This is a genomic window from Marinomonas sp. ATLA20 (genome assembly GCF_057180105.1).
In genome coordinates this window covers 171,404-228,440 of the sequence record NZ_JBXUKU010000007.1, presented here as the reverse complement: position 1 = coordinate 228,440, position 57,037 = coordinate 171,404, and the positions used below count along the sequence as shown (strand labels likewise).

Here is a 57,037-nt window from a genome sequence, read left to right as displayed (position 1 = left end):
GAAGGTCTGGTTCCTGTACTTGTTTGCTTGAACAAGCAACAATGAATAAAGAAAAACTTACTATTCCAGAGAATCGGAGCAACGAGTGATGAAATCCCATGTATAATCAAAACCTTGATATGGTAGTAGATAAGCCTTAATCGGCATTTTGTAGCGTTATATTGCGAAAGATGATGAAGTGCAAGGCGCTACACGTTTTTTCACATTCAAGCCCAATGATAAAATTATTGAGCTGAAAACAACAGATTAAAGTACATTGTATGGCAGAGCGCATAGTAAAAGAAGCCCAAGTTCCGTTCGATTTGGGTGGTAACCGTTTCGATCAGATCGCAACAGAATTGTTTAGCGACTATTCCCGTTCACGAATTCAAGGCTGGATTAAAGAAGGAGCCTTGAAAGTTGATGGAAAAATCACTAAGCCAAAAGAGAAATTATTTGGTGGTGAAGTGGTGACATTAGACGTCGTGATCGAGGCTCAAGAAGAGCATGAAGCACAAGAAATGGACCTTGATGTTGTTTATGAAGATAACGACATTATGATTATTAATAAGCCGGCGGGCTTGGTTGTTCACCCTGCTGTGGGTAACCGAGATGGCACCCTGATGAACGCAATTCTTCATCATGCACCAGAGACGGCTCATATTCCGCGCGCGGGTATTGTGCATCGCCTGGATAAAGAAACAACAGGTCTAATGGTGGTTGCCAAGACGTTGGCCGCACAAACCGATCTTGTGACTCAGCTGCAAGAGCGCAGCATGGGGCGTGAGTATGAAGCAATCTCTATTGGTGTAATGACTGGCGGTGGTGTAGTGGATGAGCCAATTGGCCGCCACCCACATAACCGCCAAAAGCAAGCGGTAGAGCCTGTAAACGGTAAAGATGCAGTCACACATTATCGTTTGGTTGAGCGTTTCAAAAACCATACACATATCCGTTTAAAACTAGAAACTGGACGAACGCACCAAATTCGCGTTCATATGGCGTTTATTCAATATCCATTGGTAGGCGATCCTCAATATGGTGGACGCTTGAAAATGCCAAAAGCGTGTTCTCCAGAGTTACAAGAGGAATTGCGTCACTTCCGTCGTCAGGCGTTGCATGCCAAGAAGTTAGAGCTTTCTCATCCTATTTCGGGTGAATGGATGGAATGGGAAATTGATTTGCCAGCTGATATGAAGAAATTATTGGATGCACTTAAAAAGGATACGGTAGAGTCTGGTAGTAATGACTCTGAGTATTTTTAATTAAATTGTATGTTTAGAGGCAGCTTTGGCTGCCTTTTTTTATTTTTGGAGATAGTTATGTCTTCTAACGCCTCTTCTTATATTTGTCCTAGTTGGCCTGCGCCATCATCCGTTCGTGCTTATGTTTCTACTCGTATTGGAGGTGTAAGCGGCGCCCCGTTTGATGGGCTTAATTTAGGTCTCCATGTTCAGGATGATCCCCTACATGTGATGCAAAATCGTCAACTCTTTGCATCACATGTAGGGATGCCAGACTCTATTGTTTGGCTAAATCAGGTGCATGGAATTGATGTGGCACCTTTACCTTGCAGTGTATTGCCTGAAAGTGCTGATGCCGCGGTATCTTATACTGTAAATCAAGTTTGTGCTGTGCTGACGGCCGATTGTTTGCCTGTCTTTTTTTGCAATCAAGCTGGGACGCAGGTCGCGGTGGCTCATGCTGGTTGGCGTGGGCTTTGTGCCGGCGTTTTAGAGTCTACCTTAGCGAAATTCGATGAAAAAGAGCCTATCATGGCTTGGCTAGGGCCGGCAATTGGTCCTGATGCATTTGAAGTCGGAGAAGAGGTGCGAGAAGCATTTATGTCGATTATTCCCGATGCGGAAGCGGCTTTCAAACCAGCCCAGCAAAAAGGTAAATGGCTAGGTGATTTGTATTTATTGGCCAAGCAGCGTTTAGTGGCTGCAGGCGTGACACAGATTTATGGAGGTGATTATTGTACATTTACTGATGATGAGCGTTTTTATTCCTATCGGCGCGATGGTAAAACAGGGCGAATGGCCTCTGTTATTTGGATAGATGGTTAGAAATATTGTGTTTTATTGATAGGTGTCAAAAAAATGACACCCGAGCTCTTGAAAAGTAATTTTTAGGGGCTATTAAGCTTTTAATATAAATATTCCATCTTATGTTACAGAGGATGTTAGATCATGCGTATAGATCGTTTAACCAGTAAATTGCAGCTAGCGCTTTCCGATGCCCAGTCCGTTGCACTTGGGCAGGATCATTCTTATATCGAGCCGCTTCACTTGATGAAGGCCTTGCTAGATCAGCAGGGTGGTAGTACTCGTCCAATCCTTCAGCAAGCTGGTATTCCTGTCGCTAAATTTCGCGAAAGTTTAAATGAGTTATTAACTCGTCTTCCCAAAGTGAATGACCATGATGGCAATGTGCAGATGTCTCCAGAATTGGGGCGGTTGCTTAATTTAGCGGATAAAGAAGCGCAGAAGCGAAAAGATCAGTATATCTCATCCGAACTTGTGTTGATGGCTATGTTTGATGGCAAAGATGATCTTGCCAAAAGCCTCAAAGCGAGTGGTGTGACAAAAGCGGATATCGCTGTTGTGATTGATAGTATTCGTGGCGGTGATTCGGTGAATGACCCTGATGCAGAAGAAAGTCGTCAAGCGTTGGATAAGTACACGGTTGATCTAACAGCGAGAGCGGCAGAAGGCAAACTGGACCCAGTTATTGGTCGAGATGATGAAATTCGTCGTACGATTCAAGTCCTGCAGCGTCGTCGTAAGAATAACCCCGTTTTGATTGGTGAGCCTGGCGTGGGTAAAACTGCCATTGTAGAAGGCTTGGCCCAGCGAATTATTAACGGAGAAGTACCTGAAGGCTTAAAAAATAAACGCGTTTTGTCCCTTGATATGGCGGCCCTGATCGCGGGTGCCAAATACCGTGGTGAATTTGAAGAGCGCCTAAAAGCCTTGCTTAATGAGTTAGCAAAGCAAGAAGGGCAAGTGATTTTGTTTATTGATGAAATTCACACCATGGTTGGCGCGGGCAAGTCGGAAGGCTCAATGGACGCAGGCAATATGCTTAAGCCCGCGCTTGCTCGTGGTGAGTTGCATTGTGTTGGTGCCACCACATTGAATGAATATCGACAGTTTATTGAAAAAGACGCGGCATTAGAAAGACGTTTTCAGAAAGTGTTGGTGGAGGAGCCAAGTGTACTTGATTCCATCGCTATTTTGAGGGGGCTAAAAGAGCGTTACGAAGTTCACCATGGCGTAGACATTACCGACTCCGCCATCATTGCTGCAGCCAAGCTCTCTCAGCGTTACATAACCGATAGGCAGTTGCCAGATAAGGCGATTGACCTGATTGATGAGGCGGGCAGTCGTATTCGTATGGAAATGGACTCTAAACCGGAAGATATGGACCGTTTAGAGCGCCGTTTAATTCAGTTAAAGATTGAAAAAGAAGCCTTAAAGAAAGAAAAGGATAAAGCATCTAAGCTGCGACTAGCTGAACTGGATGTTGAAATTGATGGCTTACAGAAGCAGTTTTCTGACTTGGAAGAAATCTGGAATGCTGAAAAAGCCGCCGTTCAAGGTGCGCAAAAGCTCAAAGAAGAGTTGGAGTCAGTTCGCCATGAAATGGAAGAAGCCCGTCGAAGTGGTAATTTAGCGAAAATGTCAGAGCTACAGTATGGCGTGATTCCAATGTTAGAGGCCGAGATTGAAAAAGCCAGTAAAACAGAAGAAACAACAGAAACTCGATTGTTAAAAAGGCGAGTGACAGAGGAAGAAATTGCGACCGTGGTGTCGCGATGGACAGGCATTCCCGTTGATAAAATGCTCGAAGGCGAACGCGATAAGTTGTTACGTATGGAAGAGGCATTGCATGAATCTGTCATGGGGCAAGATGAAGCCGTTTTGGCTGTCTCTAATGCGGTTCGCCGTTCTCGTTCAGGCTTGGCTGATCCTAATCGACCTAATGGCTCTTTCCTGTTCTTGGGACCTACGGGCGTGGGTAAGACAGAGTTATGTAAATCGCTTGCGAAGTTTCTTTTTGATACAGAGCAAGCTATGGTTCGGATTGATATGTCTGAGTTTATGGAAAAGCATTCTGTTGCTAGATTAATTGGTGCGCCTCCAGGTTATGTGGGTTATGAAGAAGGAGGGTATTTGACGGAAGCGGTAAGACGTCGTCCTTATTCTGTATTGCTGCTAGATGAAGTTGAAAAAGCGCATCCTGATGTTTTCAATATTCTCTTGCAGGTCTTGGATGATGGTCGTTTGACCGATGGGCAAGGTCGAACTGTAGATTTTAGAAATACGGTTATTGTCATGACCTCGAACTTGGGTTCTGATCTGATTCAAGAATATCAATCTGCGGATCAATATGAAGAGATTAAATCTAAAGTCATGGAAGTGGTGGGAACGCATTTCCGTCCGGAATTCATTAACCGTATTGATGAGACCGTTGTGTTTCACCCTCTAATGAGGTCTCAGATCAAAGGTATTGCGACCATTCAGCTGGCGCATTTGAATGATAGATTGAAAGAGATGGGAATGACCTTGGCATTGACGGAAGCCGCTGCAGACCAGTTGGCAGAGGTTGGCTACGATCCTGTTTATGGTGCAAGACCATTGAAGCGTGCAATACAGAAATGGATCGAAAACCCATTAGCAAATGAACTGCTATCTGGAAATTTTGTCACAGGTGATCATATTGTTGCAGATGTGTCGGATGGCGTTATCCGCTTCAAAAAAGCTGGTTAACATTGCGTTTTTCTATTACTGCTAATATAAAAAATCCCGCTTGATGAACTGAATCAGCGGGATTTTTTTATTGGGTATTTAAAAGCTTAGAAGTCTACAAAGACGCCAATAAACGCACCTTTAGGTTCAAACTTACCTGCTGAGTCAAAGTCTTCTGTCACAGTGCGGTAGCCGGCTTCAAGGCCTGCAAATACTAGAGGCTGGTATTTGATTTTAAATGTAGTGTCGTTGATGTCTGCATCGCTGCCACCCCCAGTTTTAACTTCACCGCCAACAGACAGTGCAGTTCCAGGGAAGCTTACGTAAGCAGATACGTAAGCTAATGGATAAGTGCCATCGATATCAGAGTTACCAGCATCAGCAATTTTACGGAAAGTGACACCAGCATCTAGATCTAGCCATAGTAGGCCATCTAGAAATTCATAATAAAGTGTGTAGTCGTTATGTGACAAGTCGATAGTCGAAGTTCCAACTTTTTCTTCTAGACTCTGATTTTGTAGACGAAAATTTGGAATTAAAGGGATTGGGTGCTCTACCGCAATGCCGAAATAGGAATTAAGATCCTCGGCATCGTTAGTCATAAAAGACCCAGCTTCAGCGGTTAGGCCAAGCACATCCGCATGAGCAGCGCTTGCTAACAGGGCAGTTGAGAGTAAAATAGCTGATTTCTTCATGATTATTGTCCATATATCGATAGGATAAATTTAGACTAATTATAGGATGAAGAGAACTAAAATCCAATGAAATAAGGAGGAGATATGACGAATTGTGAAGAATATTTACATAGATGGCTGGGGTAGAAGGATTCGAACCTACGCATGACGGGATCAAAACCCGTTGCCTTACCGCTTGGCTATACCCCAATAAAGGATTTCTTTTAAGTTGGTGGCTATGACTAGATTCGAACTAGTGACCCCATCATTATGAGTGATGTGCTCTAACCAACTGAGCTACATAGCCTTAACTGTTTTACTAAATATATCGATGGCTGGGGTAGAAGGATTCGAACCTACGCATGACGGGATCAAAACCCGTTGCCTTACCGCTTGGCTATACCCCAATTATCGAATTGGTGGCTATGACTAGATTCGAACTAGTGACCCCATCATTATGAGTGATGTGCTCTAACCAACTGAGCTACATAGCCTTTTGTCTGTTGGCTGGGGTAGAAGGATTCGAACCTACGCATGACGGGATCAAAACCCGTTGCCTTACCGCTTGGCTATACCCCAACAGACTAACACAAAAACAGTTTATACAAATCGATCTACTGCCTCTGTGGCGCGATATTATTCATATAACCTGTTAATGGGTCAAGTGTTTTTCGAAAAATGTTTTATAATCTCTTAAACATTGAAACGGAAATGCATAACATCACCGTCTTTTACTATGTACTCTTTACCTTCAAGACGCCATTTTCCGGCTTCTTTTGCACCACTTTCCCCTTTATATTGGATGAAATCGTTGTAACTGATAACTTCCGCTCGGATAAAGCCTTTCTCAAAGTCTGTGTGGATCACACCAGCGGCCTGTGGACCTGTTGCGCCTTGTTTTACTGTCCATGCACGTACTTCTTTAACGCCCGCTGTAAAGTACGTCTGAAGGCCTAGTAATTCATAGCCAGCGCGGATGACTCGATCCAAGCCAGGCTCTTCCATGCCCATTTCATCAAGGAACTCTTGCATCTCTTCTGCATCTAGCTCAGAAATTTCTGCTTCAAGCTGATTGCAGATAGGAACCACCATAGCGCCTTCGGCTTCAGCTATTTCACGCACTTGGTCCAGGTATGGGTTATTTTCAAAACCGTCTTCCGCAACGTTGGCTATGTACATAGTAGGTTTGGTTGTTAAAAGGTGCAGTGAGCGAACTTCTTTCTTTTGCTCATCGGACATTTCCATAGCGCGAACGGGTAAGCCATCTTCTAAATGCGCTTTAATGCTTTCTAGGAAAGCTTTATGAGCGATTGCTTCTTTATTGCCGCTTTTGGCGTTTTTCGCAGTACGGAATAGCTGTTTATCGATGGATTCGATATCGGCAAAAATTAATTCAAGGTTAATGACCTCGATGTCTAGCTTTGGGTTAACATGGTTGGAGACGTGAATGACGTTCTCGTCTTCAAAGCAGCGAACCACGTGAGCAATAGCATCCGTTTCGCGTATGTTTGCTAAAAACTTGTTTCCAAGGCCTTCACCTTTCGAAGCGCCTTCGACCAAGCCTGCAATATCGACAAACTCCATTGTTGTTGCTAAAACTCGCTCGGGTTTAACTATTTCAGCCAAGGCGTCCAAGCGCGGATCAGGCATGGCAACAACACCCGCATTTGGCTCGATCGTACAGAATGGGAAGTTTTCTGCGCCAATGCCGGCTTTGGTTAATGCATTAAATAGAGTTGACTTACCAACGTTAGGTAGCCCAACGATGCCGCAATTAAAACCCATAGTGAGATTCCTAATAATTAAGTGATTATGCTTTGAAGCTGTGTAGTTGATTCATAACGGCATTAAGATTGCCGCGAACGATGTCATCTACGTAGCGCAATGATTCGTCGATTGTTTGTTCTATTTTCGTGTAATCGTCTGGAGCGGCTTTTTTAAGGACGTAATTGGCGACTTGGCTGGCATGGCCTGGATGGCCAATACCGATTCTGAGTCGACCAAATTCTCTATTGTTCGCCAGCTTTGAAATAATGTCTTTTAATCCGTTGTGACCACCATGCCCACCGCCTTGTTTTAATTTGACGGTACCTGGGGGGATATCTAACTCATCGTGAATAACAAGGATTTCTTCAGGAGGGATTTTATAAAACTGGCAGACGGCCTGAACCGCTTTACCGCTTAAATTCATATAGGTGGTGGGAATAAGAAGATAGCACTCTTCACCAGCTATATAAACTTTGCCAAATTGGCCAAAAAATTTCTTCTCAGAACGAAGAGAGCATTGGCTCTGACGAGCCAATGCCTCAATCCACTGAGCGCCTGCATTGTGGCGAGTGTTCTCGTATTCGCTGCCTGGATTACCCAAGCCTACTAATAATCTGAAACCTGCCACAATACTGCCTTCAATGAGATCTTAACGTTTAGACTTACCGATACGAGCGATAGGTTGGTCGTGATCTTCGCCTTTAAGCAATGACACAAGCTCTACGCCTTCAGGAAGGATAACATCAGACAAGTGGAAGATTTGATCAAGTTGGCCTTTGATCACGTCTACTGTCAATACGGATGGAAGGTTCGCTGGTAAACAACGAACTTCAGCCAATTTAGATTCAACAGTCAAACGACCGCCTTGGCTCTTAACACCTTCACTTTGTGCAGCGTTGATGAAGCTTAAAGGAACACGAGTAGTGATTACTTTATCAGCTTGAGCGCGCTGAAGGTCCATGTGCATTACAGCGCCAGTTGATGGGTGACGTTGTAGAGCTTTAACAAGAACTTGCTCAGTTTTGCCTTCTACTGTTACTTCAACTAGGCCTGTCAAGAAGCCTGGAGTGCCAACAGCTTTAAGTAGCTCGTTGTCTTTGAAAGAGATAGATACTGGAGCAGTCTCACCGCCATAAATAACAGCAGGCACTAGGCCTTCGTTACGAAGGCGGCGGCTCGCACCTTTACCTTCTTGAGTACGTGCTACGGCATTAATAGATAATGACATGGTATTTTCCTAATAATTAATAAAGTTTGTGCCCAGAAATGCGACCCGTTCCGAGCGTTAGTGTTTGGCTTAGGCCCCAAACATGGCACTGATAGACTCTTCGTTGCATACGCGACGAACAGCCTCCGCCATAATGTCAGACATCGACAATTGGCGTATTTGAGGGCAGTTAAGCGCCTCTTGTGTCAATGGGATGGTATCAGTCACGACCAACTCATCAAGCACGGAATTCTTAATGTTTTCAATAGCTTTGCCAGACAGTACAGGGTGAGTACAGTAAGCAAGTACTTTTGCAGCGCCATGTTCTTTTAGGGCTTTTGCCGCTGCGCACAGAGTACCGCCTGTATCACACATGTCGTCGACTAAAACACATGTTTTGCCTTCAACGTCACCAATCAAATGCATGATTTGAGCTTCGTTAGCGCGAGGTCGGCGCTTATCAATAATAGCTAAATCAGCATCATCAAGCAGTTTTGCAAACGCTCTAGCGCGAACAACACCGCCAACATCAGGAGAAACAACCGTGATATTTTCATGGCCTTGGCGTTGCAAATCATCTAGCAACAAAGGGGTTGCATAGACGTTATCAACAGGGATATCAAAGAATCCTTGAATTTGGTCTGCATGAAGATCAACCGTTAGTACGCGGTTGATGCCTACTGCTGAAATCATATCTGCGACTACTTTTGCTGTAATTGGTACACGTGCAGAACGTACGCGACGATCCTGACGAGCGTATCCAAAGTAAGGGATAACAGCTGTTACGCGAGTGGCCGAAGCACGACGTAATGCGTCGGCCATGACGATAAGTTCCATTAAATTATCATTACTAGGTGCACAGGTAGATTGGATAATGAAAACGTCTTTACCGCGAACATTTTCATTGATCTCGACCGTAATTTCTCCGTCGCTAAATTTACCTACGGTTGCGTTTCCGATAGGTAGCCCTAGGCGACGAACCACCCTGCGAGCTAGTTCAGGGTTTGCATTACCGGTAAAAACCATTAACTTGGACACTGTGTATACCTTTTGTATTTTGTAGCGATGACTATTGACTGGCCAAGGAAAGACAGGCCGAGGACTATGTGTTTATATAGGCACATTAGTTCCTATTTTGCTCAATCCACTGGTTTAGCGCGTCATGTGTTGGAGAAGTGTTACAACCACGGCAAACCCAGCTTTGCCATTTTGTCGGTGTAGACGATCTTACTCGTTCTGCGTCGCGCAAATTATCGAATGCTAAAAATAAACAAGCGCCTGTTCCTGTTAGCTTCGCGTCGCCATGATTTTTCAACCATAAATACGCTTCATTGACCTCAGGATTGTGCTTTTTTACCACGTCTAAGCAATCATTATGCCCACCCAGCTTCAAGGCGTGCGATATTCTGATGGGAGGGGTGTCTCTTGTCAAATATTTATCGGTAAATATTTGACCAGTTGAGACATGGCAATTGGGCTTGAGGAGTAAAAAATATGGAGTGTCTAACTCGACTTTTTGCAGCTTCTCTCCAACGCCTTCTGCAAAGGCTGAAAATCCCATGATAAAAACAGGAATGTCAGCGCCTAACTGTACGCCTAATTCGGCTAGCTCTTCCAAAGAAAGATGGCATCCCCACAGTACGTTTAGGGCCAGTAAAGTCGTTGCTGCGTTTGAGCTGCCACCGCCAATGCCACCACCCATAGGTAATTGTTTTGTCAGAATAATATCAATGCCGAAAGTGAAGTCTTTTCTGAACGGTGTAAGCAGTTTTGCTGCTTTATAAATGAGATTGTCTTCGATAGGCAGTCGTTCAATTATGGGTGAAATAGTGATTTTATTATTATGTGTCAGTGTAAAATCCAGCGTATCGCACAAATCAATGAACTGAAACAGAGTTTGCAGTTCATGGTAGCCGTCTTCTCGTCGACCTGTGATATGTAAAAATAAATTTAATTTTGCAGGAGAAGGTAATTGCATCTTGGTTACTGGATAGTCCATTGGTTGATGATTAGGTTGACTCTAAACGGCGGGTTGGATACCTGCATTTTTTGCGGTAAAGGTAAGCCGTCTATTTTTTCGTAATTGCTGTAGGTAATAATCCAACCATCTTGTTCTATTTTCTCTGGTAACTGCGTTTCTGGGTCTCTAGTCACGTTAGCCGTAGAAGTTGGAGCAACCAGCCCTCTGATCCAATAGGTAACTTGAGCAACAGGGAACTCCCAGCCTAATTCTTGCTGTAGAAGTGTCGCTGGGTCATTACCTGTGATGACTTTATCCTCATAGGATAAAGTCACCTTCCCATCTGTTGTTTGGCTTAGGTTAGTTGCACCTTGACCAAATGGACCAACGATATTTAAGGCAAACGTTTTTGGATCTTTTTGCCAACTAAAATTGCCGGAAACCGCATCATTTTTGGTTCGTATGCCTACTCTGCCGGAGGTTTCCCATTTTGAAATGGCGTCTACACTTTCTGGTGGCGGTATTTGTGGCCCTGTCGGCCTAGAACTACAGGCACTAATGAGTGCGGTAAAAGCAAGAATGTAGAGCGTGCGATAAGTCATGGTGATGAGTCCTGTTTTTGTTCTTCCAGTAACGACGGTGACAGTCGTTTTATGGTATCGATTAAAAGTGGTGTATCGGGTGATGTCTCTAATGCGCTTTCCCAGATCGATATTGCTTCTTCATAATGATGTTGTTTCCATAAGGATTCGCCATAATGCGCTGCTATTTCTGCGTCAGGTAAAATAGACCAGGCTTTTTTTAAGTAGTAAGAAGACTGTTCAAGCTCTCCCTTCAGGAAAAAGCCCCATCCTAGGCTATCTATTATGGCTGGATCATTGTCTGTTTTTTCGTAAGCTGATTCAATGTACTCCATGGCTTCATCAAGTCGTTTGGTCCGGGTGAGTAAGGTATAGCCGAGTGCATTCAAGTACTGAGGATTGTGCGGGTCTTTTTGTAGTAAGGTGGTAAGCTCGTTTTCAGTCGTTTTCCAGTTACCTAGGGTGTCAGCAAGTAAGGCTTTGTGATAGCGCAGCGCATCCGATTCTGGAAGTGCGACCAAGGCATCGCTGACTAGCTGAAATGATAGGTCAGTTCGGCCTTTTTCCTCGTGAAGGCGACTGATCGCAGCAACTTGCTCTGGCATGTTTTCTCGCTGCGTTCGATTGAGCACCATACTATTAATGTCATTTTCTTGGTTCTCGTCATATAGCCACAGCGCGATTTGGTTGGTGGCGTTGGTCTGTAGAGCACCTTCTACTTTTTCCATCAATGCAATGGCTTGTGCTTTTTTGTCTAGTTGAGCTGTGGCGATAGCCGTTAAATATTGTATTTGATCTGATAAACCTAGTTGCTCTTTGGGAAGACTGTTGGCCGTTGCTAATGCTAATTTTGGTTGGTTGTGTTCCAGTAAAGCTCGCATTAAATTAATACCAACTTGTAGTTTTTCCGGTGAGTTTAAATCTGCTTTTTGATAAATCTCGCTAGCACGCTTTGATTGTCCATTTTCAACCAAAAAATCAATTAAAGGTGTGATGACTCTAGTGTTATTTGGGAAAAGCTTTGATGCTGTTTGAAGCGTTTTGATTGCATCCTCTGTTAGGCCTAGGTTTTTTTGGCTAAAAGCGAGAATAAGATGAAGTGTTTCATTTTTATCTGTATTGGGTTTGGCTAACAGTTTTTCTGATGTATTAACCGCGAGTTGGTATTTTCCCGTAAGCAGTTGTAAATGTGCGTGGCTCAATTGTACGTACTGATTCGCTTTATATTCTGGTGAAAGGGCTGAAATTGCCTCTTCTATGGTGTTGATCTGGTCATTATTACGAACATTGTCTTCAAGATAAAGAGGCAGGAATCGCAGAGAAACCTTATGTCGAATGGCGTTCGTGAGTAGTGTCGTGACCTCTTCCGTACGGTTGTCTTTGATGAGAACTTGTAACTTTAACGCATAGGCCGCTTCGGCCGTCGGTTCAGCAGAGAGCCATAAGTTTGCACTTCTTTCTATGTACAAGTGATTCTGAGAAACCACCGCAATGTGCATTAGTCTTTCGATTAACTGGATATCACCGGATTGACTGGCTAGCTTATAAAATGGTTCGAACGCTTTATTAGGGCCTTCTCTTTGCAATGTGAATTCAGCATTAAGCAATTCTTCAATTTTATTTTCATTAGTAAAGTCCCCTGTTTGAAACGATTCTTTGATCGGAGGCAAGGTGTTTTGTTGGCGTGTATCTTGGCTACACGCGCTTACTAGAGGCAGGCTTAGTAGCGCTAACAACAACAGCAACCCTTTCTGAACGGGCGTTGGAGAATCTTTTTTGTGTATAGGGCCTAAAACAGCAGGCATTTTTTTTCTCGATGCTAAATTCATACAACCCTTATGGTATCGTTAGCGGCTCGTTATGTCAGTCATAACTATAAACTAATCCTATTACTTTTATTGGTCATATGGGGTGCGAAAAAAAGCGAATTTCTCGTATAATGTGTCTTCTTTATGTAAAGAGTCATGTTGGAGCAATGCTTGCTTCTGTCATTACCTTAAGATCTCGATCTTTGAGAAGAGTCCTGAATGCCGCTAATTACTGTAGGTGTAAATCACAAAACTGCGCCGGTCTCGATACGTGAGCGCGTGGCCTTTGCGCCTGAAAAGATGATCGATGCCTTGTCTTCTCTGATTTCTGAGAAAAAAGCCAATGAAGCAGTAATAGTATCGACCTGTAATCGCACCGAGCTTTATTGTTCTATAGAAGATCTTACTAAGGCGGGCGATGTCATTGCTTGGTTGGGTGAATACCACGGTATTGCGTTGCCTGAGTTGCAGCAATATTGTTATACGCATTTTGCGGATGATAGCGTGCGTCATGTCATGCGAGTAGCATCAGGCTTAGATTCTTTGATTCTTGGAGAGCCTCAAATTCTTGGGCAGGTAAAGTCGGCTTATGCCGTTTCGCAAGAAGGTTCATGTATTGGACCAGAGTTGGAGTCTTTGTTTCAGCGTACATTTTCTGTTGCTAAGCGCGTACGTACCGATACGGCAATAGGTGAAAACCCAGTTTCTATTGCGTTTGCAGCAGTGAGTCTTGCGCAGCGAATTTTTGCCGATATTAGAAACAGCACCGCGCTGTTAATTGGCGCCGGACAAACCATTGAGTTGGTGGCAAGACACCTAAAAGAAAATGGTATTAAAAATATTATTGTAGCCAACCGAACGTTGGCAAGAGCTCAAGTTTTAGCAGATGAACTGGATGCGGAAGCTATTATGCTTGGTGATATTGGCGAGTATTTATCGCAAGCTGATATTGTCATTTCTTCTACGGCTAGCCAATTACCCATTATTGGTAAGGGCATGGTAGAGCGCGCCACATCACAGCGTCGCCATAAGCCAATGCTGTTAATTGATATTGCAGTGCCTCGAGATATCGAGCCAGAAGTTGAAGAAGTAGACGACGCTTATCTTTATACTGTCGATGATCTTCATTCAGTGATTGAAGAAAATGTCAGAGCAAGGCAAGATGCGGCGAAAGCGGCTGAGCAAATGATAGAAGAGGGGGTAGATTCTTATCGGCGAGTGGTTGAGTCGAGAAAAGTATCTGACCTGATTGTGACCTTTAGACAGTCCTCTGAAACCATTAAAAATACAGAATTAGAAAAAGCGCTTAAAGGTCTTGAAATGGGCCAGCCACCAGAGCAGGTTATTAATAAACTGGCTCATGGCTTAATGAATAAGCTCATTCATGCTCCAACACGTTATTTGCGTGATGCGGGCGCCGACGCTGATCAAGACGCATTAATCATTGCCTCAAATGTATTGGGCATTTACGAAGAAAAAGATAATTAAAAAATGAAAGAATCCATTAAGTTAAAATTAGAAAGTTTATCTGATCGTTATGATGAGTTAGCGGCATTATTAGGTGTGGCGGAAGTTATCATGGATCAGGATTTATTCCGTTCTTATTCCAAAGAATATGCAGAGCTTGAGCCTGTTGTTAAGTGTTTTAGTGAGTTTCAGCAAATTGATGAAAACATTGCTGAAGCGGAGTTAATGATGACAGATGCTGACCCAGATATAAAAGAAATGGGGGTCGAGGAGTACAAAGCAGGCCAAGCGCAAAAAGAAGAGCTTCAGTTGGTATTGCAGAAATTGCTGCTGCCTAAAGACCCGAATGATTCCCGTAACGTGTTTTTGGAAGTGCGTGCCGGAACCGGTGGTGATGAAGCGTCCATATTCTCTGGCGATTTATTCCGTATGTATTCACGTTATGCTGAGACGCAACGTTGGAAAGTCGAAATCGTCAGTGCCAGCGATGGCGAGCATGGTGGTTATAAAGAAGTGATCGCGCGTATCGTTGGTGATGGTGCTTATTCTAAATTGAAATTTGAATCTGGCGCACATCGAGTTCAGCGAGTACCTGCGACAGAGTCACAAGGTCGTATTCACACTTCGGCTTGCACTGTAGCGGTAATGCCTGAAATGGATGAGATTGATGATATTATCATCAATAAATCTGATTTGCGTATTGATACTTTCCGTGCGTCTGGCGCTGGTGGTCAGCACGTTAACAAAACAGACTCAGCGATTCGTCTGACGCATATTCCAACGGGTGTTGTTGTCGAATGTCAGGAAGAGCGTTCTCAGCATAAGAACCGTGCTAAAGCCATGTCACTACTTGCGTCTCGTTTGCAGGCAGCAGAGCAAGAAAAAGCGGCCAGTGATCAATCCGAAGCGCGTAAGTCTTTGGTTGGTAGTGGTGACCGCTCTGAGCGTATTCGTACATACAATTACCCACAAGGGCGCGTTACAGACCACCGTATTAACCTAACACTGTATAAGTTAGATGAAATCGTAACGGGTGATTTGGATGTGTTGATTAATCCACTGGTGAATGAGTTCCAGGCGGAGCAACTTGCAGCACTAAGTGGCGATAATTAATCTGAGGAAATCATCGCTCATGCGAATTGATGAACTACTAAAAGGCGCTATTCAGCGCCTTTATTCTATTTCAGAGACGGCTCAGCTAGATGCGCAGCTATTGCTTGCCCACGTCTTGGCTGTGTCAACTTCCTATTTTTTCACTTGGCCCGAGAAAGAAGTGAGCGTAGCAGACATTAGTCGGTTTAATGGCTTATTAGAGCGTCGAGAGTCGGGAGAGCCTGTTGCTTATTTATTGGGGCAGCAGTCATTCTGGAGTTTGAACCTAGAAGTGGCGCCTTGTACTTTAATTCCCCGAGCCGACACCGAGAGGCTGGTGGAGGTGGCGCTTTCTGTGCTTGATATAGGTGACGTTAATCGTATTTTAGATCTTGGTACGGGGACTGGAGCGATTGCGTTATCTCTGGCGTCAGAACGGCCTAGATCGACAGTCGTCGGTGTGGACTTAGTTGAAGAGGCCGTCGCTCTTGCTAAGCGCAATGCTATACGAAATAAATTGAGTAATGCGACTTTTATACAAAGTAGTTGGTTCGAAGCGCTGGAAGGCAATTTGTTTGATCTAATCGTATCTAACCCACCTTATATTGATCCTGACGACGAGCATTTGTCTCAGGGGGATGTGCGGTTTGAGCCTAAAAGTGCTTTGGTGGCGGATAATCATGGTATGGCGGACATTGAGTACATTATTCAAGTTGCCCCTCGTTTTATGAAACAAGGAGCTTATTTGATGTTTGAACATGGTTATGACCAAGCCATCGCTGTGCAAAAGTGTTTTGTTGAAGCGGGTTTTATTGCGGTCGAGAGTTTTCAGGATTTAGGCGGCAATGACCGGGTGACAATAGGGCGCCTCAAGTAAATGAAGTAAGCGCTAGCGCTTACTTCTGTGTCGCTCTTTATTTTTGCGGCTGGGCGCTTTCTGGCCGAATAAACACTGGACTGTCTTTGGTTGATTGTTGAGGGTCGTAGCGGTAACCCGCAAGGTCAAATGCTTTAAGTTCATCTAGTGTTTCACAGCGGTTTTCAATCAAGTATCGAGCCATCAAACCACGTGCTTTTTTCGCATAAAAGCTGATGACTTTAAATTTACCATTTTTTTCATCGAGAAAATTCGGTGTGATTAATGTTGCAGTAAGCTTTTTCTTGTTAACCGCTTTGAAATATTCATTGGACGCCAAGTTGACCAGCAGTTCGCCTTCATCAAGGGTCTCGTTAATCTTGTTAACGATAATATCTCCCCAAAATTGATAAAGGTTAGTGCCTCTATCGTTTTTTAAGCTGGTGCCCATTTCTAGTCGATAGGCTTGCATTAGATCCAACGGTTTTAATAATCCATATAGACCGCTTAAAATGCGCAGAGACTCTTGGGCATATTTAAGATCGCTTTCATTTAATGAGTAAGCGTCTAACCCTGTATACACATCACCCATAAAAGTATAAATGGCGGGACGGCTGTTACTTTGCGTGTGCTCTTTTTGCCACTCTTGATAGCGAGATACATTGAGTGTGGCCAGCTTATCGCTGAGTTTCATGAGAGACGCGATGTCTGCGGGTGTGTATGGCTTGATAGTATTGATGAGCTGTTGAGACTCATCTAGCAACTCTGGTTGGCTAACGGTATCAATGTTAGGTGTGGAGGTTAAGTCCAGTGTTTTTGCGGGTGATATTAAGAACTTCATAAGGATTCCATCTGCTTGATCATTGCGTTTGTTAAAGATTATCCATAGAGTGTCGATAGATATCCAGACAATGCTTTAATAGAGACAATTTATGAAGAATAATCTGATACCATTCCCTTCTTCTTGTCAGGGTCGTGGCAAAAAAGAAGTTTCTCCGGCATCCAACGATGAGCTAGCAGCGCTTAGGGCGGCTTTTGATAAGGCTCGTGCTGATTGGGTGGTTGAACTTGCTGAGTTACCTGAAAATAATAAAATCTGTTGTGGTTCCAAAAAATAATTAGATAATGTCTGATGTTTAAAGTGGGCCACCTGTCTAAGGTGTTTAACCCATGTTGCAGTTCTTTGTTCGAAACTCTCTTCCTTTTATGTTTGTGTTTGCCGTGCTTGGCTTCCTGTTTCCTTCTATCTCGTTAGCCTTTTTTCCTTTTCTACCTATAGTACTCTTTACTCTAATGTCATTAACTTTGTTGGGGATGAAGCAAAATGAGTTAATGAAGCGATTAGGTAGTAAAGAAATATGGTTTTATGCTGCTTTGCATTCGGCTGTGTTTATGGGAGTCGTCAGCTTTATTGGCTGGATTTTGTCGTTCGACTCAGACCTTCTGCTCGCGGTTGTTGCTGTGGCTGCAACAGGGTCGTTATTTGCAACACCTGCGATCGTTAGAGCATTAGGGTTTGATAGTTTGCAAGCAATGGCGATGACGATTGCAACGACATTAGTTTTGCCTATTTCAATTTTTATCACCTTGATATTCTTTCAAACAGAAAGAGTAGAGCTTGATTGGTCTAGTTATTTTGTCCGCTTAGTCGTTTTTATCTTTGGGCCCATGTTGTTTTCATTTTTGATTCATCGTTTTTTTCCTGAAGAAGTATTAGGTCGTTTTTTGTTGAAAATATCGCCTTATACCATTTTATTAGTGTTTGCTTTTCCTTTTGGGTTGGTTGGTAGTTTTCGAGTGTTGTTTGATCAAGACCCTCTAATGGCTTTGGTGTACTTTGTCATCGCAACAGGCTTGTGTGGCCTCTTCTTTACTCTGTCGTATGTGTTTTATCTTAAACAAGGCAAGGAGTTAGCATTGACTGCAGCGATTACGTCAGGTAATCGGAATGTTCTTTTAACATATAGTATTGCTGGTGTTTTATTAGGGCCTGCGTTCTTACCTTTGGCTGGCGCATTACAAATACCAACATATTTATTACCAATATTTACTCGCTGGTTAAGTAAAACTTAACTAGATTAATATTTAAGCGCTTAAGTTTTCTATAAAAATTAATTATGATTAGTGAGTAATTAATTACAGCTAAGATGGAAAACCCCTCTACATAAAGCTTCAAGGATAGGTTCTATATGCGTCAAAACATGCCAATTACTAAGCAAGAAAAAACCTTTGCTCAGAATGAAAAATTAATAACGACCACGGATTTAAAAGGCCAAATTCTTCATTGTAATGATGCGTTTGTAAAAATCAGTGGCTTTGATAAAAGCGAGTTAATTGGCAGCCCTCATAATATTGTGCGTCATCCAGATATGCCGAAAGAAGCGTTTCAAATTATGTGGGATACCTTAAAACAAGGTAAAGCATGGATGGGATTGGTGAAAAATCGCTGTAAGAATGGCGATTTTTACTGGGTGGACGCTTATGTGACCCCCGTGACTGAAAGCGGAAAAGTTGTTGGGTATGAATCTGTTCGTACCGTTCCTAGCCGAGAGGATGTGGCGCGAGCGGAGAAAGTTTATCAACGCATCAACAGTGGTAAAAATGTCATGCCACGATCCTTTATGTCATGGAAGCTTATATTGCCACTGGTTGGTATTGTGCTAACCCTTGCAGCAGGTAGTGTTAATGTACTCTATGGAGCTGGTGTATTAGCGGCAACAAGTTTATTGGCAAATGGTTTATTCTTACTGAATCAGGCTAAGTTACAAACGACGCTAAAAAAACGGTTATCAAGTGCTTTTCTTCATCCTTTGGCAGGAATAACGTATTCCGATACTTCTTTAGATATTGCAACGCTTGATGTTGGAGTCAAAAGTTTATTATCAAGAATGGATGCCGTATTGACCCGTTTTGAAGATGAGTCTCTGAAAGTCTCTGAACAATCTAAAATTGGCCTTGCTCTTACCATTGAAACGACAAAAGGTATGGTGAGTCAGCAACATGAAACTCAAGATGTTGCTGCGGCCATGCAGCAAATGACCACGACGATCAATGATGTTGCTCAACATGTTCAGATGACAGCGGATAGCGCTAAATCGTCTTCGCAGACAGCAGGGAGCGGACAAAAAATTGTTGAAGAGACACGTCAGTCTATTCGCCAATTGAGTGAAACCGTGAATGATATTGGCGCGACAGTGCAAGAGTTGGCGGATCGCTCTGAACAAATAGCACAAGTTGCGCAGATGATTGATCAGATAGCCGAACAAACGAACCTTTTAGCATTGAATGCTGCGATCGAAGCGGCGCGAGCAGGTGAGCATGGTCGAGGCTTTGCAGTGGTAGCCGATGAAGTTCGTCAGCTGGCCCAAAGAACTCAAGATTCAACTAAGGATATTCATCATATTATAGAAACACTTCGCAGCGGAGCTAAAAATTCTGTCTCTATTGCTAATCAAGGTCGACATGATGCTACTCAGGGTTTAGAAAAAATCATTGAGATGGAGAGTGCTTTTGGGAGTATTGTTGAGGGTGTTTCAAAAATATCTGATATGGCCATGCAAATGTCAGCGGCGGTTGAAGAGCAGGCTCATGTCTCTGAAGATATTAATCGCCAAGTGGTGCGTATTTCTGATTTATCCGTTGAGAGTTCTGAAAAATCTAACCAATCAAGTGATAGTATTCGAGCGTTGCAAGATGTTGCGAACAACATGCATGAATTGGTTGTGCGTTTCAAATAGCTCTCAATTTGTCTTAGTTAAAATAAAAAAATGCTGTTATGAAAATAACAGCATTTTTTTATGCCTACCTTATTTTTTTGAAAATAACCTTACTAAGGCAGCGGCAATGGTTTTAATTGATTGCTAGCATGGCTTAGGTTGATCATCATTAGTTCTTGGCTTGCTTTGGTATCGCCCATGGCTTTAAGTAGGCGGCTTAGTTCTGCCAATGCCTCATTGTGAGAGTCAAGTGAGAGAGATTGCTCATAATAGTCCCGTGCTTTCCCCCATAGCATCATTGACTGACTCAAGCGGCCGCAGACCAAGTATAAGTTTGCGCTTGCTGGTTCTTTCTTTAGCCAGTTTTCACAGTTGGAAAGCAGTTTCTTAGTGTTATCTATTTGTACGTTGCCATACTCATAAACTAACGCCTCAGACCACTTGTTATTCAAGCTATTACGAATAAAGCTTTCTGCTTTTGTACTATCACCAAAATGGATAAGAGTATGAGCATAGAGCTGTCTCATTCTGTCATCCTGAGACAGGGTGTCCAACTTATTCCATAAGCTCTCAACTTCAGCGACTAATTCTTTGCTGTTCTGTCCGAGTTTATTGCGAAATTTGATTTTATCAAGCAGTGCCAAGAACGCGTTACGCTCAAGTTCTAGCATATTATCGTCGTCGAAAATGCCGTCTTTTTTTAGTGTTGGTGTGAGAGTGAGTAAGGCATCCCAATCTTTTAACTGTTTATAAACCGTCACTAACATTTTTAGGACCTGTTTGTGCTTCGGTTTTAGCTTTTGAAGGCGTAAAAGAGAGGCTAAGGCGCCTTCGTAGTGTTCTTGTTTTATTTGAATTTGGCTTTGTGCGAAGCCGATAGCGAATTCCGCTTCAGGTGCGGATTTATGGGCGGCACGCAATAAAGCTTTTGAACGTTCAGCTTCGTCTTGTTCGCTCGCTGCGTAGGCGGCACCAATGTAGTTTATTAATGGATAAGGGACTTTTTCAGCGCTATTGGTTAGCAGTTTTTCAGCCTTATTCCAATTACCGCCAACGAGCTCTAACATTCCGCGGATAGTATTTCTAGACGCTCTTTTTTGCGCTAAATTGCCCGTAACTTTTGCCAAAGAGTTACTGGGTCTTAGAGCGATAAACAGAATGCGTTTTACCCAGCTAAGTACAAACAACGCGATAACCATGGCTACCACTAAAACCCATAAGCTGGTTTCAATGGTAACGCCATAGTAGGCGACTAAAACGTAGCCGCTGTCTTGGCGCATAAGCAACCCCAAGACACCACCGACTGCCATCATAATGACAAGTAAGAATAGGAGTTTTCTCATGCCTTATCTCCTAGGTCGGTTTGAGGCGCAGTCTTGCTTTCAATTTTGTTCTCGCTCTCTATTTGAGATGGCTCAGTATTGTTGGATGCATCTGTGTTATTTGAGCTACGGTTATTCCATTCTTTCATTAATGATTTCATAGACATTAATGACTCTCTAGGGAGTGGTAAATCTGGTGACGGGTTTAGCTGTTGCAAGGTGGTTAGACTGGCTAAGAATGTCGTGACACTGTTTGATTGGGTTTCAAAATGTTCTGTTGTGGCGTTTGCAACACGAGATAATGCTTGCTGATAAATCAAGGGCTCACCTTTGATCAAGGCAACCTGAGCAATTTCCAGTTGCAGTTGTATACCAGTAATGAGTTCTTGGTATGCCGCTGGTGGTAATAATGCTTTGATGGGTTTGTGATTGTAATTAATCACAACCAGTGAGCGTATTGAATTCCAAAAACTGTCTAGAACGGAGGTAATTTTGCCCGTTGTAGAGTCGTCTATCTGATTTTTTTTCTCAGTCGTACTGGCTTGCCACTCTTTTGACGGTTCTCGTTGAGGTAAGGTTTGAACATTATCATACAAAGCGTTCAGTTTGAGGTAAGCGCCTTCTAGATCAAATTGGCTAATGGATTTTAACGCTTGGATGTCTTTTGCCAAGGCTTTGCGTGTAGCAAATACGATAGGGTCCTCAAGTTCATTAAGAATGTCGTCAGCGTTAATGAGTAATGTCGCTGCGCCATTGTTATCCGCTTCAAGCAACAAACGTTGATTGGCGAGACGAATCAAATATTCAGCTTCCGCTAATTTCCAGTCTTCTTTTGTCGTGTTATTGAGACGGTTAAGTTTGGATTCAAGCGACAATAGTTTTTCATTTTGTTGGGCTTGTTGAGTTGCGAGCTCGGCCTTTTCCAATAGAAGATTTTTTTCAGACGTTTTTACCTGATCAACCAACTGTGTTAGCTGAGATTTGTTGAGAGTGTTGGCGTTGAGTCTACTATCTAAAGTGTTTTGTTGCGCTGTTAATTGTTGAATGTCTCTATTTAGCGTACTTTGTGTGCTTTGGAAATACAGCCAGCCACTTGTCGCGATGGCGATGGCGGAAAGCCCGAGGGATAACGCCGCAAAAGTATTGACGGATGAATTAGGTGTCAGGCTCGTTTTTTGTGTTGGCTCTTTTTGGTGGGGCGTCTTTGATGCGGTAGGTTGAGTCTCCGTTGCATCTGATGATTTTTCAATCGCCTCGTTTGATTCTTGCGCTTGTTTATTGTTATCAGTCATTCTGTTTTCCTGTGTGAAATTCCGTCGCTTTGATCAAGCTGTTATCGTCAGCGCCATTTGCGCACGAGGCATTTATCCAGCCCATTTCTTTTGCTTGTTGATTGACCCTAATACTCGGTGTCAGTATCGGCAGAGCTTTCCACTCTGGTTTATGCTGTGACACGTATTCTGATAGGTTGAGTAAGCTTTCGCCACTGGTAACCCATATTAAATTGATATCGGGCAGCATGAAGAAAGTTTGAGCTGAATACTGAGGTTTTTTTCTTTCATAGAGTGAAAGGTAGCTAACTTTTGCTCCTCGCTCTTCTAATTTATTGCCTAACTCTGGGCGACCACCTTCACCACGAACAATCAGTATCTTCTGATCTTTCATTCTGGCAGGTTTCAACCAATCAAGTAAGGCTTCTGTGGTGTGTCCTGGATTTGATAGCGCTGGAACGCCCTCATCAAGTAATGTCTGTGTTGTTCCTTGGCCTATGCCTATCCAGTGAACATTGGCGGGCAGCATAGGCCAGCACTCATCCAACCAATCACAAGCGAGACGAGCAGCATTCTTACTGACAAATATGACGTAATCAAATGTGTCGATATCAAATACCTGCGCTCGAATGACCGCTTTTTTAAGAGCGTCTTCTATCGGTGAAATTTCCAGCATTGGAAGAGGAACCGCTACCCAGCCACGAACGCTTAGGCGTTCACGGCTGAGTGTATTTTCTGGCTCTGGTCGGGTGATTAGGATACGACAATCTTGCACCAATATTTCGCCTTCTATTATTTATATAAGGCGTCAAGAATGACGTCTGCGCCACGGGCTAATAAATCATCGGCTAATTGCACACCAAGAGATTTTGCATCGTCTTTGTGCCCACGAATTTCGCCTTCAATCATGGTTTTACCATCAGGGCTGCCCACTAAGCCTCTTAGCCAAATAGAGTCGCCTGTTAATATCGCAAAACAGGCTATAGGAGCTTGGCAACCACCGTTAAGGCGTTCATTCACTGCGCGTTCTGCTGCGACGCGAACGGCGGTTTCTTCATGTTGCAGTGGCGCTAATAAATTAATGGTTTGTACGTCATCGGAGCGGCACTCTATTCCCATTGCGCCTTGTCCGCCTGCTGGCAAGCTAGTTTCGGCAGGGATTCTTTGTTTAATTCGATCAAACATTTCTAAGCGAACTAATCCTGCCGTGGCGAGAATAATAGCGTCGTATTCGCCGTCGTCCATTTTTCTTAGGCGAGTATTGACGTTGCCGCGTAGGTCTTTGATTATTAAGTCTGGGCGATTCATGCGTAGCTGACAAGAGCGGCGCAGACTCGATGTACCAACAACGGCGCCTTTGGGAAGTTGATCTAGTGATTCGACTTTATTGGAAACAAAGGCATCGCTAGGGTCTTCGCGTTCACAAATGACGGCAAGTCCAAGCCCTTCAGGAAATGCCATAGGTACATCTTTCATAGAGTGAACAGCAATGTCTGCTCGGCCATCCATAAGCGCACTTTCTAATTCTTTAACAAAAAGGCCTTTGCCACCTATTTTAGATAATGGTGAATCGAGAATTTGATCGCCTTTTGTTGTCATGCCTAGCAACTCTACAGTCATGTCTGGGTAGAGGCTTTCTAGTTGCGCTTTGACATTGTTGGCTTGCCAAAGGGCTAACTGGCTTTCTCTGGTTGCGATCACAATCTTGTCTTTCACTTCATCTCCTATTGGGTTGTAGATGGACTAATATCTTCTTATTTCATAGATTAATGATACTCGTTAAGAGGGACTCCGTCATCTTTCAATGCTTTATAAGTCGAGGCGCTTAATGTACTCTTGGCAGCTGTTTGAATTTGTGTGGGAACCAACCGAATGACTGATACTAATAAAACCACGAACCAGCAATGGGGTGGTCGTTTTTCTGAGCCTGTTGATGCGTTTGTCGCGCGTTTTACTGCGTCTGTTGAGTTTGATCAACGTATGGCAAAACAGGATATTCAAGGGTCAATTGCTCACGGCAAAATGCTCGCTAGCGTTGGTGTTTTGACGGAAGAAGAACGAGATCAGATTATTCAGGGTCTGACCGAAATTGAAGATGAAATTGCACGCGGCGAGTTTGAGTGGTCTGTTGAATTAGAAGATGTCCACATGAACATCGAAGCTCGCTTGACGCAGAAGATCGGTATTACTGGCAAAAAACTGCATACTGGCCGTTCTCGTAACGACCAAGTAGCCACAGATATTCGCCTATATATGCGTGATGAAGTGGATTTCTTGATGGAAGAAGTGACTCGACTTCAGCAGGGGATTTTGAGTTTGGCGGAAAAAGAAGCCAATACAATTATGCCTGGCTTTACTCACTTGCAAACGGCTCAGCCAGTTACTTTTGGCCATCATTTGATGGCTTGGTATGAAATGATGCAACGTGATTACGAGCGTCTGGTGGATTGCCGTAAGCGTATTAATATTTTACCGCTTGGTGCGGCGGCGCTAGCGGGTACAACTTATCCGATTGATCGTCATATGACTGCTGAGTTACTAGGGTTTGAGCGTCCGACTTATAACTCATTGGATTCTGTTAGTGACCGAGATTTTGCTATCGAGTTCACGGCAACAGCGTCTATCATCATGATGCATATGTCTCGTTGGGCAGAAGAAATGGTGATGTGGGTGTCGGCTCAGTTTAACTTTATTTACCTACCTGATCGCTTCTGTACAGGCTCATCTATTATGCCGCAGAAGAAAAATCCTGATGTGCCAGAATTGGTTCGAGGTAAAACCGGTCGTGTTTACGGGCATTTGATGGGCTTATTAACCTTGATGAAGTCTCAGTGTCTGGCGTACAACAAAGATAACCAAGAAGACAAAGAGCCTTTGTTTGATACGGTTGACACGCTAAAAGGTTCATTGCGTGCCTTTGCCGATATGATTCCTGCAATAGAGTCTCGTAAAGAGCATATGTACGAAGCGGCTCGCCGTGGTTTCTCTACTGCAACCGATTTGGCGGATTACTTGGTTCGTCACGGTGTGGCTTTCCGAGACGCTCATGAAATCGTTGGTAAAGCGGTTGGCTATGGCGTGAAAGAAGGTAAAGATTTATCCGAAATGACACTGGAAGAGCTACAGTCTTTCGGTAGCATGATTGAAGCGGATGTTTTTGATGTCTTGACGTTAGAAGGTTCTGTGGCTGCGCGTAATCACATTGGTGGAACGGCTCCTGCTCAAGTCTTGTTAGCAGTAGAGCGTGCTAAAGCGGATCTTGCTGCACGATAAACTGTGTAATATAGACAGAACTAGATGATTTGAAACGGCTACTTTTGAGTAGCCGTTTTTGTTTGACAGAGTGCTGATTTCTTATTTTGTTGGTTGTGTCAAATTGAATGGCGAATCTGGACCTAATACTTCATTTGTGATGATGCTAGGTGAAATATTTAGTTCAAAGTGAAAAAGTTTGGATTTGACACCGCAGCCGTCAAACACAATGGCCCAACCTTCATTGCTGCCTTCTTTGGGTAGTTTCCAGCAAACCCCTTTGATATTGACATAGCGTGTTCCATCCGCGTCTTTTGTTATTGGGTAGTCCACTTCTTTTGTTAGGCCTTTCAGATAGTCTTTTTGTGCTTTTTTAGACTCGGTAATTTTGTCTCTGAGTTCCGGAGAAAAAATATTTGTTAATGCTTCATCCTTTACGTCTGGAGATAAAGACACTTTTGATAAATCAAGTAACTCAGGTTTGTCTGAGCTTAATTGATTGGAATTAGGGCTTGGATTTAATGTGTCATTTTGTAGAAACGTTTCTGATAGTGTTTGCTCATTGTCTTGGTTGTTGATGATTTCTTGAGGATCAAACTCATTGTTTCTTTCACTGAGTTCTTTGCCAGTAAGGCTTTCGGCTCCTAAAGAATCAGATGGCTGCTCAGCTGTTTGTTCAGAGTTATTGGTTTGCTCAGTGTTATCTGCTTGCTCAGTGTTATCTGCTTGCTCAGTGTTATCTGCTTGTTCAGGGTTATCTGTTTGCTCTCCAGTTGTATCGAGAGTTGCGTCATTTTGCTTAGTATCAGCCGCTGTATTTTCTTCGTTCTGCGTAAACGCCTTTGTTTCTGTTACTTCATCATTTGATGCAGCTGGCAATAAAAGTAACTCAAAAGTCGATGGGCGTGTGTCTATATCAAACCAATGTTGGTTATCTGAGATTCCGATTATAACTATGTGTATTGCGATGGCACAGAAAAGTGCTGCCATCCATGGGGCAATCCTGTTTTTCATAAACCTTCTAATACGTGATGTCTTGCTTCGGTTGGTAATGTGTAACCCAATTTAAGTCTATGTGTACATAGCTTGAGATAAATATAGCAAATTCAAGCTACAGCGCCTTCTTATTCAAGGTAAAGAATATCTATGTAATTGGCTCACTGGGGTTGGGAAACGAACTGGCTGCAAGGTATACTGTCTCAATCAAAAATAGAAGAGATAAGACGATGTTTAAATTGCTTTCAGTATGTGTTTTGGCTGTTTTACTTACGGCTTGCGGAAATAAAGGTGCCCTTTATTTGCCGAGTGACACAACTGACTCGCAACAAGAGTCGTCTTTATAGCTGAGGATTCCCCTTTGGATTTTTTTAATTACTCAAATCAGACTCTGCATGCAGAGGATGTTGCTCTATCCGATGTTGCTAATCAATATGGTACGCCGTGTTATGTTTATTCTCGTGCGACTCTTGAGCGGCACTACAAAGCCTATGCGGAAGCGTTTGCATCACACCCCACGTTAATCTGTTACGCCGTTAAAGCGTGTTCAAATATTGCAATTTTAAATGTATTGGCTCGCTTGGGGTCAGGTTTTGATATCGTTTCTATTGGTGAGCTTGAGCGCGTTTTAAAGGCGGGTGGCGAGCCATCTAAAATCATGTTCTCAGGTTTAGGCAAGCAAGCGGTAGAGATGCGCCGAGCACTTGAAGTGGGTATTCACTGTTTCAATGTGGAATCTGAAGCGGAATTGTACCGATTAGATCAAGTGGCTGGCGAAATGGGTAAATTAGCGCCCGTTTCTTTGCGTGTTAACCCTGATGTTGATGCCAAAACACACCCTTATATTTCAACAGGGTTGAAAGAAAATAAGTTTGGTATCGATATTCAAGACGCGGTTCGCATCTATAAAATTGCTCATGAATTACCTAACCTAAATGTCATGGGAGTGGATTGTCATATCGGCTCACAACTGACCGAGCTTAAGCCTTTCTTGGATACATTTGACCGCTTGATTGGTTTGGTTGATGAGTTAGCAGAAGAGGGTATTACGATTAAGCACCTTGATTTAGGTGGAGGCTTAGGCGTGCGCTATCGCGATGAAGTACCGCCATCGCCAGCCGATTACGCTAAATTATTGCTCGAAAAAGTAAAAGGTAAGAATTTTGAACTTGCTTTTGAACCTGGTCGCTCTATCGCTGCGAATGCGGGTGTCTTGTTGACCCAAGTTGAGTTTTTGAAATGCACGCCGCACAAAAACTTCGCCGTCATTGATGGGGCGATGAATGACCTTATTCGTCCATCTTTATACGGTGCTTGGATGAATATTGTCCCTGTGTCTTTATTGCCGACCTCTGAAGGTAAACGGAGCTACGATCTTGTTGGTCCTATTTGTGAGACAGGTGACTTCTTAGGCAAAGATCGTGAGCTTGATATTCAGGCTGGAGATTTTTTAGCCGTTCGCTCAGCTGGGGCTTATGGGTTCACTATGGCATCAAATTACAATAGCCGTAATCGTGCAGCTGAAGTGATGGTTGACGGTGATAAAACGTATTTGATTCGTGCTCGTGAAACGATTGAGCATCAGTTAGCTGGTGAGCAAATTTTGCCAGTCTGAGGAGTTCGTCGTGTTGTTGAAATTTACCAAAATGCATGGGCTAGGAAATGATTTTGTCGTCGTTGATGCGGTGTCTCGTAAAGTGTTTTTTAATAAACAGCAAATCGAGCGATTAAGTAATCGAAACTGGGGGATTGGTTTTGATCAGCTTTTAGTGGTCGAGCCGCCAACGAATCCTGATATGGATTTTCGTTACCGCATTTATAATTCAGATGGTAGCGAAGTTGAGCACTGTGGAAATGGTGCTCGTTGCTTTGCTAAGTTTGTTTTAGATCGAGAATTAACGAATAAGCGTATTATTAATGTTGAAACAAAGCGCGGTGCCATTCAACTGCGTGTATTAGATGGTGGTTTGGTCACCGTCGATATGGGCGCGCCAAGCTTTGATCCAGTAGACCTACCTTTTACTGCAGAACCTCAGGATGGTCTTTACAGCATCATGGCTGGTGAGACTGAGTATTTAATGACACCAGTGTCTGTGGGAAATCCTCATGCCGTGATCAAAGTCGATCAGTTGATGGACGAAGAGGTTGCTAAAGCAGGAGCCTTGCTTGAATGTCATGAACGTTTCCCTCGAAATGTGAATGTTGGTTTTATGCAGGTTATTAGTTCTGATGAAATCAAGTTGCGTGTTTATGAGCGTGGCGTTGGGGAAACTCAGGCCTGTGGAACTGGAGCTTGTGCGGCCGTCGTTGCCGGTATTAAGCAGGGATGGTTGTCTCCTAAGGTGACAGCTCATTTACGTGGAGGTGATCTACATATTGAATGGCAAGGTGAAGGTCAGCCTATTCTTATGACGGGCCCTGCTGAAAAGGTGTTCGAAGGTCAAATTTACCTATAGAGGAATTATGAGCGAAGAAGAAGTTATTCAATATTTGTCAAAAACACCGGATTTTTTTGTTCGGAATACTGATTTGTTGGAGAGTCTGACGCTTCCTCATCCAGTTAATGGGAAGGTGGTTTCACTGCTTGAGTACCAAGTGCACTCGTTGCGGAAAACAACTGCGGATTATCGTGCAGAGTTTGATCGTTTGATAGAAGTAGCGCGTGATAATGAGTCAACTATGCAGAAAAGTCGTCGTCTAGTCTTAGCAGGTCTTACTTGCAGTTCTCTGGATGATCTTTCCGTTATTATCGATGATATGGTGAGAGATGATTTTGATGTTTCTTACCATGCTTTAGTTCTATATGGTGAATTTCCCGATAGTGCAGTTCGATCGCATGTCTTGGTGGAAGATGATGTGTTTTTGTCTCATGCTGCTGGTTTTACCGATTGTTTTTGTGGCATGTTACCTGCCAATGAAATGAGTTTTCTTTTTCCAGAGGATGCTTCTTCAATTCATTCTGTTGCTGTATTACCACTGCTTTCTAGAGAGGGTGGAGAGGTTAGAAAATGCGGTATTCTTGTATTAGGATCTGAAAATAAATCGGCTTTTGATAAAGAAAAAGGGGCCTTGTTTCTTCAATACATTGCTGATTTATTGAGTGCTATCTTGTTGAGGTTATTACCGTGAGTGTGCTGATTACTTTTGATCTTGATAATACTCTTTGGGATGTTGCTCCCGTAATTACGCGAGCAGAACACGCTATGGAGTCTTGGTTTGAGGAACGCTTCCCTAGCTTTTCTATTCAATACTCATTTCTTGTCCGAGAAGAGTTAAAAAACAGCGTCTTAGCGAAAAATCCAGAAATGGCTTTTAATTTGACTGCGGTTCGTTTGGCTGTGTACAAACTTGCGTTAAAGCAATTTGGATTGCCTTCAGAAGAGGCGGAATCTGTTGCGAGTGCTGCATTGGCACATTTTTGTGAGTGGAGACAAAAAGTGGATCTTTATCCGCATGTTGTCGATGTTTTGGAGACGCTGAGTCAAGACTATACTTTGGCTGTTATTACCAATGGTAATGCTGATGTATTTCATCCTTATGTCGGTCTAGGTCAATATTTTGATTTTGCCGTTCGAGCGGATCAGGTTGGTATCGCAAAACCAGCTATTGATGTATTTTCAATGGCTGCAAAGAACGCAGGAGTAGACGTTTCAGAACTTATCCATATTGGGGATCACCCTGTAGATGATGTGTTTGGTGCTTCTAATGCTGGCGCTAAAAGTGTTTGGTTTAATCGCCATGGCGCGCAGCGTTGGGGGGATGATTGGGGGGCTCGCTCTCATGCTGAAATACATTCATTGCTTGAATTGCCAACCGTTATTCGATCTTTAATGCTATAGCATTTTTCTATTGCTTTAATTAGATAGAACTCGTTTTTACCCTAATCATTTAGTGGTACACTAGCCGCATTCATTAGTTAAATATAGAATTTTGAGGAATTATTATGAGTGACAATACAATTCAAATCACTGATGCTCAATTTGCAGAAGAAGTGCTTAATTCAGAAATCCCTGTGATTGTTGATTTTTGGGCTCCATGGTGTGGACCTTGTAAAATGATTGCGCCTGTTTTGGAAGACGTTGCAGCTGAATATGCTGGTAAAGTGAAAGTCGTTAAACTTAACGTGGACGAAAACACAGAAACAGCGCCTAAGTACAATGTTCGCGGTATTCCTACTTTGCTTATCGTTAAAGGTGGCGAAGTGGTAGCAACTAAAGTGGGTGCAGTGTCTAAATCTCAATTGGTAGAATTTGTAAACAGCGCTATCTAATTTCTAATAGGGCCTTTGTCCTAGCTAGATAATTGTTACGTTTTCAAAAGCAGCTTGATGGCTAATGCTGTTCACTTAAGGGTTGATTTTAATTGAATAGCCTCAGAAAATCCGATTAAGTTTTCTTAATCGGATTTTTTTGTGTCTATTCAACAGTTACTTCTTAGTATCGATGAGCTCCACTCCTTCTCAGATCATTCAACTTTCACTCAGAATATTCCCATTGAGAGGATTGAGTCCGTATTAACCCTTTCCTCAAGCGCAAGCATCAGGCGACGACGCTTACCCGAAGACCAAGTGCTTTGGTTGGTACTAGGGATGGCTCTTTTTCGGGATGAAGCGATTGAAGAAGTGGCTAGGCGCTTAAATATCTGTTCAGAAGGATTAGCATCGGAGCAACTTCTTGCTAAGAGCGGCGTATCTCAAGCGAGACAGCGAATTGGCTCAGATCCTATGTAATGGTTTTTCCAGCGTACAGGTGAGCATTGGGCAAATGATCGATTTGCTCAAGATGATTGGAAAGGGCTGCAAGTATTTGCTATTGATGGTGTCGTTTTTCGGTAAGCGTGTGGTGAATCACACATGGGCAGCGTTAATTTGCATTTTATCTTAGCCAACGCTTGTATCTGACACATGATTGTAATAAATTAGAATCAGACAGAGGGTAAATGGATTTACCTGCGCCTCTAGGATGGAGGCTCTGTCTCTTTCAGGAAGGCTCAATGCTGCAAGGACGCAGCGGAAAAAGTTTTGTATTCCCCTTCTTAAAAACCTTTGATGTTCCAAGGCAATAAATTGTCTAGGTCGTCTCCTTCTTTACGCTTTGGCAGCTCTTCAAACAACCTTACTAAGTAATCGTGTGGGATCAGTCCGTTGGCTTTGGCGGTTTCTATGATGCTATAAAGCATGGCACTCGATTTTGCTCCATTACCTGTACTCGAAACAGCCAATTTTTGCGCCCAATAACGAAGGGCTTGATGGCGCGTTACGCTCTATTGTTATCGATGTTGACGCGATAGTCGGTCAAGTAAACGGTAAGTTTGTCCCATTGATTGAGATTGTAGTGGATGGCTTTGCCCAATAAGGGTTTAGGTGGCACTTGTTGAATCGATTTTTCGAACCAAGCTTTGTAGTTCGCTAGTACTTCGGGAGCTTGCTCCTGACGGATGTTAAAGGTGTCGGCCATTTCGATAGCGTACAGCTTTTTGATGTGATTGACCGCCATAGTCGCTTTTCCTGACTTGCCTTTCGGCATGCTTTTTTCCGCTTCAATAAACTTTCGGCGCGCGTGGGCCCAGCAACCAGCAAGCGTTGCCTTCGTCGATTCGTAGGCTTGGTAGCAATCAACATTCAGATACTCGTCGAAGCCTTGTAAAAAATCGACGGCACATTGCCCACTTCGTGTCGGTTGGTAATCGTATAAGACAATATTCGGGATCAGGTTGTGTTTGTCTGGGGCATCTTTACTTGTGAAATAGACCTACATGTAGCATTTTGAGCGGGCTTCTTTGATCACGTTAAGGGGTGGGAGGCATCGGCTTGGATTACGGGCTGTTTCAGTAGTTCTTGATGTAGTCGTTCATAAAGCGGCTGTAAGGCATCGGCACATTTTTTCATCCAATCCTTGGCAACATGAGCAAACTTTGTCTGACTCAGCGATATCCAATACAACCGTTTCGCGCGGTAGATTCTTTGGCAGGGGCTGACGCTTAGGTTTCTGACGCGTATAGGAGACTGTCTGCGTTTCAGTCTCTGTATCGATGACATCAGATTCGGCCGCCATTTCATCAAGCAACTCACCTTGACTTGGCGAGACGTCTGAGCTTTTGCCAAACTGCTTTTGCTGCGCTAAACGCCACTGTTCCAGAAGTAAGCTGATACTTGGATTGCCATTCGGCAAGCTGTGAATCTTTTTCATTCAGAAGACTGTCTTTTTTACCCAGTAGTTGCGCTTGCTCAAGCAGCAGTGATTTAAGCGCTTCAACGTCATTGGGCAAGTCTTCTGGAAGTGTTTTCATAGGATAGGATTATACCAACTAAACCATCTATTCGTCATGATATCGATACGTTAAATGCGGATGAGCTTCTTGGGAATGAAAAGGCAAGCCGTCCAACAACCAATTCAGTTGTCGATGGGATATGTGCAGTGACAACTGCTCATCATCAATGACCGGCCATTGGAATTGTCCTTTTCCCAGTCGCTTATAATGTAACCAAAAGCCATTATTAGACCACTGTAATATTTTGATCTTGTCACGCGCTCGCCCACAGAAAACAAACAATTTTTCGCTACAGGGTTCTTTTTCAAGATCGTAGGCGACAATATTACAAAGTCCATCAATGGCTTTACGCATGTCGGTAGGTCCACAAATAAGTATGACGTTGAGTTGAGATGTCGCAGTAAACATAAGTCTGTTGCTCCGGTTTAAAAGACAACAGACTTTAAGGCGTTTGGGAAAGATTAAAATGTGTGGTTTGCCGGACGCTTACGTTTTTCGCACCTCGATACGCCAGAATTACGAGAGTACTTCGGTAGTGCCAGCAATACAAGGGTCAAGCAAAGCGCCTATTCATTATTGCGCTGCATTGCTCTGATTAATACGCATTCAGACGTTATTTTAGATGCTCAGGTAGGCGTTTACTGCAAAGCTGAAACACCATTAGCGGAAGGCATGTTAGATAAGATTCCAGATCGCAGTATTATACTCTTAGAGCGAAATTTTTGGAGAGAAAGAAAGCGAGGTCTAGTCGGCCTCGCATGGTGAAGCAGTCAAAGACGAGATATCCGGTATCTCGTAATGCGGTTCCGCTTAAGTGAACAGCATTAACCAAAAGGTCGTTTTTTTTTGCTTTAAACTTGAAGTTAAAGGTTAGACGTGTAACTATTTTTTTATCGTGTTTTACAGTGTTTTTATTTTAGACAGAAACTATTTAGAGGGGCGGATTGTGGAGCAATTGGTAGAGAAGGGGATTTGCTTTCGTTTGGGTAGTGAGCGTTATGTACACCCCATTTCAACTGTTAAAGAAGTACTGAGCTATCAGTCTCCTGCTCCTATACCTGGTGCTGATGAAGGCGTTGAGGGGATGATTGATGTACGCGGTAATATGGTGACAGTACTGTATGGCAGTCATTTACTGAATTTAGACCCAGCTGAGTGTGAAGAAGAAGGTCATATTATTGTACTGGATTTACCCACGGGCTATTTTGGAATTCGAGTAGAGGCTGTGGAGCGTATTATGGATATTCCTGAAAACAATGATACCCATGGCCTTGAATATCGAGATCATGACTGTATTCATGGGACTATCCAGCAGGATAGCGATCTTTACATCTTAGTCGAGTTCAATGAGTTCTGCGCTGCCCTTGATTAGCCTAACGTTAGAACCAGCAAGCCTATGATTAACCATTGGCTTGCTGGTTCTAGTGAGAGCTACGCAATACGTCGATATTAAAGCTGTTTCGAGAAGATTTTTGAGTTGCGTTGGTAGTTGTACAAAGCCTGTTTTTGCGTTGGTAAACTTGCCAATGTTGTTTCGCTAAATCCTCGCTCAATAAACCAATGAGCTGTTCGTGTGGTTAATAAGAAAAGCATGGTTAGATTTTGACGTTTAGCGACTTGTTCTATGCCTTTTAGTAAGCGTTCACCACGATTAGAGCCTCTATAATCTGGCGATACTGCTAAACAGGCTAACTCCCCCGAATATTCTTGTTCAAATGGGTAAAGCGCTGCGCAGGCGACAATGGCGCCATCTCGTTCAATGACAATAAAGCGATCTATTTCGTTCTCTAATAGTTCGCGAGATCGTCTTACCAAGACACCTTTCTCTTCCAGTGGAGCTAGCAATGCCATCATACCGCCAACATCATCAATGTGAGCTGGGCGCAGTTGTTCATAGCTATCTTCATCAATCATGGTGCCTGAACCTTCACGGGTGAAGAGTTCTTGTAGTAAGCCGCCATTTTCATTGTATGAAATCAAATGTGCTCTCGGTACGCCTTTGCGAACAGCTTGCACGCAGGCATCTAACGCTGCGTGGGTAATGCTGGAGAGAGACTTTTCTTTCAGAATGGCTTCTGCGTCTTTGGTTAATAGCTCAGAATAAAGCTCACCATCGCTTTTAAAGACGCCTTCTTCTTCAGCGTAAACAATAAGCTTGTCAGCTTTTAGCTGGATGGCTGCTTGGATCGCTACGTCTTCACTTTTTAAGTTAAAGACTTCACCGGTTGGTGAAAAGCCAAGATGGGGCAAAAGCACCATGTTGTCATCTTCAAGCAGGCGAAAAATGGCTTCTGTGTCAATGCGGCGTACTTCACCTGTATGACCGTAATCAATGCCATCAACGACGCCTAGTGGTCTGGCGATAACGTAGTTACCACTACATACTTTAAGTCTTGCGCCATCCATTGGCGTATTTGATAGCCCCATAGACAGTTGGGCTTCCAGTTGAACACGCACTGCTGCAGAGGCTTGAATAATATCCAAAAGCTGATCTTGTGGTGTGACGCGGTAATCATCTTCAACACGACTGACTATTTGTTTGTTAGCTAATACGCGGCTTATTTGTGGACGTGCACCTTGAACTAAAACAAGTCGAATTCCCAATGAGTCCAGCAAGGCAAGATCGTGAATAATACTTGAAAAGTGAGCGCATTCGACGGCTTCACCTGGAATCAATATGACAAAGGTTTTTCCCCTATGGGCATTGATATAGGGGGAAGAATGGCGGAACCAGTCCACATAATTGAATTCTTCTGTCACGCTATTCCTCATTTTTTGGCTCGTTTAATTGAAGGCAAAAACGCTCGATTAGACCGCGAATTACCTCTTGCATAGGTTGAATTTGATTCAGTGCCATAAATTCATTTGGCTGATGGGCTTGATCGATAGAGCCCGGCCCTAAAATTAAGGTTTCCATTCCCATTTGATTTAGGAAGGAACCTTCCGTTGCAAACGCTACAGTACTTGCCTGACGATTGGTTAAGGTCTCGCAGGCTTTTATGATATCCGATTCGGTCGATGTATAAAAAGACGGAACATCAGGAAATAAACTATTTAACTGAATTTTTGTTCCCGTTTTTTCTTCGATGCGAGGCAATATCTCAGCAATCTCGGCCATTAATGCTTGATTGCTCATACCTGGTAGAGCCCGCAAATCAAATTCCAGTTCACAGCGCCCACAAATACGGTTTGGGTTGTCACCGCCATGGATACAGCCAAAGTTCATGGTTGGGTAATCAATCACAAAGCTCGCATCTCGATAGTTTGCTTTAAGTTGCTGGCGAAATAACATCAATTCTGACATGACATCATGCATGGCATCTAGGGCATTATTACCCAATGATGGGTTTGAAGAGTGGCCAGATTGGCCTGTTACTTGAATACGCTCCATCATGATGCCTTTGTGAGCATAAATAGGAGTTAAGGAGGTAGGCTCACCAATCAAGGCATATTGAGCTTTTAATGATCCTTGTTCAACCAAGGCTCTTGCGCCAGACATTGAGCTTTCTTCGTCCGCAGTGGCCAGAATAATCAGTGGCTGCTTTAAATTGGATAGCTGCATTTGTCGAACAGTATCGATCACAATGGCGAAGAAGCCTTTCATATCACAGCTGCCAAGGCCGTAAAGTTTTTGCTCTCTTTCTTCCAACTTGAACGGATCTGATTTCCAACGGCCTTTATCGTAAGGAACGGTATCCGTGTGGCCTGATAGCACCAAACCACCGTCGCCACTTCCTAGAGTCGCAATCAGATTGAATTTGTTGGGCTGGTCCGGCAAAGGCATAACTTCACATTGAAAGCCTTGGGAGCTAAGCCAACTTTCAAGCAATTGAATGACGCCTTTATTTGACTGATCCCAATGAGCTTGACTACAACTGATAGAAGGCGATGCAATTAATTGGGTCATCATACTAATGAGCGAAGGAAGTGCGGGCATATAAAGGAGTTCCTTGAATCCGAGTTATTAGCGAATATTACTACTGTACGCTAGGCATCTGGTACACTTGCTCGCACATTATTTTTTCTTTGCTGTTTGCTCAACAGCAAAGGTTTTAGAGGTTCGTATATTATGGCTACCGAGCTAGAGCTAAAGTTAATGCTTCAGTCGGAGTATCTCAAGTCCGCAAGTGATTTTCTTGATGGAATTTGTGCATCTTCTGATTCTGATGATCAATCTCGTCAACCTACATTGGCTTTGATGAATGCCTATTTTGATACGGAAGACGCTGAGCTGATGCAAGGCGGTATGGCGTTACGCATTCGCGCTGTCAATAATAAGTTTATTCAAACTGTAAAAACGCGAGGCAGCAACCGCATTGGTATGCATGCTCGTGGTGAATGGGAGTGGTTTGTCCCCAGCGACCAATTGGATTTGTCGTTATTAGGTGATGTGCCTTTACCGGAATCATTGCAAGGTATGACTTGGAGTAGCAAATTAATCGAAGTTTATCGTACTGACTTTGAGCGACAAGTTTGGAATATCCAATCCCAAGAAACCAAAATGGAAGTGGTTTGTGATCAAGGTCTGGTTACCTCTCCCTATGGCGAGGATGCCATTTGTGAGTTAGAGCTGGAACTAAAAGACGGTGATGAGGCTGGTTTGTACCAGTTTGCTTTGCAACTTGCAGAGCGAGTTCCTGTTCAGGTTAGTATTGTTTCCAAGGCGCAAAAAGGCGTGCGTTTAAAATACGGACAGATAGAGTTTCCTGAGAAGCCTGATAATACGTCAAATTCATTAGAGTTAGCCGCTTATTGGTACGAGGTATGGCTAGTCTATTGGGAAGCAATGTATTTCATGAAAGACGAAGCCCTAATGCAACCAGTGCGTCATTCCATGGCTCAATTACAAGCGTGTGTGCCATCAGCGTTAGCGCAAGAGCTCAATAGCTTAGACGCAAAGTTAGAGCAGCAATTAATTGTGGAAGACGATTTATTGTTGAAAAACTTAGCGGGTATGACTCAAATTGGCATGACTATGTTATTGGTTGGGCAATGGTTAAATAAACAAGTGTGATGGATTTTTTGACGGCGGTTGCTGTATGACATTACTGTATGAAAAATAAAAAGAAGATTTTGTAAGGAAGCCTTGTGACACCTCCGCATTTGAACCCGAACTACGCGATATTTTGTGAGCAATCCTCATCTCGTGCTTTGCTACTAGAGCACGTCCATGACGCCCGAGAAAGACACAGCCTTGAAGTATTAAGCCAAGAGCAAATTGACACGTTAGAGCCCTTGTGGATGTTGAGCGAGTATTTGCATCAGCAGTTTATACGATTTCCCCATTGGCTAGATGATTTGCTGGTGCTTAAAGCGCTACCAGAAAAACCATCTAAAGAAGCTTTGATGGCTGGCGAGGCTTTTTTTTCATGTGAAGCGAGCGCTTGCCCAACAAAATCATTAGAGCCATTGGATGAAGTGAGTTTTATTAAGCGTTTACGTTTATATCGACAATGGTGGATGGTGCGCTTGATTGCCTTTGATATTCAGCAGCGGCTTTCATTGACCGAGCTGACGTCGCGTTTAAGTGCTTTGGCTGATGCTTGTGTGAATGCCAGCCTGCAATGGACAACGCAGCACTACCTTGCTTTGTACGGTCAGGCATTGGATAGCAACAACCAACCTCAGTCAATGATTGTGATTGGCATGGGGAAGTTGGGGGGCAACGAGTTAAACCTGTCTTCCGATATCGATTTGATTTTCGCTTTTCGTGAGCACGGTGATACCCAAGGTGGAAAGAAAAGTCTGACACACCAAGAATACTTTACAAAGTTAGGGCAAAAACTGATTCAGCATTTGGATCAGGTTAACGCTGATGGTTTTGTTTTTCGAGTAGACATGCGCTTACGGCCGTTTGGCCAGTCCGGTGCTTTGGTTTTAAATATGGATTCTTTAGAGAACTATTACCAAGACCAAGGCAGAGATTGGGAGCGCTATGCCATGATCAAAGCCCGCGTTATGGCGGGTGATGCTTTGGATGTTCGTGAATTTGAAGCCTTGCGAAAACCCTTCGTCTATCGTAAATACCTTGATTTTGGTGCGATAGGTGCGCTGCGCGATCTAAAACAAATGATTGCCAAAGAAGTACGCCGCAAAGGAATAGAACACAATATAAAATTAGGCGAAGGTGGTATTCGTGAAGTAGAGTTTATTGCTCAAGCTTTACAGATTTTACACGGAGGCCGAGATCAAGGCTTGCAAACGCCAGCCTTACTGAAAGTATTGCCTTACCTTGCCCAGCAGGATTATTTACCTGTTGAAGAAATGGATCAATTACGTGAGGCGTATTTGCTTTTACGTCGTACCGAGCATGCGTTGCAATCTGTGAATGACGAACAAACCCAGCTATTGCCTGAAGGTGATAGAGCACGTACACGCATTGCCTTGATGGTCGGCTTTCCTTCCTGGGAAGCTTTGGATAAGCGGCTTTGGGAGGTCCGGAAAAATGTACATCGCTCTTTTGTGGCATTGATCGACGATGGTCATGAGAGCAGTGAGGAAGTTAAAAGTCAGGAAACATGGCGCTTGCTGATTAAGCATCCAGAAGACCGAGAGGCCATACAAGACGCGATAGAGTTGATTGCCTGGCAAGATCAAGAAGCGAGCATTTCACGAATTTCTCAATTGCTCAGTTCCCGTACCGTAGTATTTATGCAGCCGATAGGGCATGAACGACTGGCTGTGTTTTTAGCAGCTTTGATCACTAAATTAACAGACGAAGCTAATCCAGATCTCGTGTTAGAGCGCGTTTTCCCAATTCTCGAAGCGGTGTTGCGCCGTACTGCGTATTTGGTTTTGTTGTGTGAAAACCAAACCGCGCTGACGCATCTTATTCGTCTATGTCGTGAAAGTGTGTGGTTTACCGAGGCAATTTCAACGACACCTGCGTTGTTGGATGAACTACTAGACGCTAATACACTCTTTTCGCCACCGGATAAAACCATGCTGGCGGAAGAGTTGCGACTGATCTTATTGCGTTTGCCCGAAGATGATGAAGAAGCACAGATGGACGCAATGCGTCGTTTTAGGCGTTCTATCATTTTGCGTATTGCGGCCTGTGACATAACAGAAATACTACCTGTAATGAAAGTAAGTGATCACTTAACCTGGTTGGCGGAAGTGCTATTGGATCAGGTTTTGATGCAATCGTGGCAGTATTTAACCAAGAAACACGGCTTTCCAGTAAGCCAAGGGGAAGTGGCTTCCACGCCGCAGTTGGCGATTATTGGTTATGGGAAATCCGGTGGTTGGGAGCTTGGCTACGACTCAGACCTAGATCTGGTGTTTATCCATGATGCACAGGCAAATGGTAGTACAGACGGCGATCGCAGTATCGACAATCTCACTTTTTATACGCGTCTCGGCCAACGTTTAATTCACATGATAACCAGCTTTACCGCTGCTGGTCGCTTGTATGAAGTCGACATGCGTTTACGACCTTCAGGTAACTCTGGTTTGTTGGTTTCTAGTTTAGAAGCTTTTAAAGATTATCAACAAAAAGAAGCCTGGGTTTGGGAGCACCAAGCGTTGACGCGTTCCCGTGGATTGGCTGGAGAGGCTAATTTACTAATCAAATTCGAAGATTGTCGTAAAGAGATAATAGCTTCGGTTCGAGATCGAAGTGAACTTAAAGCAGAAGTGATTAAAATGCGTGAGAAAATGCGCGCTCATCTTGATACTGGCGGTAAAGAGAAAGGTTTTGACCTTAAACAAGGCGCTGGTGGCATTATTGATATTGAATTCATGGTGCAATATTTAGTATTGGCTTGGTCATGCAAATACCCGGAATTGATGCGATTTTCCGATAATGTGCGTCAGCTGGAGACGGCAGCCGAAGTTGGTTTAATTGGTGCTGAACAAGCTGAAAAAATGACCGATACTTACACGCTTTATCGGTCTCTGACTCACCGATTGAGCTTGCAGCAACAAGGCAGAGTCGTGCAAAAAGATACCTTGGTGGATAACCAAAACCTAGTGAGCCAGTATTGGGATAGCTTTGTTAATGATGGCAAAATCTAGGCGTTGTTTTTGTTTTAATTCGTTAGCTAAGCTTTACAAAAAGGTGTTCGTAAATTGATCAAAGTATCGCTATACTTAATTCATTGATGCCATTTTGAGCGAAAATTTTGTTTAATAGATAAACAGTGTAGCTCATTATTACAGGCTTATGATTGATAATTGATAGGAGGAAAAATGCCAAGCATTAATGGTGTGAGTAGTCCTGCGATGGATTATGCGAGCGAAGTCTACAGCGCTAACTTAGCCAAGACTGCCCAAGAGCAGCAAGGTCAGCAAAATCTTGAGCTATTGGCGGAAGCTGCAAAAAACGTGACGCCTGCGGCAAGCAGTGGATCACATACGACAACCGATAACCTAGGCCAGAATATCAACATTAACGTTTGACCTTATTGTTTAAGGTTGCAAAAAAAAACGAAAGCCCCGTCAGGTAAGCGGGGCTTTTTATTATGTAAATAGAACTGCAAGACGCTTAAATTCTACGTTCCGATAAAGTTTTGATCTTCTTCTGGTAGTGGTTGATTGTCGATAACCGCTTCAAAGGCTTTTAGACGCTTGTAGATAGAGAGTAGCTCTACAATAGTTGTCCAAGAGTTGACCAAGTATTGGAAGGAATTTTCTACTTGGTTGAACGCATTATTGATTTGTTGAAATATCCCAAAAGTGATGGCGCCAGCAACGATAGATGGACCGAGTGCTATTAATGGTACTAAAACACCTGCCTGAAGGTAACCGTAACGAACCACGTTAAAATATAAGTAGTTAAAGTAGAGAGTGAAGTAGTTTTTACGTACATAGCTAAACAGTTCTTTTAATGTCGCTGGCTCTGCTCTGTCTTCTCTATCTTCACCGTATACCAGTTCTTTTCGGTATGCCGCCTCAACTCGTTGATTTTTAAATTCCAAGCCAGGGAGCTTGATACCTGCTACCGCAAGAAGCACCGTCCCGATAATAGACCAAAATAATGCGGTAAAAACGAGTGCCTGTGGTACTTCACCGATAAAGGGAAGCTCTTTGACATAGGAAGAAAGTCCCCACAATACAGGTAAAAAAGCAAGCAAAGTCATAACTGAGCTTATTAAACGTACTCCAAGGCCTTCCATTATGCTGGCAAAGCGCATGGTGTCTTCTTGAATACGCTGTGATGCCCCTTCAATGTGCCTAACTTGTTGCCATTTCGAAGAGTAATATTCCGTCATAGAGGTTCTCCAGCGGAAGATATAATGGCTCACAAAGAAGTTTTTGAAAACTGCAAGGGTGATGCTGACGGCAGCAATCCCGGAGAAAGCATAAACTTGGGAGAAATATTCCTCCATAGTGATTGAGTTTGGCGTTGTTAAGGCCTTTTGAATTAGGTTATAAAAATCGCCATACCAACCATTCAGCATGACGCTAAGTTGTACGCTGAACCAAGTAGCAAAAATAATTAAGCCAGACCCCATCACTGACCATTTTGCCCATTTATGTCCACCGTAGACCATCCAGATCCCAATAAATAACCCATAACACACTGCTATGTATTGATAGAGCCATACGTTTAACGCTGTTTCTTGGGTGCTTTGAAAGGCGGCTTGGACGGCGGCATCAGCACCTTCGGCTAATGCTTCTGGAAAATGTACGCCGAATAAAGAGCCAAGGCTTAATACGCTGCCTAAATCTTGGAGTTCTAAATACCAGCCAATGACACATACAAGTGCCCAGATGACAAAACTGAGAAAAAAGAGCTTGGGTTTAGGAAAGAAAGATTGAAACACGTTGTTGTTTCTCTATGTTGGTTAATCGGTTTAGGTGAGTAAGCCATTGATATACGCAGGATTAGTTAATGGCGAATGATCGGAGCTTAAACCAGTGAGGTGATAATGACAATCAAATGCCGATACTGGAATCAGCAAAAAAGGCGATAATTCATTAATTAATTAATGAGTCATTTTAATTATAATAAGACACTATATTACAAGCTTAAGATAATAGGGAGGTTATATGACACAAGTTGAGGTGTATTTAGTCCGAGCCTTTTCTATTGCTGGAAAAGGTGGAAACTTAGCCGGCGTGGTTTTAAACGCGGATATGCTAACGGATTTGCAAAAGCAGTCTATTGCTAAGCAAGTCGGTGTGTCAGAAACCGCTTTTGTTGGCCAAAGCGATAAAGCTGATTTTCAGGTGTCTTTCTTTACTCCAACTGTAGAAGTCGATTTCTGCGGCCATGCGACTCTGAGTGTGTTTTGGTTGTTGCATCATTTACAGTGTATTTCGGCTGGTAGTTATAGGCAAGAAACGAAATCGGGTGTGTTAGCCGTCGACGTGGCATTAAACGGTGATGTCTTAATGAGTCAAAGTTTACCAACTTGGTTTGCCGAACATGGTGCTCAAGAGGTCGCACCTATGTTAGGTATTCAACCATTACTGATTACTCAAACAGGTTTGCCTATTCAAGCTATTTCTACTGGCTTGACTGATCTGATGGTTCCTGTTCCTTATGGCGTGCTGGATTGCCTTGAAATTGATAATGATGCGATAACGCATTTTTGTCAGCAGCATCAATATGTCGGATTTCACGTATTTGAAATGAACCCATCAGAAGCACTTTATACGGCAAGTTGTCGAAATTTTGCCCCTGCAGTGGGCATTCCTGAAGAATCGGCTACCGGCAGTTCGAGTGGCGCGCTTGTCTGTTATTTGCATCGTCATTTTGGTTATCAGCAGGCTATTTTTGAACAAGGACGGGCAATGGGAATGCCATCGCGACTAGTGACTCAATTAACAACAGAAAATGAGTTGATAACTCAGGTTCAAGTTGGAGGAGAAGGGGTGCTTGATAAAGTGTTTTCTATTAATTTTTGAGGCATAAAAAAATCGGACCTAAGTCCGATTTTTAAATATTTCATTTAGTACTGAATGACTTAAGCTGCTTTGTTGTTTGCCACTACTGTTGCGATGGCTTTATCAAGTCGAGAAAGTCCTTCGGCAATGTCTTGCTCTGGAATGATCAAAGACGGAGCTAAACGTAATACGTTTGGACCAGCGACTAGGGCAAATAAGCCTTCTTCTGCTGCGGCTTTAATAATCTCACCGGCTTTACCTGTCAGGCTATCCACCATTTCGGCACCGATTAGTAGTCCCATGCCACGAATGTCTTTAAAGACATGGTATTTTTCGTTAATGGCTTTTAGTCCTTCAACAAAAAGGTCATGACGCTTTTCAACACCGCCGAGTACTTCAGGGGTATCTATAATATCAATGACCGCTTCAGCGATGGCACAAGCCATTGGGTTGCCACCATAGGTGCTGCCATGAGTGCCAAAAGCTAAGCTTTTTGCTGCTTTTTCTGTGGCTAACATGGCGCCAACAGGGAAGCCGTTACCCAATGCTTTTGCGGTTGTTAACACATCTGGTTTTACGCCAAGTTGTTCGTAAGCGTATAGGGTGCCTGTACGGCCTACACCAGATTGGACTTCGTCATAAACCAGCAATGCATTGTATTGATCACACAATTCACGTACTTGCTTAGCAAATTCAACGTCAGCAGGGATGATTCCGCCTTCACCTTGAATTGGCTCCATAACAACGGCACAAGTTTTATCGCTAATAATCGCTTTAAGTTGCTCAATATCATTGTAGTCACAATGTTTGATACCACCTGGCGTCGGCTCAAAACCTTCTTTGTATTTTGCTTGTCCGCCTACAGAAACGGTAAACAAGGTACGACCATGGAAAGATTTATAAAAGGCGATAATTTCGTGCTTTTCTGGGCCAAAATTATCAAACGCGTAACGACGAGCGAGTTTAAAAGCCGCTTCGTTGGCTTCTGCGCCACTGTTTGCAAAGAAGACTCGGTCAGCAAAGGTTTTTTCAGTCAATTTTTTAGCCAATCGTAGCGCTGGTTCGTTAGTCATAACATTGGATAAATGCCAAAGTTGTCCAGCTTGCTCGCGCATAACATCGACTAGAGTCGGATGTGAATGACCCAATGCAGTAACGGCAATGCCGCCTGCAAAATCGATGTATTCTTTGCCTTCTTTGTCCCATATGCGAGAGCCTTCGCCACGCACTGGAATAATCGCAGAAGGTGCATAGTTAGGCGTCATTACTTCGTCAAAAGTTGCTCTCGTTACTTGTTGCGTCACTTTTCTATCCATCCTAAAAAAAGACCTCTTAAAAATAGGTGGCCGCAATGGCGGCCACCAGTTGGTTTATATCAGATTTCTCAACTCACGAATAGCGACAGTTACCATAGCAAGTGTTAATTCGCTTTCGGCTTTTATTTCACTAAAAGTCGCACGGTAATGCTTGATGCTGTCGTTATTTGATTCGCGCCAGTGACTCAAACGTTGTTCCAGTTTCTTGATGTCGACACTGGATTGAATGACTTCTTGGGTGAGGGTTCTTAAGCTATTATCCACTTCGTCGCCTAGACCCGCTTTTGCACGACGCTGCCACATATCGTCAGCGGATAGTTCACTGACTTTATGACGCAACCAATGCAACTCTAGATCCATTTCAAGGGCGAAATAGGTTTGAGCAACATCCAGTACTTCGGTATCGGTATTTGCCGCTACGCGAATAATGTCTAATCCGTAGAATAGGTAATGTAGAGACGATAGTCTTTCCGCTACCTCTGCAGGGATGTTTTGCTCAACCAGGTTGGCAGCAATATCGGCCAGATGCGCTTGACTGGACTCAGTCAAAATTGCCTGCATATTGGCTCTAATCACTTCGACACCTGGTTTATAAGTGTCCTTCAAGCGCTGAATAGACAAACTTTCGCGAGTGTTGCGCAATAGCCAAAGGGTTGCTCGCTCCAGAAGTCCTTGAATACGAATCAGCAAACTATTTAAAACCGTGTTAGAGACGGTAAAGTCTAGTTCGTTGATTGCATCCCAAAGTGCTGGAATACCAAAAATGTCTTCCGCTGCCATGTAAGCACGCACGACATTCAAAGAAGTCGCACCAGTTTCTTCTTGCATGTAAGTGCTGAACGTTGGCCCCATGCGGTTGCCTAGATTGTTTGTCACATGTCCTGCGATGATTTCTTGAATCAACGGATGTGACGCCATTTGGCCGCCGAAGTGCTTGGTTAGCTGGGTTGGGAAGTATTCATTGATTTGAGTGGTCAAATCGACGTCTTCGCCAATACCGTCTTCTACTAATTGCTCAGACAGTTTGATTTTTGAATAAGCTAGAAGGACAGAAATTTCTGGACGCGCTAAGCCTAAACCTTTGTTTAAGCGTTTTTTGATTTGTGTATCGCTTGGCAAGTACTCGATTTCACGATTCAAACGACCTTCACGGACAAGAGATTGAATCAAACGCCAATGATCTGTTAAACGTTCTGGTGCTTGTGCATTTGCCAAAGACAACACATGACTTTGGCCACGGTTGTGGCGTAAAACCAATTTACCCACTTCGTCGGTCATTTCTGCAAGTAAGCTATTACGTTGCTTCTCGGTCAGGTCACCGTTCTCGACCACGCGGTTAAGTAAGATCTTAATGTTTACTTCGTGATCGGAGCTGTCTACACCCGCAGAGTTATCTATCGCATCAGTGCTGATTAAACCGCCTTTTTGAGCGAATTCAATACGACCGAGCTGTGTTAAACCTAGGTTGCCTCCTTCACCAACGATTTTGCAACGTAGCTCTTTACCATTTACGCGTAATCCGTTGTTAGCGCTGTCGCCTGCATCGGCATGGGACTCGCCTTCGGATTTAACGTAGGTGCCGATACCGCCGTTCCAAAGTAGGTCTACTGGTGCTTTCAGAATGGCGTTGATCAAATCAGTTGGCGCCATGGATTTGATATTACCCTCGATGCCCAAGGCTTTGCGAATATCCGCATTGATCGGTATGGATTTCGCAGAGCGATTGAAAATGCCGCCGCCTTTAGAAATAAGCTCTTTGTTGTAATCTTCCCAGGAGGAGCGAGGCAGTTTGAACATACGCTCACGTTCGACAAAAGATGTTGCTGCATCTGGCGTTGGGTCGATAAAGATATGCATGTGGTTAAATGCCGCGATAAGGCACGTATGCTTCGATAACAGCATACCGTTACCAAAGACGTCACCTGCCATGTCACCGACGCCAACTGCGGTAAAGTCTGTGGTTTGGCAATCAATGCCGATTTCTTTAAATTGGCGTTTAACCGATTCCCAAGCGCCGCGAGCCGTGATGCCCATTTTCTTATGGTCGTAACCGTTAGACCCGCCAGAAGCAAAGGCATCGCCTAACCAGAAACCATATTTCGCAGAAATACTGTTTGCTAAGTCAGAGAAGGTGGCGGTTCCTTTATCGGCTGCGACGACTAAGTACGGGTCGTCTTCGTCGTAACGAAGTACGGATAGTGGAGGAACCACTTGGTTTTGCACTAGGTTGTCAGTAATGTCTAGCAAACCGCTAATGAAAGTGGTGTAGCAGTGGATAACTTCTGCTTGTACTTCTTCGCGAGAGGCGTTCTTTTTAAGCTGTTTGGCAACGAAACCACCTTTTGCACCAGATGGTACGATAACGGCGTTTTTCACCATTTGTGCTTTTACTAGGCCAAGTACTTCAGTACGGAAATCTTCCATTCGGTCAGACCAGCGCAAGCCACCACGAGCGACTTTACCGCCACGCATGTGAATACCTTCTACCCAAGGTGCATAAACGAATATTTCGAACTTCGGTCTTGGTAGTGGTACGGCTGGAATTTGAGAAGGGTCCAGTTTGAAAGAAACGTAGTCTTTTACTTCGCCTTCAGCCCCTGCTTGGTAGAAGTTTGTGCGCAGCATGGCTTGAATCACAGAAAGGTAGTGTTTCAGAATGCGGTCTTCATCCAAGTTGGCAACTTGGTCCAATTCTAGATCGATTTTCTCAAGTAGCTTTTGTACTTTTTCATCTCGTTTTGCTTCTTGGCTCGGGTCGAAGCGCTGTTCGAATAGTTGAACCAATAGGCGAGCGATGCCAGCATTTTTCTCTAAGGTTTGTTGCATGTATTGCAAAGAGAAAGGGATTTGTAGTTGCATCAAGTACTTGGTCAGCGCTCGTAACATGGTCACTTGACGCCATGTCAAGGAAGCGCTTAGCACCAAGGCGTTGAAACGGTCATTTTCAACGCGGCGGCTGAATACTTGGCTGAAGGCATCTTGAAAGGCTTCACGCTGAGAGTTTTTCTCAAGGTTGATATCCGCGTCTACACTGATGGCAAATTCAACCACCCAAGTGTTCGCCGTGCCATCACCATTTTGATCTAACTCGTATGGACGAGCCTCTAGTACACGTAGCCCCATGTATTCCAAAATTGGTAGTACGTCTGACAAAATTAGCGTTGTACCAGCGCCATATACTTTGAAGAAGTAATTGTTTTTGGTTTGTCCAACCTGGCGGTAGATGTGAGTTGAGATATCGCCTTCACCAGCCAGTTGATTTAAACGTTCAATGTCTAAAACGGCCGCATTAGGTGAGAAGTCCTCACGGTAAGCCGCTGGTAGATAAGGGACGTAATCATTGAACATTTGATTGCCACTTTCTTCGCCATGGCTCTTGTGAAGTGCACTTAAGAGTTTGTCTTCCCATGAGCTCATTGCATCCTGCATTTTGCGTTGGATGTCTTCTGCGTCGATAGTTGGGCTTTGTTTCGGGTCGGCAATTTGAATGGTGAAGTTAACACGAGCTAAAACAAGCTGTGAGAATTGCACATTAAATTCAGAGCTAGTGCCGTTACATGCGCTCATTAAGATGTCTTGCATCTTCATGCGCAATTCTGTGTTGTAGCGATCGCGAGGCACGTAAACTAAGGCGTTTAGGAATCGACCATAAATGTCTTTGCGTAGGAATACGCGCAACTGACGACGCTCTTGAATCGCTAGAATACTTTCGATGGTGCTAAAAAGTTCATCAACAGGCGCTTGTAACATCTCATCGCGTGGGTAGCTGTTTAAGATGTGCTTAAGGTTTTTGCCTTTATGGCTATTTGGGTCCACATTGGCTTTTTCTACAATGACATTCAATTTCTTGCGCAATAGTGGAATGTCTTGCAAGCGAGCAATATAAGCAGCTGAAGAGTACAGGCCAAAGAAACGCCATTCGCCAATCACATTGCCTTTTTTATCGAAACGTTTTACGCCAAGGTAGTCAAGGTGGACAGGGCGGTGAACGGTAGAAACCGCGGTTGATTTGGTCAACACAAGAATGTTGTTGCTATCAACGGCCAATTTGGCAAGGTTGTCTCGTAAAACAATGTCGCGTTTTACTTTCTTGTCGTTGATGTCTCGGAACGTACCCAGACCTGAGCCTTCAACCAATTTAAGGTGTGTTTCGTCTCCTTCCACTGAAAGATCGTAAGCGCGGAAACCGATAAAGGTGAAATGGTCATTGGCAACCCAGCGCAAGAAATCCAGAATTTCTTGATGTTCTTCGTTCTTTTTCAGGTGTGCAAGTTGTTCAGATTCACTAATAATATCGCTTAACTTAGCCTTCATTGTTGGCCAATCAGCGACGGTTTTCTTCACATCGACTAAGCTCTTAAGTAGCTCTTCTTTAATCTCATCAAGCAAGTTGATATCAGACAAACGGTCGATTTCAAAGCGCATCATGGCTTCGTGTGATGTTGAAGACGGGTTGATGCCTTGTAACTCGCCTTTTTTGTTACGGTCGACTGGAACCACAGGGTGCGCAGTCAAATGAATAGTGTGGCCAAGACGAACCAGAGCCATATTGAAAGATGAAACAAGGAAGGGCATGTCATCCGTTAGGATTTCGATAACGGTATGAGTCGATTGCCAGCTATGTTCTTCGTAGTTCGGATTGTAGACACGAACTTTAGGTTGGTTTACTGGGCGTTGTTGGATGAAATCCCATAGACAAAGAATGGTGCCATATAGGTTTTCGATAGATTCATTGGCCAAATCTTCCGTTAAAGAGTCCTGGAAGTAGAGGTGGGTAAGTTGAATCAAGTTGTTCGCTTCTGCTGTGCTAAAGTTTTCGTTTATTTCTACTTCAACACGTTCGATCAATTCATTTTTTTTGTAATCAGTCATTAGAACTCATCCCTCATGAGTGGTGTTCTTAATAAAACTAGTAGTTAATGCAATTTTGCGAAAGTATTCAGTTTGGACTCTGGATATGATTATTATGAAAATTTCACTCCTTTCATAGTTACTAACTTATCAAATTGCGACATATTGTTGCGATGTCTGGTTAATTGGACTAAAAAAGTCTTGCTCAATACGAAAAAAACCTTTGTTATCCATTTTAAACGAAATAAACTCCTTTTTTGCCTATAGTTCGCAGGATAATATTTTGTACAAGACCGAATTCGCATCAAGAGAAATCATGCAGGCAAGTAAAAAGCCACAAAAGTACGGCTTTTTACTCTTGCCTCATTATTCTATGCTGGGTTTTTCTTCCGCCATTGAAACATTGCATATGGCAAACTGGGTGGCGGGAAAAGAGCTTTATTCTTTTTGTACCATTAGCCATGAAGTAAGGGAGATCCCTTCAAGTACGGGGGTTGTAACTCTTTCAGACTACCTGACAAGTGACGCGCCAAACGATTTAGACGCGATTTTTGTTTGTGGTGCATCGCCAGTGATAAAAAACGAAAGTCAGACTTTAGAAAATTGGATAAAAAAACAAGCAAAAAAACAGGTTGGGCTTGGTGGTGTGTGTACAGGAAGCTATTTATTGGCAAAAGCTGGTCTGTTAGATGGTTATCGTGCAACGATCCATTGGCGCAGTTTGGCTAACTTGCGAGATGAATTTTTACAGACGATCGTTTCTAATCATCTTTTTGAAGTCGATCGAGACCGTTATACTTGTAGTGGTGGTACAGCCGCGATGGATATGATGCTTTTTCTAATAGGTAAGCAGCATGGTATGACGCTCGCTAGTAGTATTTCTGAGCAATTTGTATGTGAGAGAATTCGCACGCATGAAGATCCGCAAAGAATACCTCTTCAAGCTCGTATAGGCACAGGTCAGCCTAAGCTTGTTGAGGCTGTTCAGTTAATGGAAGCCAATATTCAAGAGCCCTTATCATCGGATGATATTGCTTATCATGTTGGCGTTTCTAGGCGACATCTAGAGCGTCTTTTTAAAAGTAATTTAGATATTGTGCCGTCGCGCTACTATCTTGAATTACGCCTACAGCATGCTAAGCAGCTGATCATCCAAACGGATAAAGCGATTACCGAGGTTGGTCTGGAGTGTGGATTTGGGTCTGCGCCCCATTTTAGTACAACCTACAAAGGTTTTTTTGGAATTACACCAAGAGAAGAACGTAATAAAATACACAATAAAAGCGCTGCCCCTGTCCAAATGGACAAGAAAAAGAGGCGACTTTGGAAAAAGTAACTTAAAATACGGGTTACATTGTTCTTGGCGTGATTCTTGTATTCTACTTGGTTGTGCAAGTTGATTGTTTATTAGCTAGTCGTCAATTAAGTGTTTCGTTGTTATTACGGCAAAAATAATAAGTTCATACAATAAAAGAAGGTATAAAACATGTCGAAAGTCCCGGCGTTAGAGCTCATTGATATCCATAAAACGTTTGGTGATATTGAGGTGTTGAAGGGGATTTCCCTAAAAGCTTACGATGGTGACGTCATTTCTATTCTTGGTTCTAGTGGCTCAGGTAAAAGTACTTTTTTACGCTGTGTTAACTTGCTTGAGAATCCCACCCGAGGCGATATCCTTTTTAATGGCAATAAGCTTGATTTGATTCAAGGTGAGTCTGACTTAGTCGCCAACAATATGAAGCAACTTACGCAAATGCGTCAGCAGATTGGTTTTGTTTTTCAAAGCTTTAATTTATGGCCGCATATGACCATTTTACAGAATGTGATGGAAGGGCCTCTTCACGTTCTAAAACGTCCTAAGCATGAAGTCGCAGAATACGCTGAGCATTTATTGCGTAAAGTCGGTATCGCAGAAAAAAAGGACATGTACCCTAATCAATTGTCTGGTGGTCAACAGCAACGTGTTGCTATTGCTAGGACATTGGCAATGGATCCTCAGGTAATATTGTTTGATGAACCGACATCAGCGTTGGATCCTGAACTTGTGGGCGAAGTGCTTAGCGTTATGCGCAATTTAGCGGAAGAAGGGCGTACTATGCTTATAGTGACCCATGAAATGAATTTTGCTCGTGAAGTGTCTAGTGAAGTTGTATTTTTACATCAGGGTGTGGTTGAAGAAAAAGGTACGCCAGATCAAGTGTTTGGCGCACCAAAATCAGAGCGCTGTAAAGCGTTTATATCCAGTGTGTTTTAGTTGATTGCTGTATAAAGCAACGACAAGATCAAAGTAAAATGACTAAATAAATAAACAAATATACTAAGGGGATTACAATGAAATTGAAAAAAATGGTTTTGGGGTCAGCGCTATTGCTAACAGCTGCATTTTCCGCTGTTTCTGTACAGGCTGCCGATAAAGTACGTTTTGTCACAGAAGGTGCTTGGGCACCATTTAACTTTATTGACTCAAATGGTAAGCCACAAGGTTTTGATGTGGATATCGCTCGTGCTTTGTGTGCAAAAATGGAAGCAGATTGCGAGATCTTGACTCAGGATTGGGATGGTTTGATCCCTGGACTTAAAGTGCGCAAATTTGATGCGATTATTGCGTCTATGTCTATTACAGAAGACCGCTTGAAAGTAGTTGATTTCACCAATAAATATTATTCAGGCGGCTTGCGTTTCATGGGGCGCGTTGGTGAGACATTTGATCTTTCAAATCTTGATGGAAAAACCATTGGTGCACAGCGTGCGACTCTTGGTGCGCAATATCTTGAAGATAATTTTTCAGGTAAAGCCAACTTAAAATTCTACGACAACCAAGATAATGTGTATCTAGACCTTGTTTCTGGTCGTTTGGACATTGTTCTATCTGATGAGTTGCCAACGTATAACTGGTTGAAAACATCAGAAAGTGGTTCTAAATTTGAGTTTAAAGGCGATGCTTTCATGAAAACAGACAACATTGCTATTGCTATTCGTAAGGGTGATGACAAGTTGAAAGCGAAATTGAATAAAGCACTTGATGCTATTTTAGCGGATGGTACTTATCAGAAAATTAATGCTCGTTACTTCCCGTTCTCTATCTACTAAGCGTAGATATTTCTTAGAGTTTCTCGGCACAATAGTGCCGAGAAACCTACTTTAAGCTTACTCTGAGAAAAAACTATGATTGATCTTCATGGATTCGGTGATCAGCTGCTGCAAGGTGCTGTTGTTACCTTAGAGCTAGCGCTGGCTTCGCTGTTTGTTGGTTTGATTTTAGGACTATTAGGCGCCTCTGCTAAATTGTCCTCTATCGCAGTTATTCGATGGATCGCTAACGGTTACACCACAATTATTCGTGGTATTCCTGAGCTGCTAACCGTACTTATTATTTATTTTGGTGCAACCAGTGTTTTGATGGCGATAGCCGGTTTGTTTGGTTACGACGAATATATTGAAGTTGGCGCTTTTGCAGCAGGTGTTACTGCACTTGGTTTGACGTTTGGCGCGTATGCAACAGAAGTATTCCGTGGTGCTCTACAATCTATTCCGAAAGGGCAGCATGAAGCAGCAACCGCTTTAGGAATGGGGCCCATTCGAAAGTTTTACCGTATTATTTTGCCGCAGGTATGGCGAATTGCATTGCCTGGGCTAGGGAATTTATTTCTGGTTTTGCTAAAAGATACTGCTTTGGTATCTGTTGTTGGGTTAGACGATATTATGCGTAAGGCAAATATTGCTGTAAGTAGTACCAAGCAAGCGTTCCTGTTTTATTTGGTCGCAGCATTTATGTATTTGGCTTTAACCATTATCTCTATGGTGTTCGTTTCCTATATGGAAAAACGAGCGAGCCGTGGTTTGAATAGGGGATAATGTATGGATTTTTCGGTTGTTGTTGAATATTTTCCCCGTTTGCTCGAAGGGGCTTGGGTTAGTCTTCAGTTAGTGATTGTCTCTATTGTATTGGGTGGTGTTTTTGCTTTGCCGATTGCTTTAGCAAGGATTTCACCTATTGCATGGATCCGAGCAGTGCCTTTTGCTTATATCTTTTTCTTCCGTGGAACGCCGCTGTTAGTACAGATCTTTTTGGTATATTACGGCGCATCGCAATTTGATGTCGTGAGAGAAGGTTTCTTGTGGCCAATACTGAGAGAGCCATTTTGGTGTGCCATTATTGCCTTTACGCTAAATACCTCTGCTTATACCGCTGAGATTTTCCGCGGCGCGATTCAAGCAATTCCTGAAGGCGAAGTTGAAGCATGTAAAGTCATTGGTATGACGAAGTTTCAGATGTACCGACGTGTCTTATTACCTCGTGCTTTTGGTATTGTTCTACCCGCTTATGGCAATGAGATTATCTTGATGCTAAAAGGCAGTGCTTTGGCGAGTACGATTACGATTCTGGATTTAACAGGAATGGCGCGAACTATCATCGCAAGAACCTATACGCCGATGGAAATTTTCTTGGCGGCAGGTGCTATTTACTTGGTAATTAGCATTGTGATCATTGCAATTTTTCGTCAGATTGAGTTACGCCAAAATCGTTATTTGGGCACATTATCCATCAAGGTTCCTGATAAAGGTTGATCTGATAAACGTCACTAAAACAAAAAAGAGGTCTCGGCCTCTTTTTTGTTTTATAGCAACTAAATGCCTAAAATGGGCGGTAATAACTTAGATTGCTTCCGCGCCCGTTTCACCTGTACGAATGCGGATGATTTGCTCTAGAGCCGTAACGAATATTTTTCCGTCGCCAATTTTGCCAGTGTTTGCGCTTTGTTGGATTGCTTCAATAGCGCGTTCAACTTGGTCTGTTTCTACTGCAAGCTCTAATTTTACTTTTGGCAGGAAGTCGACAACGTATTCTGCTCCACGGTAAAGTTCTGTATGGCCTCGTTGGCGCCCAAAACCCTTCACTTCAGTGACGGTAATGCCGTTAATACCAATTTCAGAAAGCGCTTCACGCACTTCATCAAGTTTAAAAGGCTTAACAATGGCCGTAATTAGTTTCATTTTTTTTCTCCATACGAATAAAGCATTAATTAGTCTAAAAATACCACTCTATTAAAAAAGTCGCTACAGGCTTGATGATTATGATCTACATTTAGTAAACATATCTTCATTGTAATGGAGTGCTTAAAATGAAAAAAATAACACCAAGTGAGCATTTTGTATCAGGTTCAGAGACTTTTTTTGCTGACGTTGCTGCTTTATTGTCTGACCGCGATGGCGTGCAATTGTCCAGTGTCTCTTCGCCTCAAAGCCTTGCTTGTTATCGCACTCAAGGCACGGTTAATAATTTGCAGTTAAGGCTGGTGTTGATTCCGCTTGCTAATGATTTTTTACTTGGGCGCTTGTCTTGGTTGGACTGGCGTGGAGTCGATCACGTCTGTTGCTATGTGAACCAGACTTTCGATTGCTTGGTTATGACGTCAGATGGCATTTGGAAAAAACAGAATAAGAGTGCCGAAGCATTGTGTTTACAGGGGTTTGAAACGTTAGTCGCGTAAAATCATAAAGACCTTCGCTTAGTACCTGGGCGAAGGTCTTTATGATAAAGCTCTACCTTTTTGTTTATACGGCCTTAAAGGCCATTCAACTCATCTAGGTCATCATATTTAGGTTCGTGATATTTTCTTCCTAGTTCATGAACGGCATCGATCAAGTATTTTGGATGATCTGGATTTACAAATTGGTGAATGCCATGGCCTAAGTTAAATACATGGCCGCTTCCTGTACCGAAGCCAGACAATACGTTCTCTACTTCGCGTTCAATGACATCTTTATCAGCATAAAGAACGCAAGGATCAATATTGCCTTGCAGTGCCACTTTATCTCCGACACGAGCACGAGCTTCTGCAATGTCTGTGGTCCAATCCAAGCCTAGAGCATCGGCACCAGTTGCAGCTATGTTTTCTAGCCATTGACCGCCATTTTTAGTGAATAGAATGACAGGGATTTTTCTACCTTCATGCTCACGAATTAAGCCATCTAGAATCTCTTTCATGTATAGCAATGAGAACTGCTGATACATTGGTCCGCTTAACACGCCACCCCACGTGTCGAAAATCTGTAAGGCTTGAGCACCTGCTAAAATTTGACCGTTAAGGTAGGCGATAACAGATTTCGCGATTTTGCTGAGTAGGGCGTGTAGGGTTTCAGGTGAACGGTACATCATGGCTTTTATGTGACGGAAATCTTTGCTTGAGCCGCCTTCTACCATGTAGGTTGCCAGTGTCCATGGGCTGCCAGAGAAACCAATTAGTGGCACGTCACCATTCAAAGCGTGGCGGATCGTGGTGACTGCTTTCATTACGTAGTCTAAGTCGTTCGCTGTTGTAACAGGAATAGCATCCACATCGGCTTTGCTACGAATAGTGTGTCTGAATTTAGGACCTTCGCCCGTTTCAAAATACAAGCCTAGACCCATAGCATCTGGAATAGTGAGTATGTCAGAGAACAAAATGGCCGCGTCTAGGTCGTAACGCTTAAGTGGTTGAAGGGTTACTTCGCAAGCAAACGCATCGTTTTTGCAAAGGCTCAAAAAGTCTCCGGCTGTTGCGCGGCTGGCACGGTACTCTGGTAAGTAGCGTCCTGCTTGTCTCATCATCCATACAGGTGTTGTATCGACAGGTTGTTTGAGTAATGCGCGCAAAAAGCGGTCATTTTTGAGCTCTGGAAACATTAGGACTCTCCGATATAAATTTTCAGTTGGCGCATTTTACCTAAGTTGGACAGGAAAAGCAGAGTGAATAAGCACAATTTATGGCTTGGTTATTGAAAAGGCTAATATTATTGATCTATGGCAGGGTTTGTCTGTGCCTATTTAAGACTTCTTTCGCCTATTAGGATCGTGCCTTTTTTCGTGAAAGGCCTTTAAATGATTGGCTGCGTATATAAAAATCAGTCGCCAAGATAGGTTTTAAGACTGTATTTTTGTACTCGTTGGGCGGCCTTTTCTATGTCTTGATTGGCATGTAGTTCAGCTAAAACTTTAGGAAAGGCGGCTTTTGTTTGTGCGACATTCATTCCTGGCTTGAGATGAGTAGAGTAAAGGGATTTAAGCAGTAAATAATCCAG

Annotated in this window: 56 protein-coding genes, 5 tRNA genes and 1 pseudogene (2 of these 62 cut by a window edge); 29 read left to right on the top strand and 33 right to left on the bottom strand. The window is 43.2% G+C overall.

Translation table 11 applies throughout. From position 1 onward, the window contains the following. Positions 1–100: the 5' end (the start) of an outer membrane protein assembly factor BamD gene (locus tag AC2A4J_RS13895; protein ID WP_255828128.1), read on the bottom strand. It extends 743 nt beyond the left edge of the window; 100 of the gene's 843 nt are visible here — the first part of the coding sequence; it begins with the start codon at positions 98–100; its stop codon lies off the left edge, out of view. A gap of 160 nt (positions 101–260) precedes the next feature. Between AC2A4J_RS13895 and rluD the strand changes: the two genes are divergently transcribed. The 3 genes from rluD to clpB all read left to right on the top strand — a co-directional run bounded on the left by rluD (position 261) and on the right by clpB (position 4,754). Then, positions 261–1,244, top strand: a complete 984-nt coding sequence (gene rluD, locus AC2A4J_RS13890) for a 23S rRNA pseudouridine(1911/1915/1917) synthase RluD (protein ID WP_484176447.1) — start codon at positions 261–263, stop codon at positions 1,242–1,244. A 57-nt stretch (positions 1,245–1,301) separates the two neighbouring features. Continuing rightward, entirely contained in the window at positions 1,302–2,048 is a 747-nt protein-coding gene (gene pgeF, locus AC2A4J_RS13885; RefSeq protein WP_484176446.1) for a peptidoglycan editing factor PgeF, read from the top strand. A gap of 123 nt (positions 2,049–2,171) precedes the next feature. After that, the gene (gene clpB / locus AC2A4J_RS13880; protein ID WP_484176445.1) at positions 2,172–4,754 is read left to right on the top strand and encodes an ATP-dependent chaperone ClpB; all 2,583 of its coding nucleotides are present in this window, start codon (positions 2,172–2,174) and stop codon (positions 4,752–4,754) included. Positions 4,755–4,840: 86 nt separating this feature from the next. On the opposite strand, the gene AC2A4J_RS13875 is transcribed toward clpB, so the two are convergent. The 13 genes from AC2A4J_RS13875 to AC2A4J_RS13815 form a co-directional block, all read right to left on the bottom strand. Continuing rightward, positions 4,841–5,428, bottom strand: a complete 588-nt coding sequence (locus AC2A4J_RS13875; RefSeq protein ID WP_484176444.1) for a TIGR04219 family outer membrane beta-barrel protein — start codon at positions 5,426–5,428, stop codon at positions 4,841–4,843. Between the two features lie 114 nt (positions 5,429–5,542). Further along, positions 5,543–5,617, bottom strand: a tRNA-Gln gene (locus AC2A4J_RS13870). A 20-nt stretch (positions 5,618–5,637) separates the two neighbouring features. Beyond that, a tRNA-Met gene (locus AC2A4J_RS13865) sits at positions 5,638–5,714 on the bottom strand. Positions 5,715–5,739: 25 nt separating this feature from the next. After that, a tRNA-Gln gene (locus AC2A4J_RS13860) sits at positions 5,740–5,814 on the bottom strand. Between the two features lie 10 nt (positions 5,815–5,824). Beyond that, positions 5,825–5,901, bottom strand: a tRNA-Met gene (locus tag AC2A4J_RS13855). A 10-nt stretch (positions 5,902–5,911) separates the two neighbouring features. Beyond that, positions 5,912–5,986: transfer RNA gene (locus AC2A4J_RS13850), tRNA-Gln, on the bottom strand. 114 nt (positions 5,987–6,100) lie between these two features. Further along, positions 6,101–7,192, bottom strand: coding sequence for a redox-regulated ATPase YchF (gene ychF, locus AC2A4J_RS13845; RefSeq protein WP_255828133.1), 1,092 nt, complete (start codon positions 7,190–7,192; stop codon positions 6,101–6,103). Between the two features lie 25 nt (positions 7,193–7,217). Further along, positions 7,218–7,802 (bottom strand): aminoacyl-tRNA hydrolase, encoded by a 585-nt coding sequence (gene pth, locus AC2A4J_RS13840; protein WP_255828134.1) that lies wholly within the window; start codon positions 7,800–7,802, stop codon positions 7,218–7,220. Positions 7,803–7,823: 21 nt separating this feature from the next. Continuing rightward, positions 7,824–8,402, bottom strand: a complete 579-nt coding sequence (locus AC2A4J_RS13835; RefSeq protein WP_255828135.1) for a 50S ribosomal protein L25/general stress protein Ctc — start codon at positions 8,400–8,402, stop codon at positions 7,824–7,826. 69 nt (positions 8,403–8,471) lie between these two features. After that, entirely contained in the window at positions 8,472–9,419 is a 948-nt protein-coding gene (locus AC2A4J_RS13830; RefSeq protein ID WP_110577430.1) for a ribose-phosphate diphosphokinase, read from the bottom strand. Between the two features lie 85 nt (positions 9,420–9,504). Further along, the gene (gene ispE / locus AC2A4J_RS13825) at positions 9,505–10,380 is read right to left on the bottom strand and encodes a 4-(cytidine 5'-diphospho)-2-C-methyl-D-erythritol kinase (RefSeq protein WP_484176443.1); all 876 of its coding nucleotides are present in this window, start codon (positions 10,378–10,380) and stop codon (positions 9,505–9,507) included. After that, positions 10,365–10,943: a lipoprotein insertase outer membrane protein LolB gene (lolB, locus tag AC2A4J_RS13820; protein WP_484176442.1), complete on the bottom strand. Its 579-nt coding sequence runs from the start codon at positions 10,941–10,943 to the stop codon at positions 10,365–10,367. The genes ispE and lolB overlap by 16 nt, the downstream gene beginning before the upstream one ends. After that, positions 10,940–12,727 (bottom strand): tetratricopeptide repeat protein, encoded by a 1,788-nt coding sequence (locus tag AC2A4J_RS13815; protein ID WP_484176441.1) that lies wholly within the window; start codon positions 12,725–12,727, stop codon positions 10,940–10,942. The genes lolB and AC2A4J_RS13815 overlap by 4 nt, the downstream gene beginning before the upstream one ends. 222 nt (positions 12,728–12,949) lie before the next feature. Between AC2A4J_RS13815 and hemA the strand changes: the two genes are divergently transcribed. From hemA to prmC, 3 genes are read left to right on the top strand one after another with little or no spacing between them, the layout of a single operon-like run. Beyond that, positions 12,950–14,218, top strand: a complete 1,269-nt coding sequence (hemA, locus tag AC2A4J_RS13810) for a glutamyl-tRNA reductase (RefSeq protein WP_484176440.1) — start codon at positions 12,950–12,952, stop codon at positions 14,216–14,218. Positions 14,219–14,221: 3 nt separating this feature from the next. Beyond that, on the top strand, positions 14,222–15,310 hold the full coding sequence (gene prfA, locus AC2A4J_RS13805; protein ID WP_484176439.1) for a peptide chain release factor 1: 1,089 nt from the start codon (positions 14,222–14,224) through the stop codon (positions 15,308–15,310). Positions 15,311–15,329: 19 nt separating this feature from the next. Continuing rightward, positions 15,330–16,166, top strand: a complete 837-nt coding sequence (prmC, locus tag AC2A4J_RS13800) for a peptide chain release factor N(5)-glutamine methyltransferase (RefSeq protein WP_484176438.1) — start codon at positions 15,330–15,332, stop codon at positions 16,164–16,166. Between the two features lie 37 nt (positions 16,167–16,203). Here the strand turns inward: prmC and yaaA are convergent, their stop codons facing one another. Beyond that, entirely contained in the window at positions 16,204–16,986 is a 783-nt protein-coding gene (yaaA, locus tag AC2A4J_RS13795) for a peroxide stress protein YaaA (protein ID WP_255828142.1), read from the bottom strand. 91 nt (positions 16,987–17,077) lie between these two features. On the opposite strand from yaaA, the gene AC2A4J_RS13790 reads away from it, so the two are divergent. The 3 genes from AC2A4J_RS13790 to AC2A4J_RS13780 all read left to right on the top strand — a co-directional run bounded on the left by AC2A4J_RS13790 (position 17,078) and on the right by AC2A4J_RS13780 (position 19,882). Beyond that, a complete protein-coding gene (locus AC2A4J_RS13790) occupies positions 17,078–17,263 on the top strand; it encodes a hypothetical protein (RefSeq protein WP_255828143.1) in 186 nt (61 codons plus the stop codon). Between the two features lie 52 nt (positions 17,264–17,315). Beyond that, positions 17,316–18,218, top strand: coding sequence for a hypothetical protein (locus AC2A4J_RS13785; protein WP_484176437.1), 903 nt, complete (start codon positions 17,316–17,318; stop codon positions 18,216–18,218). Between the two features lie 116 nt (positions 18,219–18,334). Next, complete coding sequence (locus AC2A4J_RS13780) at positions 18,335–19,882, top strand: methyl-accepting chemotaxis protein (RefSeq protein ID WP_484176436.1); 1,548 nt, start codon at positions 18,335–18,337, stop codon at positions 19,880–19,882. Positions 19,883–19,974: 92 nt separating this feature from the next. Here AC2A4J_RS13780 and AC2A4J_RS13775 read toward each other — a convergent pair whose 3' ends face one another. The 4 genes from AC2A4J_RS13775 to hemC are packed head-to-tail and all read right to left on the bottom strand — an operon-like array spanning position 19,975 to position 24,170. Continuing rightward, on the bottom strand, positions 19,975–21,204 hold the full coding sequence (locus AC2A4J_RS13775) for a heme biosynthesis HemY N-terminal domain-containing protein (RefSeq protein WP_484176435.1): 1,230 nt from the start codon (positions 21,202–21,204) through the stop codon (positions 19,975–19,977). Continuing rightward, the gene (locus AC2A4J_RS13770) at positions 21,201–22,475 is read right to left on the bottom strand and encodes a uroporphyrinogen-III C-methyltransferase (protein ID WP_484176434.1); all 1,275 of its coding nucleotides are present in this window, start codon (positions 22,473–22,475) and stop codon (positions 21,201–21,203) included. Before AC2A4J_RS13770 ends, AC2A4J_RS13775 begins: the two co-directional genes overlap by 4 nt. After that, on the bottom strand, positions 22,468–23,229 hold the full coding sequence (locus tag AC2A4J_RS13765) for a uroporphyrinogen-III synthase (RefSeq protein WP_484176433.1): 762 nt from the start codon (positions 23,227–23,229) through the stop codon (positions 22,468–22,470). The genes AC2A4J_RS13770 and AC2A4J_RS13765 overlap by 8 nt, the downstream gene beginning before the upstream one ends. Before the next feature lie 17 nt (positions 23,230–23,246). Continuing rightward, positions 23,247–24,170 (bottom strand): hydroxymethylbilane synthase, encoded by a 924-nt coding sequence (hemC, locus tag AC2A4J_RS13760; RefSeq protein ID WP_484176432.1) that lies wholly within the window; start codon positions 24,168–24,170, stop codon positions 23,247–23,249. 156 nt (positions 24,171–24,326) lie between these two features. Between hemC and argH the strand changes: the two genes are divergently transcribed. Beyond that, the gene (argH, locus tag AC2A4J_RS13755) at positions 24,327–25,727 is read left to right on the top strand and encodes an argininosuccinate lyase (RefSeq protein ID WP_114413715.1); all 1,401 of its coding nucleotides are present in this window, start codon (positions 24,327–24,329) and stop codon (positions 25,725–25,727) included. An 81-nt stretch (positions 25,728–25,808) separates the two neighbouring features. On the opposite strand, the gene AC2A4J_RS13750 is transcribed toward argH, so the two are convergent. After that, the gene (locus AC2A4J_RS13750) at positions 25,809–26,720 is read right to left on the bottom strand and encodes a hypothetical protein (RefSeq protein WP_484176431.1); all 912 of its coding nucleotides are present in this window, start codon (positions 26,718–26,720) and stop codon (positions 25,809–25,811) included. Between the two features lie 212 nt (positions 26,721–26,932). On the opposite strand from AC2A4J_RS13750, the gene lptM reads away from it, so the two are divergent. The 7 genes and pseudogenes from lptM to AC2A4J_RS13715 form a co-directional block, all read left to right on the top strand. Then, complete coding sequence (gene lptM / locus AC2A4J_RS13745; RefSeq protein WP_255828152.1) at positions 26,933–27,049, top strand: LPS translocon maturation chaperone LptM; 117 nt, start codon at positions 26,933–26,935, stop codon at positions 27,047–27,049. A 14-nt stretch (positions 27,050–27,063) separates the two neighbouring features. Continuing rightward, positions 27,064–28,317: a diaminopimelate decarboxylase gene (gene lysA, locus AC2A4J_RS13740; protein WP_255828153.1), complete on the top strand. Its 1,254-nt coding sequence runs from the start codon at positions 27,064–27,066 to the stop codon at positions 28,315–28,317. A gap of 10 nt (positions 28,318–28,327) precedes the next feature. Further along, entirely contained in the window at positions 28,328–29,158 is an 831-nt protein-coding gene (gene dapF, locus AC2A4J_RS13735; RefSeq protein ID WP_484176430.1) for a diaminopimelate epimerase, read from the top strand. Positions 29,159–29,165: 7 nt separating this feature from the next. Beyond that, a complete protein-coding gene (locus AC2A4J_RS13730) occupies positions 29,166–29,831 on the top strand; it encodes a DUF484 family protein (protein WP_484176429.1) in 666 nt (221 codons plus the stop codon). Further along, positions 29,828–30,541, top strand: a complete 714-nt coding sequence (locus AC2A4J_RS13725) for an HAD family hydrolase (RefSeq protein ID WP_484176428.1) — start codon at positions 29,828–29,830, stop codon at positions 30,539–30,541. The genes AC2A4J_RS13730 and AC2A4J_RS13725 overlap by 4 nt, the downstream gene beginning before the upstream one ends. A 104-nt stretch (positions 30,542–30,645) precedes the next feature. Beyond that, entirely contained in the window at positions 30,646–30,972 is a 327-nt protein-coding gene (gene trxA, locus AC2A4J_RS13720; protein WP_255828157.1) for a thioredoxin TrxA, read from the top strand. A gap of 147 nt (positions 30,973–31,119) precedes the next feature. After that, positions 31,120–31,533: pseudogene (locus AC2A4J_RS13715) on the top strand (transposase domain-containing protein); the annotation flags it as partial. A gap of 203 nt (positions 31,534–31,736) precedes the next feature. Here the strand turns inward: AC2A4J_RS13715 and AC2A4J_RS13710 are convergent. From AC2A4J_RS13710 to tnpB, 5 genes are all read right to left on the bottom strand, one after another. After that, complete coding sequence (locus AC2A4J_RS13710) at positions 31,737–31,922, bottom strand: transposase domain-containing protein (RefSeq protein ID WP_484176427.1); 186 nt, start codon at positions 31,920–31,922, stop codon at positions 31,737–31,739. 35 nt (positions 31,923–31,957) lie between these two features. Beyond that, complete coding sequence (locus AC2A4J_RS13705; protein WP_484176459.1) at positions 31,958–32,413, bottom strand: IS66 family transposase; 456 nt, start codon at positions 32,411–32,413, stop codon at positions 31,958–31,960. Positions 32,414–32,484: 71 nt separating this feature from the next. Next, on the bottom strand, positions 32,485–32,589 hold the full coding sequence (locus AC2A4J_RS13700; RefSeq protein ID WP_484176426.1) for a hypothetical protein: 105 nt from the start codon (positions 32,587–32,589) through the stop codon (positions 32,485–32,487). Then, on the bottom strand, positions 32,552–32,890 hold the full coding sequence (locus tag AC2A4J_RS13695) for a transposase domain-containing protein (RefSeq protein ID WP_484176425.1): 339 nt from the start codon (positions 32,888–32,890) through the stop codon (positions 32,552–32,554). The genes AC2A4J_RS13700 and AC2A4J_RS13695 overlap by 38 nt, the downstream gene beginning before the upstream one ends. Positions 32,891–33,017: 127 nt before the next feature. Beyond that, positions 33,018–33,380: an IS66 family insertion sequence element accessory protein TnpB gene (tnpB, locus tag AC2A4J_RS13690; protein ID WP_484176424.1), complete on the bottom strand. Its 363-nt coding sequence runs from the start codon at positions 33,378–33,380 to the stop codon at positions 33,018–33,020. A 60-nt stretch (positions 33,381–33,440) separates the two neighbouring features. On the opposite strand from tnpB, the gene AC2A4J_RS13685 reads away from it, so the two are divergent. Further along, positions 33,441–33,737, top strand: coding sequence for a hypothetical protein (locus AC2A4J_RS13685; protein ID WP_484176423.1), 297 nt, complete (start codon positions 33,441–33,443; stop codon positions 33,735–33,737). Between the two features lie 181 nt (positions 33,738–33,918). Next, on the top strand, positions 33,919–34,344 hold the full coding sequence (locus AC2A4J_RS13680) for a chemotaxis protein CheW (protein ID WP_484176422.1): 426 nt from the start codon (positions 33,919–33,921) through the stop codon (positions 34,342–34,344). A 77-nt stretch (positions 34,345–34,421) separates the two neighbouring features. On the opposite strand, the gene argA is transcribed toward AC2A4J_RS13680, so the two are convergent. Then, the gene (gene argA, locus AC2A4J_RS13675; RefSeq protein ID WP_255828159.1) at positions 34,422–35,744 is read right to left on the bottom strand and encodes an amino-acid N-acetyltransferase; all 1,323 of its coding nucleotides are present in this window, start codon (positions 35,742–35,744) and stop codon (positions 34,422–34,424) included. Next, complete coding sequence (gene argE, locus AC2A4J_RS13670) at positions 35,734–36,909, bottom strand: acetylornithine deacetylase (RefSeq protein WP_484176421.1); 1,176 nt, start codon at positions 36,907–36,909, stop codon at positions 35,734–35,736. The genes argA and argE overlap by 11 nt, the downstream gene beginning before the upstream one ends. Positions 36,910–37,041: 132 nt before the next feature. Here argE and AC2A4J_RS13665 point away from each other — a divergent pair, with 132 nt between their 5' ends. The 3 genes from AC2A4J_RS13665 to AC2A4J_RS13655 all read left to right on the top strand — a co-directional run bounded on the left by AC2A4J_RS13665 (position 37,042) and on the right by AC2A4J_RS13655 (position 41,375). Next, positions 37,042–37,986 (top strand): CYTH domain-containing protein, encoded by a 945-nt coding sequence (locus AC2A4J_RS13665; protein ID WP_484176420.1) that lies wholly within the window; start codon positions 37,042–37,044, stop codon positions 37,984–37,986. A 74-nt stretch (positions 37,987–38,060) separates the two neighbouring features. Further along, positions 38,061–40,991 carry a bifunctional [glutamate--ammonia ligase]-adenylyl-L-tyrosine phosphorylase/[glutamate--ammonia-ligase] adenylyltransferase gene (gene glnE / locus AC2A4J_RS13660; RefSeq protein ID WP_484176419.1) on the top strand — a complete coding sequence of 977 codons (2,931 nt, stop codon included), beginning with the start codon at positions 38,061–38,063 and terminating at the stop codon, positions 40,989–40,991. 174 nt (positions 40,992–41,165) lie between these two features. After that, entirely contained in the window at positions 41,166–41,375 is a 210-nt protein-coding gene (locus tag AC2A4J_RS13655) for a hypothetical protein (RefSeq protein ID WP_113916976.1), read from the top strand. A 92-nt stretch (positions 41,376–41,467) separates the two neighbouring features. Here the strand turns inward: AC2A4J_RS13655 and sbmA are convergent, their stop codons facing one another. Then, on the bottom strand, positions 41,468–42,742 hold the full coding sequence (gene sbmA, locus AC2A4J_RS13650) for a peptide antibiotic transporter SbmA (RefSeq protein WP_484176418.1): 1,275 nt from the start codon (positions 42,740–42,742) through the stop codon (positions 41,468–41,470). Between the two features lie 226 nt (positions 42,743–42,968). On the opposite strand from sbmA, the gene AC2A4J_RS13645 reads away from it, so the two are divergent. After that, entirely contained in the window at positions 42,969–43,829 is an 861-nt protein-coding gene (locus tag AC2A4J_RS13645) for a PhzF family phenazine biosynthesis protein (RefSeq protein ID WP_484176417.1), read from the top strand. Between the two features lie 59 nt (positions 43,830–43,888). Here AC2A4J_RS13645 and AC2A4J_RS13640 read toward each other — a convergent pair whose 3' ends face one another. Next, positions 43,889–45,124 carry an aspartate aminotransferase family protein gene (locus tag AC2A4J_RS13640; RefSeq protein WP_484176416.1) on the bottom strand — a complete coding sequence of 412 codons (1,236 nt, stop codon included), beginning with the start codon at positions 45,122–45,124 and terminating at the stop codon, positions 43,889–43,891. Positions 45,125–45,178: 54 nt separating this feature from the next. Continuing rightward, entirely contained in the window at positions 45,179–49,996 is a 4,818-nt protein-coding gene (locus AC2A4J_RS13635; protein WP_484176415.1) for an NAD-glutamate dehydrogenase, read from the bottom strand. A 295-nt stretch (positions 49,997–50,291) separates the two neighbouring features. On the opposite strand from AC2A4J_RS13635, the gene AC2A4J_RS13630 reads away from it, so the two are divergent. The 5 genes from AC2A4J_RS13630 (at position 50,292) to AC2A4J_RS13610 (ending at position 54,544) form a co-directional block, all read left to right on the top strand. Beyond that, on the top strand, positions 50,292–51,311 hold the full coding sequence (locus AC2A4J_RS13630) for a GlxA family transcriptional regulator (protein WP_255829255.1): 1,020 nt from the start codon (positions 50,292–50,294) through the stop codon (positions 51,309–51,311). 150 nt (positions 51,312–51,461) lie between these two features. Next, complete coding sequence (locus tag AC2A4J_RS13625; RefSeq protein WP_255828170.1) at positions 51,462–52,229, top strand: ABC transporter ATP-binding protein; 768 nt, start codon at positions 51,462–51,464, stop codon at positions 52,227–52,229. Between the two features lie 77 nt (positions 52,230–52,306). Beyond that, positions 52,307–53,065, top strand: coding sequence for a transporter substrate-binding domain-containing protein (locus AC2A4J_RS13620; protein ID WP_255828171.1), 759 nt, complete (start codon positions 52,307–52,309; stop codon positions 53,063–53,065). A gap of 75 nt (positions 53,066–53,140) precedes the next feature. Then, positions 53,141–53,830: an ABC transporter permease gene (locus tag AC2A4J_RS13615; protein WP_255828172.1), complete on the top strand. Its 690-nt coding sequence runs from the start codon at positions 53,141–53,143 to the stop codon at positions 53,828–53,830. Between the two features lie 3 nt (positions 53,831–53,833). Next, positions 53,834–54,544, top strand: a complete 711-nt coding sequence (locus AC2A4J_RS13610) for an ABC transporter permease (protein ID WP_255828173.1) — start codon at positions 53,834–53,836, stop codon at positions 54,542–54,544. A gap of 87 nt (positions 54,545–54,631) precedes the next feature. Here AC2A4J_RS13610 and AC2A4J_RS13605 read toward each other — a convergent pair whose 3' ends face one another. Next, complete coding sequence (locus tag AC2A4J_RS13605; protein ID WP_255828174.1) at positions 54,632–54,970, bottom strand: P-II family nitrogen regulator; 339 nt, start codon at positions 54,968–54,970, stop codon at positions 54,632–54,634. Positions 54,971–55,098: 128 nt separating this feature from the next. On the opposite strand from AC2A4J_RS13605, the gene AC2A4J_RS13600 reads away from it, so the two are divergent. Then, positions 55,099–55,467, top strand: coding sequence for a hypothetical protein (locus AC2A4J_RS13600; protein ID WP_484176414.1), 369 nt, complete (start codon positions 55,099–55,101; stop codon positions 55,465–55,467). A gap of 74 nt (positions 55,468–55,541) precedes the next feature. Here the strand turns inward: AC2A4J_RS13600 and hemE are convergent, their stop codons facing one another. Both hemE and AC2A4J_RS13590 read right to left on the bottom strand, forming a co-directional pair. After that, positions 55,542–56,642, bottom strand: a complete 1,101-nt coding sequence (gene hemE, locus AC2A4J_RS13595; protein WP_255828176.1) for a uroporphyrinogen decarboxylase — start codon at positions 56,640–56,642, stop codon at positions 55,542–55,544. A 218-nt stretch (positions 56,643–56,860) separates the two neighbouring features. After that, positions 56,861–57,037 carry the 3' portion of a DUF2927 domain-containing protein gene (locus AC2A4J_RS13590; protein WP_484176413.1) on the bottom strand. The gene runs 636 nt beyond the window's last position, so the window shows 177 of its 813 coding nt (coding positions 637–813); its start codon lies off the right edge, out of view — the gene reads right to left on this strand; it ends in the stop codon at positions 56,861–56,863.

Coding starts and splice junctions, on each gene's coding strand:
- rluD (WP_484176447.1), top strand. CDS start 261: ATGGCAGAGCGCATAGTAAAAGAAGCCCAAGTTCCGTTCGATTTGGGT.
- AC2A4J_RS13605 (WP_255828174.1), bottom strand. CDS start 54,970: ATGAAACTAATTACGGCCATTGTTAAGCCTTTTAAACTTGATGAAGTG.
- AC2A4J_RS13655 (WP_113916976.1), top strand. CDS start 41,166: ATGCCAAGCATTAATGGTGTGAGTAGTCCTGCGATGGATTATGCGAGC.
- AC2A4J_RS13640 (WP_484176416.1), bottom strand. CDS start 45,124: ATGGATAGAAAAGTGACGCAACAAGTAACGAGAGCAACTTTTGACGAA.
- AC2A4J_RS13875 (WP_484176444.1), bottom strand. CDS start 5,428: ATGAAGAAATCAGCTATTTTACTCTCAACTGCCCTGTTAGCAAGCGCT.
- AC2A4J_RS13610 (WP_255828173.1), top strand. CDS start 53,834: ATGGATTTTTCGGTTGTTGTTGAATATTTTCCCCGTTTGCTCGAAGGG.
- AC2A4J_RS13700 (WP_484176426.1), bottom strand. CDS start 32,589: ATGAAAAAATGTGCCGATGCCTTACAGCCGCTTTATGAACGACTACAT.
- AC2A4J_RS13780 (WP_484176436.1), top strand. CDS start 18,335: ATGCGTCAAAACATGCCAATTACTAAGCAAGAAAAAACCTTTGCTCAG.
- AC2A4J_RS13695 (WP_484176425.1), bottom strand. CDS start 32,890: ATGAAAAAGATTCACAGCTTGCCGAATGGCAATCCAAGTATCAGCTTA.
- lptM (WP_255828152.1), top strand. CDS start 26,933: ATGTTTAAATTGCTTTCAGTATGTGTTTTGGCTGTTTTACTTACGGCT.
- AC2A4J_RS13835 (WP_255828135.1), bottom strand. CDS start 8,402: ATGTCATTATCTATTAATGCCGTAGCACGTACTCAAGAAGGTAAAGGT.
- pgeF (WP_484176446.1), top strand. CDS start 1,302: ATGTCTTCTAACGCCTCTTCTTATATTTGTCCTAGTTGGCCTGCGCCA.
- AC2A4J_RS13815 (WP_484176441.1), bottom strand. CDS start 12,727: ATGCCTGCTGTTTTAGGCCCTATACACAAAAAAGATTCTCCAACGCCC.
- AC2A4J_RS13785 (WP_484176437.1), top strand. CDS start 17,316: ATGTTGCAGTTCTTTGTTCGAAACTCTCTTCCTTTTATGTTTGTGTTT.
- AC2A4J_RS13750 (WP_484176431.1), bottom strand. CDS start 26,720: ATGAAAAACAGGATTGCCCCATGGATGGCAGCACTTTTCTGTGCCATC.
- hemE (WP_255828176.1), bottom strand. CDS start 56,642: ATGTTTCCAGAGCTCAAAAATGACCGCTTTTTGCGCGCATTACTCAAA.
- AC2A4J_RS13635 (WP_484176415.1), bottom strand. CDS start 49,996: ATGACTGATTACAAAAAAAATGAATTGATCGAACGTGTTGAAGTAGAA.
- AC2A4J_RS13665 (WP_484176420.1), top strand. CDS start 37,042: ATGGCTACCGAGCTAGAGCTAAAGTTAATGCTTCAGTCGGAGTATCTC.
- AC2A4J_RS13600 (WP_484176414.1), top strand. CDS start 55,099: ATGAAAAAAATAACACCAAGTGAGCATTTTGTATCAGGTTCAGAGACT.
- AC2A4J_RS13625 (WP_255828170.1), top strand. CDS start 51,462: ATGTCGAAAGTCCCGGCGTTAGAGCTCATTGATATCCATAAAACGTTT.
- AC2A4J_RS13615 (WP_255828172.1), top strand. CDS start 53,141: ATGATTGATCTTCATGGATTCGGTGATCAGCTGCTGCAAGGTGCTGTT.
- yaaA (WP_255828142.1), bottom strand. CDS start 16,986: ATGAAGTTCTTAATATCACCCGCAAAAACACTGGACTTAACCTCCACA.
- trxA (WP_255828157.1), top strand. CDS start 30,646: ATGAGTGACAATACAATTCAAATCACTGATGCTCAATTTGCAGAAGAA.
- argE (WP_484176421.1), bottom strand. CDS start 36,909: ATGCCCGCACTTCCTTCGCTCATTAGTATGATGACCCAATTAATTGCA.
- lolB (WP_484176442.1), bottom strand. CDS start 10,943: ATGACTTATCGCACGCTCTACATTCTTGCTTTTACCGCACTCATTAGT.
- AC2A4J_RS13630 (WP_255829255.1), top strand. CDS start 50,292: ATGCAGGCAAGTAAAAAGCCACAAAAGTACGGCTTTTTACTCTTGCCT.
- ychF (WP_255828133.1), bottom strand. CDS start 7,192: ATGGGTTTTAATTGCGGCATCGTTGGGCTACCTAACGTTGGTAAGTCA.
- clpB (WP_484176445.1), top strand. CDS start 2,172: ATGCGTATAGATCGTTTAACCAGTAAATTGCAGCTAGCGCTTTCCGAT.
- hemA (WP_484176440.1), top strand. CDS start 12,950: ATGCCGCTAATTACTGTAGGTGTAAATCACAAAACTGCGCCGGTCTCG.
- AC2A4J_RS13770 (WP_484176434.1), bottom strand. CDS start 22,475: ATGACTGATAACAATAAACAAGCGCAAGAATCAAACGAGGCGATTGAA.
- tnpB (WP_484176424.1), bottom strand. CDS start 33,380: ATGTTTACTGCGACATCTCAACTCAACGTCATACTTATTTGTGGACCT.
- argH (WP_114413715.1), top strand. CDS start 24,327: ATGACTGATACTAATAAAACCACGAACCAGCAATGGGGTGGTCGTTTT.
- AC2A4J_RS13790 (WP_255828143.1), top strand. CDS start 17,078: ATGAAGAATAATCTGATACCATTCCCTTCTTCTTGTCAGGGTCGTGGC.
- argA (WP_255828159.1), bottom strand. CDS start 35,744: ATGAGGAATAGCGTGACAGAAGAATTCAATTATGTGGACTGGTTCCGC.
- ispE (WP_484176443.1), bottom strand. CDS start 10,380: ATGGACTATCCAGTAACCAAGATGCAATTACCTTCTCCTGCAAAATTA.
- AC2A4J_RS13730 (WP_484176429.1), top strand. CDS start 29,166: ATGAGCGAAGAAGAAGTTATTCAATATTTGTCAAAAACACCGGATTTT.
- AC2A4J_RS13645 (WP_484176417.1), top strand. CDS start 42,969: ATGACACAAGTTGAGGTGTATTTAGTCCGAGCCTTTTCTATTGCTGGA.
- prmC (WP_484176438.1), top strand. CDS start 15,330: ATGCGAATTGATGAACTACTAAAAGGCGCTATTCAGCGCCTTTATTCT.
- prfA (WP_484176439.1), top strand. CDS start 14,222: ATGAAAGAATCCATTAAGTTAAAATTAGAAAGTTTATCTGATCGTTAT.
- AC2A4J_RS13775 (WP_484176435.1), bottom strand. CDS start 21,204: ATGAGAAAACTCCTATTCTTACTTGTCATTATGATGGCAGTCGGTGGT.
- AC2A4J_RS13620 (WP_255828171.1), top strand. CDS start 52,307: ATGAAATTGAAAAAAATGGTTTTGGGGTCAGCGCTATTGCTAACAGCT.